The sequence below is a fragment of the Streptomyces sp. NRRL F-4489 genome (genome assembly GCF_001509485.1).
In the GTDB taxonomy this organism is placed as follows: Bacteria; Actinomycetota; Actinomycetes; order Streptomycetales; family Streptomycetaceae; genus Streptomyces.
Genome location: NZ_LLZI01000271.1, coordinates 1 through 49403, shown reverse-complemented (window position 1 = coordinate 49403; position 49403 = coordinate 1). Strand labels below are relative to the sequence as shown.

The following is a 49403-nucleotide window of genomic DNA, read 5'->3' as shown; positions in this document are numbered from 1 at the left end:
GCCTGGAGCGCCATCGTGCCCGGCTCGCCGGCCGCGGGCGGCTGCGCGGGCGCGGCCGGCGGCATCGGTCCGGCGGCGGGCGGCGGTCCGGCCGGTGCGGGGGCGGCGGGCGGCAGCGGCTGGGCCGCGCTCCCGGGGGCGGCGGGCTCCGGCCGGTCCTGCGGCTGCTGGGGGTTGGTCATCGGGCGTCCTGGGGGTGCGGCACGGTCGGGTCGGCGGGGGCGGCGGGCGGCTGCGCGGGCGGAACCGGCGGCGCGGTGGGCGGCTGCTGCCCGTAGGGAGGGGGTGCGGCGTACGGGCCGGGTCCCCCGTACGGGTGACCTTGCGGCGGCGGACCGCCGGGCGCCGGGGCGGCGTACGGGCCGGGCTGCGCGTACGGGTCCGGCTGCGCGTACGGATTCGGCGCGGACATCCCGGCGGGCGGCCCGGCCGGCGGCTGCCCCGGTACGGGCACCTGCCCCGGCACCGGCGCGTACCCCGGCGCCCCCGCCCCCTGCGGCCCGTACCCCGCCGCCGAGCGGTAGTCCACCGCGCCCTGCGTCATCCGCATGTACGCCTCCTCCAGCGACGCCTGGTGCGGTGACAGCTCCCACAGCCGGACCCCGGCGGTGTGCGCGAGGTCGCTGATCCGGGGCAGCGGCAGCCCGGTCACCCGGAGCGCGCCGTCCGCCTCCGGCGCCGCCGCGCCGCCCGCCTCGGCGATCGCCGCGGTCAGCTTCTCCCGCTGCTCCGGCTCGCCGTCCGGCGTCCGCACCCGCGCGAAGTCCGCGGAGTGCGCCGAGATGAAGTCCGTCACCGGCATGTCCGCGAGCAGCCGGCCGCGGCCGATCACGATCAGGTGGTCGGCGGTCAGCGCCATCTCGCTCATCAGGTGCGAGGAGACGAAGACCGTCCGCCCCTCGGCGGCCAGCCGCCTCATCAGATTCCGCACCCAGAGGATGCCTTCGGGGTCCAGGCCGTTGACCGGTTCGTCGAAGAGCAGCACCTGCGGGTCGCCGAGCAGCGCCGCGGCGATCCCCAGCCGCTGCCCCATCCCCAGCGAGAAGCCCTTGGCGCGCCGGTGGGCGACGTCCTGGAGGCCGACCAGCGCCAGCACCTCGTCGACCCGCCCGGCCGGGATGCCCGACAGCTGCGCCAGCGACAGCAGATGGGCCCGCGCGCTGCGGCCGCCGTGCACCGCCTTGGCGTCCAGCAGCGCGCCCACCTGGCGGGCGGCGTGCGGGGTGCCGCGGAACGGGCGGCCGCCGATCGTGGCCCGGCCGGCCGTGGGGGTGTCCAGCCCCAGGATCATCCGCATCGTCGTGGACTTGCCGGAGCCGTTGGGCCCCAGGAAGCCGGTGACGGTGCCCGGACGCACCCGGAACGACAGGTCCGCGACGGCCGTCCTCGGCCCGTAGCGCTTGGTCAGGCCGACTGCCTCGATCAATTCTCCGCCCCTCGCGCGATGGTCGGGGCACCAGGCGCCCGTGCCCCCGTGAGGGTAATGAGGCTATCGGCACGTTGACGGTTCCCGTCAAAAAGGGGCGCGGGGCCGGGCGGACGCCCCCTGCGGGCTCAGGCGTCCCGCTTGTTCAGCAGCACATAGCCGCAGATCAGCGCCGCCGCCGTCCAGGCCGCCATGATGGCGAACCCGCCCCACGGGCCGTACGGTGTCTCGTCGTTGACCGGCGCGACCACCTGCATGATCTTCGAGCCGGCCTGGTCGGGGAGGTAGCGGCCGATCTTCCGGGTCGCCGAGACGTTCCCGAGGATGTTGGAGATCAGGAAGAAGAACGGCATCAGGATGCCCAGCGACAGCATCGGACTGCGCAGCATCGCGGCCACCGCCATCGAGAACAGCGCGATCATCGTCATATAGAGCCCGCCGCCGACCACCGCCCGCAGCACCCCGGGATCGCCGAGCTGCGCCCGGTGCTCACCGAGCGCCGCCTGGCCCGCGAAGAACGCCGCGAAGCTGGTCGCCAGGCCGACCGCGAAGACCAGCGCGGTGGCCACCAGCAGCTTGCAGAAGAGGAAGACGCCGCGCTGCGGTACGGCGGCCAGCGAGGTGCGGATCATGCCGGTGCTGTACTCGTTCGTCACCACCAGCACCCCGAAGACGATCATCGCCAGCTGGCCCAGGCCCATCCCCGCGAAGCTGGTGTTGGTGGGGTCGAAGGCCAGCCGCCGCTCGTCCGGCATCGACCCGAAGTCCTTCCGGGCCAGGGTGCAGATCAGCACCCCCACCGCGACGGTCACCACCACCGCGGTGGCCAGCGTCCACACCGTGGACCGCACCGACCGGATCTTGGTCCACTCGGACCGCAGGACCTGCCCGACGACAGCCATCCGTCAGCTCCTCTTCCGTTGCTGCCACTGCGCGCCCCAGTCGCCCGGTGCCGGGCCGCCGGACAGCGCGCCTTCGGGGACCGCGGGCCGCGGCGCCACCCCGCCCGGCGCCGCGGCCGGCCCGCCGGGCCGCGCGTGGTACTCCACCGCCCCGGCCGTCAGCTGCATGAACGCCTCCTCCAACGACGCCTGCTGCGGGCTGAGTTCATGCAGCACCAGCCGGTGCGCGGCGGCCAGTTCGCCCAGCCGCTCGGCGGGCACCCCGTCCACCTCCAGCGCCCCGTCCGGCGCGGCCGCCGCCCGTACGCCCTGCGTGTTCAGCACGTCCAGCAGCCGCTCCCGCTCCGGGGACCGCACCCGCACATACGACCGGGAGTTCTCGCGGATGAACTCCGCCATCGAGGTGTCCGCCAGCAGCCGGCCCTGCCCGATCACCACCAGGTGGTCGGCGGTCAGCGCCATCTCGCTCATCAGATGCGAGGAGACGAAGACCGTACGGCCCTGGGCGGCGAGGTCCTTCATCAGATGGCGGATCCACTGGATGCCCTCCGGATCCAGCCCGTTGACCGGCTCGTCGAACATCAGGATCCGCGGATCGCCCAGCAGCGCCGCCGCGATCCCCAGCCGCTGCCCCATGCCCAGCGAGAAGCCCTTGGACCGCTTGCGGGCCACCGAGGTGAGCCCGACCAGGTCCAGCACCTCGTCGACCCGGGACGGCGGAATGCCGTTGCTCTGCGCCAGGCACAGCAGATGGTGGGCGGCGCGCCGGCCGCCGTGCAGCGCCTTGGCGTCCAGCAGCGCCCCGACGTACGTCAGCGGATTCCTCAGCTCGCGGTAGTGCCGGCCGTCGATCCGCACCGAACCGGCCGTCGGATTGTCCAGACCGAGCACCATCCGCATGGTGGTGGACTTCCCGGCACCGTTGGGGCCCAGAAAGCCGGTGACGACGCCCGGCCGGACGGTGAACGACAGCCGGTCCACCGCCACCGTGTCCCCGTAATGCTTGGTCAGCTCCCTGAGCTCGATCATGTCCAGCACGCTAGGCGCGGCCGGACCGCCCCGCCACCGGGGCCGGGCCGCCCGGAGGACGGCGCCGCGCCCCGGCACGGCCGTGCCCCCGCACCGCCGCGGACGGCGGATACGGGGGCACGGACGGACGCGGGAAAACCTTCCGGCGGGCGGCTCAGCGGCTCTGCTGGGCGGGCACCCCGCGGGAGACCGACTCGTCGTCGGCGGGCGAACCGGCCGCGGCCACCGCCGCGCCGGTCAGCGTCGCCAGCATCTCGCGGACGTTGGTCAGCTGCGCGTTGATCGAGTCGCGGCGGTTGGTGAGCGCCGCCAGCTCGCGCTCCGATTCGCTGCGGATCCGGTCGGCCTTGGCGTTGGCGTCCGCGACGATGTCCTCGGCCTGGCGCTGCGCGGTCTCCACCGTCTGGCGGGCCCGGCGCTCGGCGTCCGTACGCAGCTTCTCGGCCTCCAGGCGCAGCTGCTCGGCCCGGTGCTCGATCTCCGCCAGCCGCTTCTCGGCCTTGGCCTGGCGCGAGGCGAGGTCGCGCTCGGACTGCTCGCGGCGCTTGGCGAGGTTGGTCTCGAAGTCGGCGGCGGCCTGCGCGGCCTTGGCGCGGGTCTCCTCGAAGAGGGCGTCCGCCTCCTCGCGCTTGGACTGGGCGTCCTTCTGCGCCTCGGCGCGCATCGTGGCCGCCTCGCCCTTGGCCTTCTCGACGATCCGGGCGCCCTCGTCCTCGGCCTTGGCCTTGCGGTCGACGGCGAACTGCTCGGCGTCGTTGCGGACCTGCTGGGCGGCCGACTCGGCGAGCTCGCGGTGCTGCTCGGCGGCGCGGCGGGCCTCCTCACGCAGCTCCTTGGCCTCCTCCTCCGCGAGGCGGAGGATCTTCTCCACGCGCGCCCCGAGGCCCGCGTAGGACGGCTCGGCGTCATTGACCTGAGCCTGGGCGTTCTGCGTCTCGAGGTGCAGCTCCTCGATGCGCTTCTCCAGCGAGGTGATGCGGGCCAGGGCGCTGTCGCGGTCCGCGACCAGTTTGGTGATGCGGTCATCCACCTGACCGCGGTCGTACCCACGCCGCACGAGCTCGAAGCCGAAGGGGGAGGAAGTGTCGCTCATGGGGTTCCTGTCGAAAGAGACCGGTGAGGTGATAAGGAGAATCCTAGGGGTCTTAACGGCGTGTCATCGAGTCATTGCGCGTTTGAAGTGGAGAATGACCCCTCATTTGAGTGGCTACCCCTCAGACGGCTTGCCACTCGAACGAGTTGTCCCGGCGCCCGCGGCGGCCTTGACCGCCCCGCCCTTGGCCTCCCCGCCCTGCGCCGGCACCTCGAACGACTCCAGCGCCTCCAGCACGTCCTGCACCCGCGAGATCTCGGCGTTGATGTCCTCCCGGCGGCGCGCCAGCACCTCCAGCTCGCGCCGGCCCTCCGCGACGATCCGGGCGGCCTCCTCCTTGGCCTCGGCCCGCATCTTCTCCGCGTCCCGCACCGCCGCGGCCTTCTTGTTCTCGGCCTCCTTGATCAGGCCCTCGGCCTTCTTCACCGCCGCGATCCGCACCTTGCTCGCCTCGCTGTTGGCGTCCGCCAGCAGCTTCTCGGCCTTCTCCCCGGCCTCCACCTGCTGCGCGGTGGCCTGCGCGATCAGCTTGTCGACCCGCTCCCCGGCGTTCTTCATCGCCTCCGAGGACTCCCGGCGGGCCCGCTCGTGCAACTCCTCGACCTCGGCCTCGATCCGCACCCGCAGCTCCTCGGCCCGGTCCCTTATGGCGGTCGCGTCCCGCCGCGCCTCGCCCAGCAGCGTGTCGGCGTCCGTACGGGCCTTCTCCACCCGCGCGTTGCCCTCCGAGGTGGCCTCCCGGACGATCCGCTCGGCCTCCTTGCGGGCCGCGCCGACCATGATGTCGGCCTGCTCCTCGGCGCCGGTCGCGGTCTTCAGCGCCTCCTCGCGCGCCTTGGCGATCAGCTGGTCCGCCTGCTCGGCCGCGTCGCCGCGCCGCTTGGCGGCGTCCTTGCGGGCCTCGTCCAGCAGCCGGTCGGACTCCTCCTGCGCCTCCGTACGGGTCCGCTCGGCGGCCGCCTCGGCGTCCTCCCGGATCTTCGCCGCCTCGTTCCGCGTGCGGTTGGCGTGCTCCTGCGCCGCGGTGACGGTCTCCGCCGCCTCGGCCCGCAGCCGGTCCGCCTCCGCGGTGGCCGTCGCCACCATCCGGTCGGCCTGCTCCCGGGCGTCCGCGCGGGTGCGGTCGGCGTCCCGCTCGGCCTCCGCGGTGCGCTCCGCGGCCTCCGACCGCAGCCGCTCCGCCTCGCCGGCCGCCTCCGCCACCAGCTCGTCGGCCTGCGCCGCGGCGTCCGCGCGGGCCTTGTTGGCCGCCGTGCGCGCCTCGTCGGCCACCCGCTCGGCCTCCGCGCGGGCGGTCTCCAGCGCCTGCGCCGCCTCGGCCCGCAGCCGGTCCGCCGCCTCGGTGGCCTCCGCCACCGTCCGCAGCGCCTGCTGCTCGGCCTCCGCGCGCAGCCGCTCGGCGGCCTCCTGGCCCTCCCGTACGGTGCGGTCCGCGTCGTCCTGCGCCGAGGACGTCAGCTCCGCGGCCTCGGTGACGATCCGCTCGGCCTCCGTACGGGCCTCGGCCAGCAGCCGGTCGGTCTGCTCGGCCGCCTCCGACCGCATGCGGTTGGCGTCGTCGCGCGCCTCCGCCCGGGTCCGCGCCGCGTCCTGCTCCGCCGACGCCAGCGCGTCGGAGGCGTCGGTGCGCAGCTGCTGGGCCTTGGCCGAGGCGTCGCCGACCAGCTTCTCGGCCTTCGCGGTGGCGTCCGCGACCAGCTTCTCCGCCTCGGCGGTGGCCTCGGCCACCAGCCGGTCGGCCTGCTCGGCGGCTTCCGTACGGGCGGAGTTGGCGTCCCGGCGGGCGGTGTCCAGCACCTCGTCCGCCTCGGCCCGCAGCTCCTCGGCCTTCGCCGTGGCGTCGGCGACCAGCTTCCCGGCCTCGGCCGTGGCCTCGGCCACCAGCCGGTCCGCCTGCTCGGCGGCCTCCGTCCGCGCGGTGTTGGCGTCGCGGCGCGCCTCGTCCAGGACGCCGGCCGCCTCCGACCGCAGCCGGTCGCCCTCCTCGATGGCCTCCGCCACCGTCCGCTCGGCCAGTGCCGCGGCCGCCTCGGCGTTCTCCTGCGCCTCCCGGCGCACCCGCGCCGCGTCCTCCGAGGCCCGCTCCCGCTCGGCGTAGGCGTCCGACCGGACCCGGTCGGCCTCCTCCTGCGCCTCGGACCGCGTCCGCTCCGCGGCGTGCTCCGCCGCCGACCGCAGCCCGGCGATCTCCTCGTTCGCCTGCTCGTGCAGCCCGGCGACCGCGTCCCGCACCTGCTGCGCGGTCTGCTCGGCCGCCGCCACCAGCTCGGCCGCCCGCCGGTCCGCCTCCTCGACCAGCCGCTCGGCCTCCGCCTGCGCCTCGCTGACCCGCGTACGGGCCGACGCCAGCAGCTCCTCGCTCTGCTCCCGCGCCGCGGTCCGCTCCTGGTGGGCCTCCTCGCGCGCCTCGCCCAGCAGCTGCTCGGCCTCCCGGCGGCGCCGCGCGGCCTCCTCCTGCGCCTCGGCCAGCGCCTGCGCGGCCTCCGTGCCCGTACGCTCCGCGGCCGCGGCCGCCTCCGCCCGGACCCGGTCCGCGGTCTCCTGCGCCTCCGCCTTGAGCCGCTCGGCCTCCGCGGCGGCCTCCGCCCGCAGCCGGGTGGCCGCGGTCTCGGCCTCGGCCCGGGCCGCCGAGGCGTCCCCGGCCGCCTCCGTCCGCAGCCGCTCGGCCTCCTCCTCGGCCTGCTGCTGGAGCGCGCGCCGCCGCTCGGCCGCCTCGGCCTTGAGCCGGGCCGCCTCCTCCTGCGTCTCCCGGCGCAGCCGCTCGGCCTCCGCGCGGGCCTCCCGCAGCGCCTCCTCGGCCGCCGCCAGCTTCTCCTCGGCCTCGCCGCGCAGCCGGTCCAGCTCCGCCTGCGCCTCCGCGCGCCGCTCCTCGGCGGCCGCCTCGGCCTCGGCCCGCAGCGCCGCCGCGCTCCGCTCCGCCTCGGAGGTCAGCTCCTCGGCGGCCTGGGTGCCCTCCAGCAGCAGCTGCTCGGCCTCCGTACGGGCCCGCTCCAGCGCCTCCTCGGCCTGCCGGCGCAGCGCGGCGGCCCGCTCGATGGCCTCCGTCCGCACCCGCTCGCTCTCGGCGACCGCGCCCGAACGGGTCTCCTCCGCATCGGACTTGGCCTTCGCCAGCAGCTCCTCGGCGGTCCCGGCCGCCTCCTCGATCTGCTGGACGGCCTCCCGCCGCGCCTCGCCGCGGATCCGCTCGCCCTCGGCGACCGCGTCCGCCCGCAGCTGCTCGGCCTCACCGCGCAGCCGCCGCGCCTCCTCCTGGAGTTCGGCGGTCTTGGCGCGGTACTCCTTGGTGTCGTTCTTCGCCGCGCCCTTGAGCTGCTCGGCGGTGTCGTGCGCCTCCTCACGCAGCCGGTCCGCCTCGGCCTCGGCCTCCCGGCGCAGCCGCTCCGCCTCCTCGGCGGCGGCCTTGGTGACGGCCTTGGCGTCCTGCGACGCCTTGGTCATCATCTCCTCGGCGGCCCGCGCGGCCTTCGCCAGCTGCGCCGCCGAGTCCTCCGCGGCCTTCGACCGGGCCGCCTCCTGCGCCTCGGCCACCAGCCGCTCGGACTCCGCCCGGGCGTCCGCCCGCAGCTGCTCGGCCTCCGCGCGCAGCGCCTCGGCCTCCTTGGTCGCCTCCGCGACCAGCCGCGCGACCTCCGCCTTGGCCGTACGGGTCCGCTGCTCGTTCTCCGACTCGGCGGCCGACAGCCGCTTCGCCGCGGACTGCTGCGCCTCCTCGACCAGCTTCTCGGCCTCGGCGCGCGCCTCGCGCAGCGCCGCGTCCGCCTCCTGGATCCGCGCCTCGGCCGTCCGGGTCAGCTCCGCGGCCTGCCGGCGGGCCTCCTCCGACTCCGCGCCGGCGGTCGAACGCAGCTGCTCCGCCTGGTCGGTGGCCTCCTGCGCCTGGCTGGACGCGGCGTTCAGCAGCCGCTCGGCGTCCGTACGGGCCCGGCGCAGGATGGATTCGGCTTCCGCCCGCGCCTCCTCGGCCGCCGTGCCCAGCCGCTCGCGCGCCCGGTCCGCCAGCCGCTGCGCCTCGGTCCGGGCCGCGGCGAGCACCTGCTCGGCCTCCGCCCGGGACTCCTCCATCAGCCGCCGGGCCTGCGACTCCGTACGGGCCCGCAGCTGCTCCGCCCACGCGACGTTCTCGTTGACGTGCGATTCGACGGTCTGGCGGCGCTCGTTCAGCTCCTCGTCCAGCCGCTGCCGCCGGCTGACCGCCTCGGCGTGCAGCTCGGCGTCCATCCGGGCCTGCCGCTCGGCGGCCTCCTGGAGCAGCCGCTGGGTCTGCGCCCGCGCCTCGCGCAGCTCCCGCTCGGCGTCCGAGCGCAGTTGGTCGGCCTGGATCTGCGCGTTGCGCAGGAGTTGTTCGGCCTGGTGGCTGAGGTTGTCGTAGGCAGGCCGGGACGCGAGGTTGCGGCGCGCCTCGTGGAGCTTGGCGCGCAACACCTCGACCTGGTAACCGAGGTCGTCGGCGTGCTGGACGGCCTTGTCCCGCTCGGTCTTCAGCCGCTCCATCTCGGCTTCGAACTGCGAGAGGTGGTCGGCTTCAGCCCACTGACGCTCCTGGCGCTCGTTGCCCCGCACTGCGCGGTCCCATCCGTCCCCTGGTCATGGCGGCGGCCGGCTCCGGACCCTGCGGCACGCGCCCCGCACGCCTCGCGGCGTACCGGACCCGCGCCCTTTCGGAGCTGACCCTTCCGAAGAAATGGTGTCAGATCATCGGCAGAGTATGGACCGGCCCCACACCCGTACCCCGGCCGAGGCTGCACTCTACCGGCCGGGGGAGGGGAAGGTCAGTGGCCAGTCGCGTCCGGGGGCGCCGCGGTGACGAGTTCGGTGAGCACACCGTGGCAGTCCTTGGGGTGCAGGAAGGTGATCCGCGACCCCATCGAGCCCCGCCGCGGCTCGTCGTAGAGCACCCGGACGCCCTTGCCGCGGATGGCCTCCGCGTCCCCGTCGACGTCGGCGGTGCCGAAGGCGATGTGGTGCACGCCCTCGCCGTTCTTCGCCAGCCACTTGCCGACCGCGGAGTCCTCGCGGATCGGCTCCAGCAGCTGGAGGTAGGAGGCGCCGCCGTCGGACGTCTCGTTGATTTTGAGCATGGCCTCGCGGACCCCCTGCTCCTCGTTGACCTCGGTGTGGAACACCTCGAAGCCATACGTGGCACGGTAGAACTCGACGGTCCGGTCCAGATCGCGGCAGGCGATTCCGATGTGGTCGATTCGCGTCAGCATGGCTCCAGTGCACCGCTCGCACGGCTGGTTACGCAACGTGCGCGCGATCACACCCGCTTGCCGGTGACCCGGCGACTACCCCTCAGTACATTGACGGGAACCCTCGTTAACTTCCCTGCACAGGAAGGCCGCACCCTATGTCTGCAACGAACGGCAGGAACGGCACCACCTCCGTCATCGTCGCCGGAGCGCGCACCCCGATGGGCCGGCTCCTGGGCTCGCTGCGCAGCTTCTCCGGGGCCGACCTGGGCGGTGTGGCCATCAAGGCGGCGCTGGACCGCGCGGGGATCGGCGGCGACCAGGTGCAGTACGTGATCATGGGCCAGGTGCTCCAGGCCGGCGCGGGCCAGATCCCGGCGCGCCAGGCCGCGGTCAAGGCCGGCATCCCCATGAACGTCCCCGCGCTGACCGTCAACAAGGTCTGCCTCTCCGGCCTGGACGCCATCGCGCTGGCCGACCAGCTCATCCGCGCCGGGGAGTTCGACATCGTCGTCGCCGGCGGCCAGGAGTCCATGACCAACGCCCCGCACCTGCTCCCCAAGTCCCGCGAGGGCTTCAAGTACGGCGCGGTGGAGATGCTCGACGCGATGGCGTACGACGGCCTCACCGACGCCTTCGAGAACATCGCCATGGGCGAGTCGACCGAGAAGCACAACGCCCGGCTGGGCATCGGCCGGGCCGAGCAGGACGAGATCGCCGCGCGCTCCCACCAGCGGGCCGCCGCCGCCCAGAAGAACGGCCTGTTCGAGGCCGAGATCACCCCCGTGGAGATCCCGCAGCGCAAGGGCGACCCGGTGATCTTCAGCCAGGACGAGGGCATCCGCGGGGAGACCACCGCCGAGTCCCTCGGCAAGCTGCGGCCGGCCTTCGCCAAGGACGGCACGATCACCGCCGGCAGCTCCTCGCAGATCTCCGACGGCGCCGCCGCCGTGGTCGTGATGAGCAAGGCGCGGGCGCAGGAGCTGGGACTGTCCTGGATCGCCGAGATCGGCGCGCACGGCAATGTCGCGGGCCCCGACAACTCCCTCCACTCGCAGCCGTCCAACGCGATCCGGCACGCGCTGGCGAAGGACGGGCTGACCGTTGACGACCTCGATCTGATCGAGATCAACGAGGCGTTCGCGGCGGTCGCGGTGCAGTCAATGAAGGATCTCGGGGTTTCCCCCGAAAAGGTGAATGTCAACGGCGGTGCCATTGCCCTCGGCCATCCGATCGGCATGTCCGGGGCCCGTATCGTGCTGCACCTCGCGCTGGAGCTGCGGCGGCGCGGCGGCGGCACGGGCGCGGCGGCGCTGTGCGGCGGGGGCGGGCAGGGGGACGCGCTGATCATCCGGGTGCCGGGGAGGTAGTCCGTTCCGCGCCGCGGGCCGGGTTGTGCACCGGTCCGGCCCGGGGCGCGGCGCGGTGGGTACGGCGGCGGTACGAGTGAGTCGGTCGAACGAGGGCGAAGGAGCCGAGCGCGATGGTGGACGTCCCCCAGCTGGTGGAACAGGCCCGGCAGGGCCGGCCGAGGGCGGTGGCCCGGCTGATCTCCCTCGTCGAGGGAGCCGCGCCGGAGCTGCGCGAGGTGATGGCGGCGCTGGCGCCGCTCACAGGCAACGCCTATGTGGTCGGGCTGACCGGCTCGCCCGGCGTCGGCAAGTCCACCACCACCTCCGCCCTGGTCACCGCGTACCGCAAGGCCGGCAAACGGGTCGGGGTGCTCGCCGTCGACCCGTCCTCGCCGTTCTCCGGCGGTGCGCTGCTCGGCGACCGGGTCCGGATGAGCGAGCACGCCTCCGACCCCGGCGTCTACATCCGCTCGATGGCCACCCGCGGCCACCTGGGCGGGCTGGCCTGGGCCGCCCCGCAGGCGATCCGCGTCCTGGACGCGGCCGGCTGCGAGGTCATCCTCGTGGAGACGGTGGGCGTCGGGCAGTCCGAGGTGGAGATCGCCTCGCAGGCCGATACGAGCGTGGTGCTGCTGGCCCCGGGGATGGGCGACGGCATCCAGGCCGCCAAGGCCGGAATCCTGGAGATCGGCGATGTCTACGTGGTCAACAAGGCCGACCGGGACGGCGCGGACGCCACCGCGCGCGAGCTGAACCACATGCTCGGCCTCGGTGAGGCGCGGGCGCCCGGTGACTGGCGGCCGCCGATCGTGAAGACGGTGGCGGCCCGGGGCGAGGGCGTCGAGGAGGTCGTGGAGGCGCTGGAGAAGCACCGGGCGTGGATGGAGGAGCACGGGGTGCTGGGGCGGCGCCGGCTGGCCCGGGCGGCGCGCGAGGTCGAGACGATCGCGGTCACCACGCTGCGGTCGCGGATCGGGGATCTGTCCGGCGATCGGCATCTGGGGGCGCTGGCGGAGCGGATCGTGGCGGGGGAGTTGGATCCTTATGGGGCCGCCGATGAGTTGGTCGTGGGGCTGACGACGTAGATCCCACGTGGGGGTTCGCGGGGTCGGTTCTCCGCCGGACCCTGTTTCGGTGGGGTTGCTCGCCGTGGCGGTGGGTTGTTTGTGGCCGCCCCACGTTGTCCTGTGCCGCGCCGTGGTTGGTTGCGGTGGCCTCGGCGTTCCGCCGTTGGTGGGGGCCGGAGGGGCTGTCCCGGGGTACGTCCTCGGTGCGGGCGCATCTGGTCTGTGAATGAGGAATGCCCCGCGGTTCGCTCCAGATCCTGCGGGCGCACCCCGGGACATCCCCTCCGGCCCGCGCCGTCGCCGTCTGCACCCCGGTGGTCCCGGCCGGTCCCACAGCTGTGGTGGCCGGTGGCGTGGTCTCGTCCCCGTGGGTGGGTTTTAGAGCGAACCCCGGTGTTTGCGGAGGTGTTCGGCCACGGGGGTGAGGGAGGCGCGGAGGGAAGCGAGGGCTTCGGGGGTGAAGAGGTCGATGAAGTGCTTGCGGACCGAGGCGACGTGGTGGGGGGCGACCCGGCGCATGGTGTCCCAGCCCTCTTCGGTGAGGACGGCGTAGAGTCCGCGGCGGTCCGACTCGCAGCTTTCGCGGCGTACCAGGCCCGCGTTCTCCATCCGGGTGATCTGGTGCGAGAGGCGGCTCTTGGACTGGAGGGTGGCGGCGGCCAGGTCGCTCATCCGCAGCCGGTGGTCCTTGGCCTCGGAGAGGTTGACCAGGATCTCGTAGTCGTTGTTCGTGAGGCCGAACGGCTGGAGATCGCGCTCCAGTTGGTGCATCAGCAGCCTGCTGACGTCCAGGTGGGTGCGCCAGGCGCGCTGCTCCTGGTCGGTCAGCCAGGGAGTGTCGCTGTCGGTCGTCATGGAGGAATTCTACCCGTGAATGTTGAATGATGAATTAGTCATCGTTGGCCGGTCAGGCGTTCGAGGTCACCGTCCGCAGACTACCGCTCACAGGCCGAAGCGGCGCTGGAGACCCCCGAGGCCACCGGGCAGGTGGGGCAGTTGTGAGCCACTTTCCGGGGCCGGTGCGCCGCCGCCCGGGACGCCCTCCTCGGCCGGCACCGCGCCGGTCGCCCGCTCCGGGAGCAGCTGCTCGGTGGACTGGAGCAGGACCGTCCCGGCACCGCTGAACTCGTACTGGTGCTCCTCGCCGGAGGCGCCGCCGATACCGGTGTGGGCGCGCACGCCGCCCCAGAATCCGCGCAGGTACTGGTGGTCGTAGTGGTGGCAGGGGGAGGGGCAGTCGGCCCAGCCGACGAGGGCCTGCGGGTCCACCCGGATCGGCGGTTCGGCGAAGACCACGGGGCCGTTGGAGGCGGCCACGAAGGTGCCGGTGCCGATGAGGGTGAGGAAGCCGGGGATGATCGATTGCTTCAGCGACAGAGATGGCTGAAAGGCGAGCAGATTGCCGGAGCGAATGGTGAGGTTGCCCTCATCGAGATCGTAGGAATTGACGTCGAAGGCCCGGTCGGCGAGGAGCATCTTGCCGCGGCCCTCGGCCACCACCCAGTCAGCGGCGTGCAGGGGCGAATGGAAACTGCCGGCGATCAGGCGGTCCAGCGGGCCGTGGCCGATGCCGTGGAAGTCGATCCGCCCGTAGTAGGCGATCATCTTCCCCTTCTGGAGGAACCACCGGCCGTCGAGGTCGACGCTGAAGGCGTACGCGTTGACGTTGTCGTTGGCGGGCAGGGTGCGGACGTCATGGATCACGGTCACAGCTTCTCCTCCGACGCCTGGACGTAGACGGTGCCCTGGCCGGACAGCTCCAGCTGGAACGCCTCGCCCGAGCCGCGGCCGATCATCTCGCGCCAGCCCAGGGCGGTGGACAGGCGGTTGCGGACCTCGCCGCGGTGGGCGACGTACGCCTGCGGGTCGACATGGACCGGGCGCTGCGGGGCGATCGGCAGCTCGATGACGCCGCCGTGCGCCATCACCGCCGCCGAGCCGTGGCCCGCCAGGGTCGTGGTGAACAGGCCCTGGCCGGTGACCTGCCCGCGCACCATGCCCATCACGCCGCCCTGCGCGCCCATGAACATCGTCCCCTGGGCCAGCGAGCCGTCGAAGGCCAGCAGGCGGTCGGCCTCGACGTAGAGGGTCTCGCCGGTCAGGTCGATGACGTGGACGTGGTGGCCGCCGTGGCCGAACATGACGGTGCCGTCCCCCTCCACGGTCATCAGGGGTGTCGCCTCGCCGGCGATGCGGCGGCCGATCATGGAGCCGATACCGCCCTGGCCGCCCTGGATGTTCGGGGTGAAGCTGACCTCGCCGCGGTAGGCGAGCATCGCGCCGCGCTGGCTGAACATCCGCTGCCCGGGGGCGATCCGGGCTTCCACCATGCGGGAGTTGAGGGAGGTGAACGGCATCAGACCTCACCGCCTGCGGTGGTGCGCTCGCTGGGCTGGACGTAGACCAGGCCCTCGCCCTCGAAGCGCAGCTGGAACGCCTCGCCGGAGCCCTCGCCCAGGAACGTGCGGAAATTCACGCCGGACTGGAGGTGGCGCTTGAGCTGCCCGGTGTGGGCGATATAGGCGCCGGGGTCGACGTGGAGGGGATCCTGCGGGGTGACGCGGAGCACCACGGCGGGGCCGTCGGAGGTCAGCGCGGCCTGGCCGTGGCCCTCGACGGTGGTGGTGAACAGGCCGGTGCCCTGCGAGGCGCCGCCGAGGCCGGTGAACGTCGTGCCGGTCCGCAGCGCGGCGTCCGTGCACAGCAGATTGCTCGCCTCCACGAAAAGCTTCTCGCCCTGGAGCCGGACGAGGTTGATCTCGGTGGCGCGGTCGGCGAAATAGCAGGTGCCCTGGCCCTTCACCTCCATCACCGCCATCTGCTCGCCGGTCAGCCGGCGGGTGACCATGCCGCGCAGTCCCTCCCCGCCGCCGGTCATCTTCTTGAACGCCATCTGGCCGTCGTAGGCGACCATCGCGCCGTTCTTCGCGCGGACGGCGTCGCCCGCGAGGTCGACCGCGAGCACTTTGCTTCCCTGAAGCCGGAATTGAGCCACGGACCTGACGGTAGCCGCCGGGGGCTCGGCGGGGCAGCGCTTTCGGCCCTGATCGGCCCCGGAGGTTTCCCGGAGCGCGTCTCGGGGGCGCGGTCGGCGCGGCGCGCGCCCGGCGGTGCCCCCCGGGCGGTGATCGCCGCCGCGGCTGCAACAATGGGGCGGAATGCTTGTGAACGGCCGCACAAGCCTGCCCTGCCGCCGCCCCTCCGCCCGAACGAGGTTCCCGTGGACATCAAGACCGCCGCCGCCCTGCACCGACTGCGCCTGGCCTCCATCCCGGAGGCGCTGTCCTTCCCGGCGCTGCTGATATTCGGCACGGGCTTCCGGATCTTCCTCGGCTACGACAAGCTCGTCATGCCGCTGGGCCTGCTGCACGGCATCCTCTTCACGATCTTCCTGGTGCTGCTGCTGGACGCCTGGAACCGCACCAAGTGGCCCTTCAAGCGGGTCGCGTTCTTCTTCCTGCTCGCGGTCCTGCCGTTCGGCGGGCTCTACGCCGACAAGGTCCTCAAGCGCGAGGAGGAGGCCGGTGTGATCGCCGCCCGCGCCCGCCGGGAAGGCACGGTGAACGCATGATCGTCGCCTTCTCCGTGAGCCCGCTGGGCGTCGGCGAGGACGTCGGCGAGTACGTCGCCGACGCCGTCCGGGTCGTCCGCGAGTCCGGCCTGCCCAACCGCACGGACGCCATGTTCACCTCCATCGAGGGCGAGTGGGACGAGGTGATGGACGTGGTCAAGCGCGCGGTGGCCGCCGTCGAGGCGCGCGCCGGCCGGGTCTCCCTGGTCCTCAAGGCCGACATCCGGCCCGGTGTCACCGACGGCCTCACCGCCAAGGTGGAGACCGTCGAGCGCTATCTGGCCGGCGGCGGACCCACCGCCTGACGGGCCGCGCGGTCAGCCGCCGGCCACCAGGGCGATGCCCAGCGGCGTCCGCTCGTAGAGCACCTGGTGGCCCTGGCGGCGCGAGACCAGCAGCCCGGCGCCGCGCAGGACGGCCAGATGCGCCGAGACCGACGACGGTGCCAGCCCCAGCCGGTGGGCGAGCGCCGAGGTCGTCGCCGGGGCGTCCAGGGCCGCCAGCACCGCGGCCCGGTTGGCGCCCAGCAGCCGCGCCAGCGCCGGGCCGCCGGCCGGCTCCCGCCACAGCCCGCCGATGCCCCGCGCCGGATAGATCACGGTCGGCTGCCACGGCGGATCGAAGCCGCTGATCACGTCCGGCCAGACGAAGACGCTCGGCAGCAGCAGCACCCCGCGCCCCTCCAGGTCCCGCATCAGGAGGACGTCGGTCCGGTTGCGGACGGTCAGCGTGCCGTCGTCCGACCAGGACACCCGGGGGTGCAGATCGGCGAACAGGCGGCGCAGTCCGCCGCTCGCCAACTGGCGCGAGCGGTACGCGATCTCCGCCTCCAGCAGCGCCCGCAGCCGGGGCCAGTCGGGCGCCAGCAGGGCCTCCCAGGCCCGCTCGGTGACGTCCGCCAGCTCCCGCACCGCCCGCGCCGGGTCCGCCAGCGCCGCCCGGCCCCTGGGCGAGTCCGCCGCCCCGGGGACGCACGCCAGCGACTTGGCCATCTCCGCGCGCGCCAGCTCCGGGTCGGTGGCCCGCAGCCGCGCCAGCTCCTCGCCGAAGTCCGCCAGCGGCACATCCGGGGGCCGGCCCAGGAAATCCGGCGTGTAGCCGGGCCGGCGCACCGGCATGAACAGCCACACCGGCGCCAGGTCCAGCCCCGCCACCCGCTCCCGCATCCGCCGCAGCCACGGCAGGTGGTAGCCGTGCCGGTCGGTGCGGCGCAGGGTCCGCAGCGCCTCGTGGGTCTCGCACAGCGGCGAGATGGCGAACCGGATCCGCAGCAGGTCGTCCGCCCCGAAACGCAGCTCCAGCGGCACCGCCGGGCCTCCCTCCCCAGGATTCGGCCGGAGCCGAAACACTACGGCCCGGCGGGCGCCCCCGGCAGCCTGGCGCCATGCCCACGCCTCCCGGGCCCGCGCAGCCGGGCCCCGCTCCCGTATGCCCGCCCGGTTCCGGCCCCGCCCCGGGCGGCGCCCCCGCGGCCCCGGCCCGTACCGGCTACCGCGCGGTCTTCGCCGTCCGCGAGTTCCGCTACGTCTTCGCCGCCCACCTGCTCTCCTCCCTGGGCGTGGTGGTCTGCGAACTGGCGCTCTCCGTCCTGGTCTACCGGCTCACCGGCTCCCCGCTGCTCAGCGCCCTGAGCTTCGCCCTCGGCCTGCTGCCCTACGTGGTCGGCGGGACCCTGCTGTCCGCCGTCGCCGACCGCTGCCCGGCCCGCCGGGTGCTGGTGGTCTGCGACCTGGTGTGCGCGGCGGCGGCCGCCGCGATGGTGCTGCCCGGGACGCCGGTGGCGGTGCTGCTGGGCCTGCGGTGCGTGAGCGCGGCGGCCGCCCCGGTCTTCGCCGGCACCCGGGCCGGGACGCTGGGCGAGATCCTCGGGGACGGCGACCTGTTCGTCCTGGGGCGCTCGCTGATCCGGATCGTCAACCAGGGCGCGCAGCTGGCCGGCTTCGCCGCCGGTGGGCTGCTGCTGGCCGCCGCCGGGCCGGGCACGGCCCTCGGGATCACCGCCGGGACGTTCGCCGCCTCGGCGCTGCTGCTGCGGCTGGGGACCGCCGCCCGCCCCGCGCGCGGCCGGGCCACCGGGCCGCTGCTCGGCGCCTCCCTGGCCGGCACCCGGCGGCTGCTGGCCGACCGGCGGATCCGGGCGCTGCTGCTGCTCGCCTGGGTGCCGCCGGCGCTGGTCGTCGTCCCCGAGGCGCTGCTCGTCCCGTACGGGGACCAACTGGGCGGCGGGGCGGCCGGGCAGGGGCTGCTGATGTGCGGGATGCCGGTGGGAGCGGTGGTGGCGGAGACGCTGGTGGGGACGTTCCTGGGGCCGCGGGCCCGGGAGCGGCTGACGTTCCCCATGGGGCTGTTCACGGTGCTGCCGTCCCTGGGGTTCGCCGCCCACCCGCCGCTGGGCTGGGCGCTGGTGCTGCTGGTGCTCACCGGGACCGGGATCTCGTACAACTTCGGGGTGGACCGGTGGTTCGTGGCGGCCGTGCCCGACGAGCTGCTGGGGCAGGCGATGACGGTGATGCAGGCGGGGCGGATGACGCTCATGGGGCTGGCGATGGGGCTGGCCGGCGCGGCCGCCGAGTACGCGCCGCTCGGTGCCGTGATGCCGGCCGCCGGGGTGATCGGCGCGGTGGCCGTCCTGGCGGTGCTCGCCGAGGTCCGGAAATCGGGGGCGCGGAGCGCTCGCGGGGCCGCCCGGCGACCACTTCCTGAGACCGAAAGCTGAGACAGGGCTGACCAGCATATGACCGGCGGGTAGGGTCGGAGACGTGCCGAAGCCGCTCAGCCTTGCCTTTGACCCCATCGCGCGCGCCGACGAACTCTGGAAGCAGCGCTGGGGCTCCGTGCCCGCGATGGCCGCGATCACCTCGATCATGCGCGCCCAGCAGATCCTGCTCTCCGAGGTGGACGCGGTCGTCAAGCCGTACGGACTGACCTTCGCGCGGTACGAGGCGCTGGTCCTGCTGACGTTCTCCAAGGCCGGCGAGCTGCCGATGTCGAAGATCGGCGAGCGCCTGATGGTCCACCCGACCTCGGTGACCAACACCGTCGACCGGCTGGTGAAGTCCGGGCTGGTCGCCAAGCGGCCGAACCCGAACGACGGCCGGGGCACGCTGGCGTCCATCACCGACAAGGGCCGCGAGGTGTGCGACGCGGCCACCCGCGACCTGATGGCCATGGACTTCGGGCTCGGGGCGTACGACGCCGGCGAGTGCGCGGAGATCTTCGCGCTGCTGCGCCCGCTGCGGGTGGCGGCCGGGGACTTCACCGAGGAGTGACCGCCGCGCGCGGCCGGGGGGTGGCGAAGATCGCCCCGGAAGGGGCGGTTACGCTCAGGGGCATGAAGCGAAGTGTCCTGACCCGTTACCGGGCGATGGCCTACATCACCGCTGTGATGCTGCTCGTGCTCTGCGCCTGCATGGTTTTCAAGTACGGCTTCGGGATGGGCAAGGACCTGACCCTCGTCGTCGCCCAGGTCCACGGCGTGCTCTACATCATCTACCTGATCTTCGCCTTCGATCTGGGCTCCAAGGCGCGCTGGCCGTTCGCCAAGCTGCTGTGGGTGCTGGTCTCCGGCACGATCCCGACCGCCGCGTTCTTCGTCGAGCGCAAGGTCGTCCGCGAGATCGAGCCCCTGCTGGCCGACGCGGCCCCGGAGCCGGTCAAGGTCTGAGCGGGGCGTTGGCCGGGCCGGGTCGGGGCGCCGCGTACGCCCTGGACGGCCCGGGCGCGGCCGGTTGCGGCCGGTCGCGTTGCCGAGGCCGCCGGTGGCGGCTCGACGGCCCGCCTCGCCGGGGCCGCGTCCGCGTCGCGCGCGTCGCGCGCTTGCGCGCCGCACGCACTCCACCCCCGGCCTTCCCGCCGTACGCCTCCCGCACGCCGAACGCGCCTCTCCGCCGCCGGAGGGGTGCGTTTTGCGTCACCGGAGGGGCGCGTTCCGCGTTGCGGCGTGTTTCCGCAGGTCAGGCCGCGGGTAGCTCTTGGCCCGGGGGGTTGCGAGACCCCTAGGGGTGCCCCTGAGCGCGGAATCAGGGGCTTCTCCCATCGACAGGTAGTTGGACGTCCTAGTAAATTCGTTGGCATGGACGCTGACGCGATCGAAGAGGGCCGCCGCCGCTGGCAGGCCCGGTACGACTCCGCCCGGAAGCGCGACGCGGACTTCACCACGCTCTCCGGCGACCCCGTCGAGCCGGTGTACGGGCCGCGCCCCGGGGATTCCGTCGAGGGGTTCGAGCGGATCGGCTGGCCGGGGGAGTACCCCTTCACGCGCGGCCTGTACGCGACCGGCTACCGCGGCCGGACGTGGACGATCCGCCAGTTCGCCGGCTTCGGCAACGCCCGGCAGACCAACGAGCGCTACAAGATGATCCTCAAGGCCGGCGGCGGCGGCCTCTCGGTGGCGTTCGACATGCCGACGCTCATGGGGCGGGACTCCGACGATCCGCGCTCGCTCGGCGAGGTCGGGCACTGCGGCGTCGCCATCGACTCCGCGGCCGATATGGAGGTCCTGTTCCAGGACATCCCGCTCGGCGATGTCACGACGTCCATGACGATCAGCGGCCCCGCCGTCCCGGTCTTCTGCATGTACCTCGTCGCCGCCGAGCGCCAGGGCGTCGATCCGGCGGTGCTCAACGGCACGCTCCAGACCGACATCTTCAAGGAGTACATCGCGCAGAAGGAGTGGCTCTTCCAGCCCGAGCCGCATCTGCGGCTGATCGGCGATCTGATGGAGCACTGCGCGCACGGCATCCCCGCCTACAAGCCGCTGTCGGTCTCCGGCTACCACATCCGGGAGGCCGGGGCGACGGCCGCCCAGGAGCTGGCGTACACCCTCGCCGACGGGTTCGGCTATGTGGAGCTCGGCCTCTCCCGGGGCCTGGACGTCGACACCTTCGCGCCCGGCCTGTCGTTCTTCTTCGACGCCCATGTGGACTTCTTCGAGGAGATCGCCAAGTTCCGCGCGGCGCGCCGGATCTGGGCGCGCTGGATGCGCGACGTCTACGGGGCGAAGAGCGAGAAGGCGCAGTGGCTGCGGTTCCACACCCAGACCGCCGGCGTCTCGCTGACCGCCCAGCAGCCGTACAACAACGTCGTCCGCACGGCCGTGGAGGCGCTGGCGGCGGTCCTCGGCGGCACCAACTCGCTGCACACCAACGCGCTGGACGAGACCCTCGCGCTGCCCAGTGAGCAGGCCGCGGAGATCGCGCTGCGCACCCAGCAGGTGCTGATGGAGGAGACCGGCGTCGCCAACGTCGCGGACCCGCTGGGCGGTTCGTGGTACGTGGAGGCGCTCACCGACCGGATCGAGGCGGACGCCGAGAAGATCTTCGCCCGGATCACGGAGCGCGGGGCGCGGGCGGTGCCGGACGGGCGGCATGCGATCGGGCCGGTCACCTCCGGCATCCTGCGGGGCATCGAGGACGGGTGGTTCACCGGCGAGATCGCCGAGTCCGCGTTCCGCTACCAGCAGGCGCTGGAGAAGGGCGACAAGAGGGTCGTCGGCGTCAACTGCCACGAGGGCTCGGTCACCGGCGACCTGGAGATCCTGCGGGTCAGCCACGAGGTCGAGCGCGAGCAGGTGCGGGCGCTGGCGGAGCGCAAGGCGGCCCGGGACGACGCCCGGGTGCGGGCCGCGCTGAAGGATCTCCTCGACGCCGCCCGCGGCGACCGGAACATGATCGAGCCGATGCTGGCCGCGGTCCGCGCCGAGGCCACGCTCGGCGAGATATGCGGGGCGCTGCGGGACGAGTGGGGCGTCTACACGGAGCCGGCCGGGTTCTGACCCTCCCCGGAGGGCCGGGCGTCCGGCCCGGCCGGGAGCCGCAGGCGGAAGAGGGCGCCGCCGCCGGGGGCGCGGGCGGCGGTGAGCTCGGCGCCGTGGGCGTGGGCGATCTGGCGGGCCATCGCCAGGCCCAGGCCCGAGCCGGGCAGGGCCCGGGCCGCCCGGGCGCGGTAGAAGCGGTCGAAGACGTGCGGCAGGTCGTCCGGGGCGATGCCGGGGCCGTGGTCGCGGACGGACAGCAGCAGCTCGCCCGGTCCGGCGGTCAGTTCGGTCTCGACCGGGCCGCCGGGCGGGGAGAATTTGGCGGCGTTGTCGAGGAGGTTGGACAGCAGCCGGTTCAGCCGGGCCGGGACGCCGGGCAGCGTGGTGCCGGCCGCGGCGGGATCGACGCGGACGGTGAAGGCGATCTCCGGCCAGTGCTCGCGGGCCGCGGCCACCGCGTGCTCCAGGAGGGCCGCCGGGCGCACCTCCTCCAGGAGCGGCCGGGGCTCCTCGTCGCGGGCGAGTTCGATCAGGTCGTTGACGAGGGTGGTGACCTCGCGCAGCTGCCGGGTCAGGGCGCCGGACGCCCGTTCTCGCTGACGCTCCGTCAGGCGGTCGGCGCGGGCGAGGAGTTCGGCGTTGGTGCGGAGCGCGGTGAGCGGGGTGCGCAGTTCGTGGGAGGCGTCGGCGACCAAGCGGCGCTGGGCGGTCACGGACTGCTCCAGTTCGCCGAGCATGGTGTTGAAGCTGGCCGCGAGGCGGGTGATCTCGTCCTCGCGGGTGCCCGGCCCGGCCGGCAGCTCGATGCGGTGCCGGGGGTCGCGGGTGGCGGCGATCCGCTCGGCGGTGGCGGTCAGCCGGGCGACCGGGGCCAGGCCCGTACGGGAGACCCAGTAGCCGAGCCCGGCGGCGAGCAGCACACCGGCCGCGCCGACCGCGGCGAGCGCCCAGGCCGCCTGGCGCACCCCGCGCTCGACGGTGTCGGAGCGGAGCGCCACCTGGAGGGCCTCGTCCCGGTGGGCGAGGCGGGTGGTGTACATCCGGACGGGGTGCCCGGCGACGGTGAGGTCGGTGTAGTACGGCGTACCGCGCCCGGCGGCGACCGCGCGGGTGGCGGGGGAGACCGGCAGGCCGTAGCGCTCCCGGGGGTCGTGGGACGGGTCGGCGGGGACGATCTGGACGCACGGGACGGCCTGGTAGCGGCAGGAGGTGTCGGAGACGGTCGGGCCCCAGTGCCGGGTGCGCTGGGTGACCTGGGTGGCGGTCTGCGCGAGGTTCAGGTCGAGCTGGCGGGTCATCTGGACGGACAGCACCACGAACGCGGCGGCGCAGACGCCCACCGCGACCACCGCCACCGCGGCGGAGGCGGCCAGCGCCAGCCGGGTGCGCAGCGGGCGGCGGCGGACCCAGCGCCCGCCCAGGCGGCGCCGGCCGGTCATACGGCGGCCCCGCACGGCGCCAGCGGCAGCCCGAGCCCCAGCCGCACCCCCGGCCCCGGCCGTACGTGCCCCCGCGGCGGCACCCCCAGCCCCGGCCGCTCCGGCCGCACGCACGCCCGCCCCCTCACGACCCCTCCGGGTGGTCCAGGCGGTAGCCGATGCCGTGGGCGGTGTGGACGAGGCGGGGTTCGCCGCCGGCCTCCAGCTTGCGGCGGAGGTAACCGATGTAGACCGCGAGCGAGTTGGAGTCCGGGCCGAAGTCGCGGCCCCAGACGCGCTCCAGGATCAGCTCGCGCGGCAGCACCTGTCCGGGGTGCTGGAGCAGCAGTTCCAGCAGGGCGTACTCGGTCCGGCTGAATTCCAGGGGCCGCCCGCCCCGGTGGCCGCTGCGGGTGACCGGGTCCACGACCAGGTCGGCGAAGGCCAGCCGGGTGTCCTCGGCGGCGGCGGACGCGGCCCGCCGCAGCAGGGCCCGGACCCGGGCGATCAGCTCGTCCAGCGCGAACGGCTTGACGAGGTAGTCGTCGGCGCCGGCGTCCAGGCCGTCGACGCGTTCGCTGACCGAGTCCAGCGCGGTCAGCACCAGGATCGGGGTGCGGTCGTCCAGCGCGCGCAGCCGGCGGCACACCGCCAGGCCGTCCAGTACGGGCATCAGCACGTCGAGGACGAGCGCGTCCGGCTGCCAGGCGGCGACCTCGGAGAGCGCGGCCAGCCCGTCGGCGGCCTCGCGCACCGCGTACCCCTCGACGGCGAGTCCGTCGGCGACGGCGGCCCGGACCTCCGGTTCGTCGTCGACGACCAGGATGCGGGCGGCGGGCGGCGGCGGATTCCCGGGGGCGGGCGCGGGCGCGGGGCGTGCGGTCATGACCCAAGGCTCCCAAACGGTGTCTTAGAACGTTCTTAAGGCGGCGGACGAGCGTGGCGGCCATGCGCACACCACTCTCGGTCGTGATCGGTGCGGGCGGCACCGGCGGCCACATCTACCCCGGACTCGCCCTCGCCGACGCGCTGCGCCGGGCCGTACCGGACGCCGTGGTCTCCTTCGTCGGGACCGAGCGCGGGCTGGAGACCCGGCTGATCCCGGAGGCCGGCTACCGGCTCCACACCGTCGACATGATCCCGTTCGACCCGGCGCTGGGCGCCCGGCGCTATCTGCTGCCGGCCGCGCTGCTGCGGTCCGGCGCCCAGTGCCGGGCGATCCTGCGGGCGCAGGGCGCCCAGGTCGCGGTCGGCATGGGCGGCTACCCGAGCGCCCCGGTGATCGTCGGGGCGCGGCTGGCGGGGCTGCCGAGCCTGATCCACGAGTCCAACGCGGTGCCCGGGCGGGCCAACCGGTTCGCCGCCCGGCTCACCCCGCACATCGCCCTCGCCTTCGACCGCAGCCGCCCCCATCTGGTGGGCGGCGAACGGGCCGAGACGGTCGGTATGCCGCTGGCCGGGCCGCTGGCCGGCCTGGACCGGACGGCGCGGCGGCCGGCCGCCCGGCGGGCCCTGGGCGTCCCCGAGGGCGCCCGGCTGCTGCTGGTCAACGGCGGCAGCCTGGGCGCCGCCCGGCTCACCGAGGCCGCCATCGGCCTGGCCGGCCGGCACCGGGACCGCACCGACCTGCGGCTGCTGATCAAGACCGGCCCGGCGGCCCTGGACGCGGCCCGCGCCGCGCTCGCCGCGAACGGCGGGGCCGCGGTCGCCGAGGCGGTCCCGTACCTGGACCGGATGGACCTGGCGTACGCGGCGGCCGACCTGGTGGTCTGCCGGGCCGGATCGGCGACCGTCGCCGAACTGGCCGCCACCGGGATGCCGGCGGTGCTGGTCCCGTACCCGCACGCGCCCGGCGACCACCAGACGCACAACGCCCGGGTGCTCTCCGACGCCGGCGCGGCGCTGCTGCTGCCGGACGCGGAGGCCACCGCCGAGCGGCTGGACGCGCTGGTCGTCCCGCTGCTGTCCGATCCGGACCGGCTGGCCGCGATGGGCGGCGCGGCCGACCCCGGTACGCACGCGCAGGCCGCCGACCTGCTGGCCGCCCGCACCCTGGCGCTGGCCGGCCACCCGAAGGCCAACTCGCACGTCGCCACCCCCTGAAGGAGTCAGCATGAGCACGCACAGCACCCCGTCCACCCCGTCCCTCTCCTGGGCCGGCCGGAAGGTCCTGGTCACCGGCGCCGAGGGGTTCATCGGATCGGCGCTGGTCGACCTGCTGGTCGCCGCCGGCGCCGAGGTCCGCGCCTTCGTCCACTACAAGCCGTACGCGGAGAAGGGGAATCTGGCCCGCTATCTGGAGCCGGGCGGGCCGGTCGAGATGGTCGCCGGCGACGTCCGGGACGCCGGCCGGGTGATGGACGCGGTCGCCGGCTGCGACACCGTCTTCCACCTCGCCGCGCTGATCGGCATCCCGTACAGCTACGACTCGCCGGGCGCGTACGTGCAGACCAACGTCGTGGGCACCGAGAACGTCGCCGAGGCGTGCCGCCGGCACGGTGTGCGGCGGATGGTGCACACCTCCACCAGCGAGGTGTACGGGACCGCGCTCACCGCGCCGATCAGCGAGGAGCACCCGCTCCAGCCGCAGTCCCCGTACTCCGCCTCGAAGATCGGCGCGGACATGATGGCGCTGTCGCACTGGCACGCCTTCGAGCTGCCGGTGACGGTGGTGCGGCCGTTCAACACCTACGGGCCGCGGCAGTCCGCCCGCGCGGTGATCCCGACGATCCTGGCCCAACTCCACGCCGGCGCCCGGCAGATCAAGCTGGGCTCGCTCACCCCGACCCGGGACTTCACCTTCGTCACCGACACCGCGGCCGGCTTCCTGGCGCTGGCCGGCTGCGACCGGGCGCTGGGGCAGGTCGTCAACCTCGGCAGCGGCCGGGAGATCTCGATCGGGGCACTGGCCGAGGCGCTGATCGCGGCCTCCGGGCGGGACGCCGAGGTGGTGGTGGACGCGGACCGGCTGCGGCCGTCCGGCAGCGAGGTGGAGCGGCTGCTGTCGGACAACTCCCGGGCCCGGGAGTGGGCCGGATGGCAGCCGCGGGTATCGCTCAAGGAGGGCCTGGCGCGGACGTCGGAGTGGGTGGCGGAGAACGTGCACCTCTTCCGCGCGGACCGCTACCAGGTCTGACGTCAGGGCTCCAGGCCGGCCAGGCCCGCCAGCAGCAGAGTGGTGAAGCGGCGGGCCCAGCCGGCGTCGACCGGTTCGGCGCTGACCAGCAGCCGGTGCACCACGGCCCCGGCGATCACGTCGAAGATCAGGCCCACGGAGCCCTCGGCGGCCCGCGCGCCCTCCGGTCCGCCGGCGTCCGGCGGGAGTTCGCCGCGCTGCTGGGCGCGCGACCGGCCCAGCAGCACCAGCCGCTTCTGCCGCTCGACGATGGCGCAGCGGATGCGTTCGCGCAGCGCGTCGTCGGTGGTGGACTCGGCGACCACCGCCATCAGCGCGGTCTTGGTCTCGGGCCGGGCCAGCAGCGCGCCGAACTGGAGCACCACGCCCTCGATATCGGCCCGGAGGCAGCCGCGGTCGGGGAGTTCCAGCTCGTCGAAGAGGACCGCGACGGCGTCCACGACCAGTTCGCTCTTGCCGGCCCAGCGGCGGTAGAGGGTGGTCTTGGCGACCCCGGCGCGGGCCGCGACCTCGCCCATGGTCAGTCCGCTCCAGCCGACGTCGACGAGCGCGGCGCGGGTGGCGTCGAGGATCGCGTGATCGGTCTCGGCGCTGCGGGGGCGGCCCGGGCGGCCCTTCCGGGAGCAGGCGGAGTCGTGCATGCGGGCGACCATACCGGCCGGTAGGACTACGGGCGCCGGCCCGTCGGCAGGCTTTTCCGTGAGGGAGATCACCCGCCGCGGGCCGGGGAGCGGGTGCCGTCCGGGGGCGCCGCCGAGTTACGCTACGACCCGTAGCGAAAGAGCGACAGCCACTTGGCCGCGGGTGGGGACCCGTGGCCGCGCGACGGGCCCGCGAACGGCCCGTGCACCGGGCACCGGTCCTCGCGTACGCCCCAGCCGGCGGGCGTACGGACGGACGCGGCGCCCGCTTTCCGGATCGCTTTCCGGAACGAGCCGCTCAGGGGGGAGGATGGACCCATGCAGCCACGCAACATGTCCATGAGTGGAGTCGTCGACCTCGCCGCGGTGAAGGCGGCCGGGGAAGCGAAGCAGAAGGCCGAGCAGGCGCGCGCCGACGCGGCCCGTACGGGCGCGGCGCCGGCCGGGGCCACCCGCCTGGTGTTCGACGTCGACGAGGCCGGGTTCCAGCAGGAGGTCCTGCAGCGGTCCACCGAGGTGCCGGTCGTCATCGACTTCTGGGCCGAGTGGTGCCAGCCGTGCAAGCAGCTCGGCCCGCTGCTGGAGCGCCTCGCGGCGGAGTACGCCGGCAAGTTCCTCCTCGCCAAGATCGACGTCGACGCCAACCAGATGCTGTTCCAGCAGTTCGGGGTGCAGGGCATCCCGGCGGTGTTCGCGGTGGTCGCGGGCCAGCCGATCCCGCTCTTCCAGGGCGCGGTCCCCGAGGCGCAGCTGCGGCAGGTGCTGGACCAGCTGGTGCAGGTCGCCGAGCAGCAGTTCGGCATCGTGGGCGCGCCGGTGGACCCGGCGGCGGCCGGGCCGGACGCCGCCCCCGCTCCGCAGCCGGCCGGCCCGTACGACGCGGCGCTGACCGCGGCGGCCGACGCGCTGGACGCCGGCGACCTCGGCGGCGCCATCCGCGCCTACCGCAACGTCCTCTCCGACGACCCGGCCAACCCCGAGGCCAAGCTCGGCCTCGCCCAGGCCGAACTCCTCGAGCGGGTGCAGGACCTGGACCCGCAGGCGGTGCGCACCGCGGCCGCCGAGAACCCCGCCGACGTCCGCGCCCAGATCGCCGCCGCCGACCTCGATCTGGTGGGCGGTCATGTCGAGGACGCCTTCGGGCGGCTGGTCGACACCGTGCAGCGCACCGCCGGGGACGACCGCGAGGCCGCCCGGGTGCGGCTGCTGGAACTCTTCGAGGTGATCGGCGCGGACGACCCGCGCGTGACGAAGGCGCGGACGGCCCTGGCGCGCGTCCTGTTCTGAGGGACTTCCGAGCGTCCCGCCCCGGCCGGCGCGCTTTCCGGGCCCTTTTCCCTCCTGCCCGGATCTGCCCCGCGGCGGCGTTCGAACGGCACCACCGGCAAACGGAACGGCGGCCACGTTTTACCGAAACTTGGTAAACGTGGCCGCTGTTACTTGGAGTAAGCCTCAACACCCAACCTGTCGGCTTCTGTTGTGAATTGCCCCTTGTTCGGTCCGCGTTAACGGCGACGCTCGGTGCGCGGGTGATCTCTGTGCGTCGCGGGGCGGTTATCGGTCCGTTACCCGCAAGTAACGAGGGCCTTGTGCGGCGGCCGCGAATGGACGACGATCGGCCACGCTCGGTCCCTTCCCGCAGCCCGGCAGCCGGTCGGCGCCGCGGGTTTCGAAGGGGTCCCCACCGAGTGGGCCGGCGGCAGTGGCGCCGGCCGTGGACAGGGGGGTCTCTGCCCCGACGGCAGGGCCTGTCCGGTGAGGTTGCGCGAGAGCGTGGCCAGTGGTTGTCGCTCGGGGGTGATCGCCGGTATTCGGAAACACACAGTGCCTCCGAGACGGGCGCTCTCCTTCCCGAGGACGTAGCACTTCTCCCATCCCAGGTGCGGCCTGCCCAACGGGCGCGGCACGTACCGGAGATGTACGTCCGAGAAGGAGGAAAGTCATGGAGTCCCTGACTCGCGGCGGGACCAGATGGAAGCGGTTCGCCGTCGTCATGGTGCCGAGCGTCGCGGCCACCGCCGCGATCGGCGTCGCCCTTTCGCAGGGTGCCCTGGCGGCGTCGTTCGCCGTGTCCGGCCAGCAGTTCAAGGTGAGAACGTCCAGCCTGGAGGGCCACGAGTTCGTCCAGTACGGTGCGGTTGACGCCCAGAAGGACGGTAAGAACGTCCCGGTGGCGGTGTCGGCGTTCGGCCGCGCCACGATCCACAACCTGTGCCAGTCCGTCGTCGTCCCCGTCCCGGTCTTCGGCGACGTGACGATGAAGCTTGAGGCGGGTGGCGGCGAAACGCCGGTCCAGGCCAAGAACCTCTACATCGACCTGGACCACCTGAAGGCGGACGCCACTTTCCACGACATCAACATCGGTGTCGCGGCCGGCTCCTCCAAGCTGGGCCCCGGGATCAAGCCGGGCGACAAGACCGACCCCGGCTCCTTCGCCCAGGAGGCCAAGTCGGTCGAGCTGAGCAACGTCGAGCAGCGCGCCTGGGCCACCACCGCCGGCACGTTCGAGCTCAGCGGCCTGCAGATGAACGTCAGCAAGGGCTCGGGCAAGAAGTACGAGTGCTACTGACGGCTTAGGCGTGCGGGCGCGGGGGCGAGTCGCGCGGCCCACCGGCCGTTGCCCCGTGCCCGTACGCCGGGCAGCGTCACGACGTACCCACAGAACCACCGATGTGCCAGTCCCGAGGAGCCGTACGACATGAGCGAGCGGAGCGAGAACTCCCGGCCCGCCGACCGTAGGGAGGCCGGCGCATGAGCGCTGCAACGCAATCACAGCCGGGCCAGGCTCGCGGCCGGAAGCGGCAGGCGTTCCGCCAGTGGCGCGGCCAACGGCCGTTCTGGGGCGGGCTGCTGACGCTGCTGGCCGGCCTCCCGATCATGTACTTCCCCTATGCCCATCTGACCCTGGGGTCCCTCACCATCCGGATGGCGACCACGGCCGGCGCCGGTTCGCTGATCATCGGCGTGCTGCTGGTGGTGCTGGGCCTGACCATGTGGTTCCAGCCGGCCTCGCGGGTCTTCGCCGGTGTCGCGGCGATCCTGCTCGCCCTGGTCTCGCTCGTCGTCTCGAACTTCGGCGGCTTCGTGGTCGGCTTCCTGATGGGGCTGATCGGCGGCGCGCTGAGCGTCTCGTGGGCGCCGGGGACTCCCGTGCGGACCGCCGGGGCGGACGAGGATCCCGACCGGATCGTCGGGCCGGTGGTCGCCACCAGCCCCGCGCCGCCGGCCGGCGGTCCCGGGGCGGGCGACGGACCGGGCGGCGTGTCAGGAACGTTCCCGACCAACGGAAGCAACGGGAGGCACCGTGCCGGGTGACGAGCGGCCCGAGGAGAACGCGGCCGGCCGGACGAGCGGGCCCCGGCACGCGGCGCCCAGGAAGCCGCTGCTGACGCGGCTGCACATGCCCGCGGGCAAGGCGATCGCCATCGCGGCGATGCCGTCCGCCGTCCTCATGGGCATGGGGCTCACGCCCCAGATGGCGATCGCCAAGCCGGCGCCGCCGGAGAGCCCGTTCCGGGGCGGCCCGTGCGTCAGCGCGCCGGACACCTCCGGCCACGACGCCAAGAGCAAGGACGCCAAGGACAACAAGGACGCCAAGGACGCCAAGGACAAGGACGCCAAGGACGCCAAGGGCAAGGACGGCGACGCGAAGGACGCCAAGGACGGCTCTCCCTCCGCGGACCCCTCCGCCACCCCGTCGCCCTCGGCCTCGAAGGACGCCGCCGACAGCGGTACTCCGTCCGCCACCCCGTCCGCGTCCGCGACGCCCTCGCCGTCCGCCTCGGCCACGCCCGAGAAGCACGACGGCCTGCTCGGCGGGATCGGCGACGCGCTCGGCGGCCTCTTCGGCGTGCACAAGGACACCCCGTCGCCGTCCGCCACGCCGAGCCCGTCACCGTCCGCCACGGCCTCCAAGGACACGGCCTCCAAGGACACCGGCGGCAAGGACGAGGCCGCCAAGGACTCCGCGGCGCCCGGCGACTCCGGGAAGGACGCCGGCAGCTCGCCCGTCAAGGACGTGCTCGGCACCGTGGACCGGGGCCTGAAGGACCCGTCGAAGACGGTCAACGACACCGTGCACGGCGCCGTCGGCACGGTCGACGGCAATCTCCCCGGCGGCGGCCTGGACGGCAAGGACGCCAGCGGCAAGCCCGGCTACCCCTGCGTCGTCGAGAACAAGCAGGCCGGCAAGGACGAGCAGACGCCGGTCACCCTCGCGGACCTCCCCTGGCACCTGGAGTCCACCGGGCTGACCCTGCGCGGCCTGGACTACGCGGGCGTCGTCAACGTCATGACGCAGAACGGCCACACCAAGCAGGCCCTGAAGTTCACCGCGGACTCCATCGACATCGCCGATCTGCACCAGATCGTGGACGACCCGGCGTCCGGCAAGCACTACCACGTGCGGTCCACGCCGGGCTCCACGTCCACCATCCGCGGCGGCAAGGTGACGCTCTACACCGAGCGGCTCCAGGGCAACCTCTTCGGGCTGATCCCGATCGTCTTCGACCCGGAGCACCCGCCGCCGATCAACGTCCCGTTCGCCTACTTCAGCAAGGTGAAGCTGGACCAGGCGGGCCAGTTCGGCGGCACCCTGCACGTCCCGGGCAAAAAGGGGGGGGGGGCCCCCCCCCCCCCGGGGGGGGGCGCCCCCCCGCCGTTTTGGCCGTCCGGCCGAGCCGCGCGTCAGGCGCGCTCGTTGCCGAGGTGGTGCACCCGCACCATGTTGGTGGTGCCGGGGACGCCGGGGGGCGAACCGGCGGTGATGATCATGGTGTCGCCGGGGTTGTAGCGCTGGAGCTTGAGCAGCTCGGCGTCGACCAGCTCGACCATCGCGTCGGTGTTGTCCACGTGCGGGACGACGAAGGCGTCCACGCCCCAGCTCAGCGTGAGCTGGTTGCGGGTGGCGACATCGGTGGTGAAGGCCAGGATCGGCTGCGCGGCGCGGTAGCGGGAGAGCCGGCGGGCGGTGTCACCGGACTTGGTGAACGCCACCAGCGCCTTGCCGTCCAGGAAGTCGGCCATCTCGCAGGCCGCGCGGGCCACCGCACCGCCCTGCGTACGCGGCTTCTTGCCGGGCACCAGCGGCTGCAGGCCCTTGGACAGCAGCTCCTGCTCGGCCGCCTCGACGATCTTCGACATGGTCTTGACGGTCTCGATCGGGTACTGGCCCACCGAGGACTCCGCGGAGAGCATCACCGCGTCGGCGCCGTCGAGGATGGCGTTGGCGACGTCGGACGCCTCGGCGCGGGTCGGCCGGGAGTTGGTGATCATCGACTCCATCATCTGGGTCGCCACGATCACCGGCTTGGCGTTCCGGCGGCACATCTCCACCAGGCGCTTCTGCACCATCGGGACCTTCTCCAGCGGGTACTCCACCGCCAGGTCGCCGCGCGCCACCATCACCGCGTCGAAGGCCATCACGACCTCCGCCATGTTGGCGACCGCCTGCGGCTTCTCCACCTTGGCGATGACCGGGACCCGGCGGCCCACCTCGTCCATGACGCGGTGCACGTCGTGGACGTCCTTGGCGTCGCGGACGAAGGACAGCGCGACCATGTCGCAGCCCATGTGCAGGGCGAACTTCAGGTCCTCGATGTCCTTCTCGGACAGCGCCGGGACGTTGACCGCGGCACCGGGGAGGTTGATGCCCTTGTGGTCGGAGATGACCCCGCCCTCGATGACGATGGTGCGCACCCGCGGGCCGTCCACCTCGACGACCTGGAGGGCGACGTTGCCGTCGTTGATCAGGACCGGGTCGCCCTTGGAGACGTCGCCGGGCAGGCCCTTGTAGGTGGTGCCGCAGATGTGCTTGTCGCCGGGCACGTCCTCGGTGGTGATGACGAACTCGTCGCCGCGGACCAGCTCGACCGGGCCCTCCGCGAAGGTCTCCAGGCGGATCTTCGGGCCCTGGAGGTCGGCCAGCACGCCGACGGCGCGGCCGGTCTCCTCGGCGGCCTTGCGGAGGCGGTGGTACCGCTCCTCGTGCTCCGAGTGGCTCCCGTGGCTCATGTTGAAACGGGCCACGTTCATGCCGGCCTCGATCAGCGTCTTCAGCTGGTCGTAGGAGTCGACGGCGGGGCCCAGGGTGCAGACGATTTTGGAACGGCGCATGGCTGGATCCTATCGGGTTTGTTTCGCAGCGGAATATTCCAGCTGGTGGAAGACCTAGCTGTCAGGCGTTGACCAGGGCGTATGTCTGCCGGGCGATCTCCAGTTCCTCGTCGGTGGGGACCACGGCGACCGCGACCCGCGCGTATTCGGGCGAGATCAGCCGGGGCTCGCCGGACCGCTCGGCGTTCAGCGACGCGTCCACCGCCAGGCCCAGCTCCTCCAGGCCGGCGATGGCGGCGGCCCGCACCGGCGCGGCGTTCTCGCCGACGCCCGCGGTGAAGGCGACCGCGTCGACCCTGCCGAGCACCGCGTAGTAGGCGCCGATGTACTTCTTCAGCCGGTGGATGTAGATGTCGAAGGCGAGCGCGGCCCGCTCGTCGCCCTCGTCGATCCGCCGCCGGATCTCCCGCATGTCGTTGTCGCCGCACAGCCCGAGCAGCCCGCTCTTCTTGTTCAGCAGTTCGTCGATCTCGTCGGTGGACATCCCGGCGACCCGCTCCAGGTGGAAGGTCACCGCCGGGTCGATATCACCCGAACGGGTACCCATCACCAGGCCCTCCAAGGGGGTCAGGCCCATCGAGGTGTCCACGCACCGGCCGCCCTGGACGGCGGACGCCGAGGCGCCGTTGCCCAGGTGCAGCACGATCACGTTGACCTCCTCCGGCGCCTTGCCCAGCAGCTCGGCGGTGCGCCGGGAGACGTAGCCGTGCGAGGTGCCGTGGAAGCCGTAGCGGCGGATCCGGTGCGCGTCGGCGGTCGCCACGTCGATCGCGTAGCGCGCCGCGTGCTCCGGCATCGTGGTGTGGAAGGCGGTGTCGAAGACCGCGATCTGCGGGAGGTCCGGGCGCAGCGCCTGGGCAGTGCGGATACCGGTGATGTTCGCCGGGTTGTGCAGCGGCGCCACCGGCACCAGCCGCTCGATCTCCTTGAGCACCGCGTCGTCGATGACGGTCGGCGCGGTGAACTTCAGCCCGCCGTGCACCACCCGGTGGCCGATCGCGGCCAGCTCGGGGGAGTCGAGGCCCAGCCCGTCGGCGGCCAGCTCGCCGGCCACCGCCTTCAGCGCGGCGTCGTGGTCGGCTATCGGGCCGGTGGTCTCGCGGGTGGCGCCGCCGGCCGCCAGCGGATGGTGGGCCAGGCGCGAGGTCGCCTCACCGATCCGCTCGACCAGGCCGGTGGCGAGCCGGGCGCCGCCGGCCATGTCGAGCAGCTGGTACTTCACCGACGAGGAGCCGGAGTTGAGGACGAGGACGCGGGTGGCGTTGGCAGTCATGAAGGGTCTTTCCGGGTGGGGGGAGGGGTCAGGCGGTGCGGCCGGCGCCGGGCAGCGCGCCCTGGGCCTGGATGGCGGTGATCGCCACGGTGTTGACGATGTCCTGGACCAGGGCGCCGCGCGAGAGGTCGTTGACCGGCTTGCGCAGGCCCTGCAGCACCGGGCCGACCGCCACCGCGCCCGCCGAGCGCTGGACGGCCTTGTAGGTGTTGTTGCCGGTGTTGAGGTCCGGGAAGATCAGCACGGTGGCCTGGCCGGCCACGGCGGAGTCCGGCAGCTTGGTCGCCGCGACCGCCGCGTCCACCGCCGCGTCGTACTGGATCGGGCCCTCGACCAGCAGGTCCGGGCGCCGCTCGCGGACGATCTCGGTGGCCTTGCGGACCTTGTCGACATCGGCGCCGGAGCCGGAGGTGCCGGTGGAGTACGACAGCATCGCGATCCGCGGCTCCACGCCGAACTGCGCGGCGGTGGCGGCGGACTGGATGGCGATATCGGCCAGCTGCTCGGCGTCCGGGTCGGGGTTGACCGCGCAGTCGCCGTAGACCAGCACCCGGTCGGCCAGGCACATGAAGAAGACCGACGAGACGATCTGGGCGTCCGGCTTGGTCTTGATGATCTCGAAGGCCGGGCGGATGGTGGCGGCGGTGGAGTGCGCCGCGCCGGAGACCATGCCGTCGGCCAGGCCCTCCTGCACCATCAGCGTGCCGAAGTACGACACATCGGCGACCACGTCGTAGGCCAGCTCGTAGCTGACGCCCTTGTGGGCGCGCAGGGTCGCGTACAGCTCGGCGAACCGCTCGCGCAGCGGGGAGGTCTGCGGGTCGATGATCTGGGCGTCCGCGAGGTCGATGGCCAGGTCGGCGGCGCGCTTGCGGATCGCCTCCTCCTCGCCCAGCAGCGTCAGGTCGCACACATCGCGGCGCAGCAGCACGTCGGCGGCGCGCAGCACCCGCTCCTCGGTGCCCTCGGGCAGCACCACCCGGCGGCGCCCGGACCGGGACCGCTCGATCAGCTCGTGCTCGAACATCATCGGCGTGACCCGGCCGGAGCGGGCGACCGAGATCCGGTCGGTCAGCTCCGCGGTGTCCACGTGCCGCTCGAAGAGGCCGAGCGCGGTCTCCGCCTTGCGCGGCGAGGCGGCGTTCAGCTTGCCCTCGATGGCGAACAGCTCGGCGGCGGTGGGGAACGACCCGCCCGGTACGGAGACCACCGGCGTGCCGGGCGCCAGGCGGGCGGCCAGCGCCATGATGTCCGGGCCGGGCCGCTCGTCGAGGGTGAGCACCACACCGGCGATCGGCGGGGCGCCGGCGCTGTGCGCGGCCAGCGAGCCGATGACGAGGTCGGCGCGGTCCCCGGGGGTGATCACCATGCAGCCGGGGGTGAGCGCCTTGAGGAAGGTCGGCAGCATCGCGCCGCCGAAGACGAAGTCGCGGGCGTCCCGGGCCAGCCCGGAGTCGTCCCCGAGCAGCACCTCGGCGCCCAGCGCCTGGACGATCTGACCGACGGTCGGCGCGGAGAGCGAACCGTCCTCCGGGAGCGCGTAGCACGGCACCGGCAGCCGGGCCGCGAGCCGCTCCACGATCGCGGTGCGCTCCTCCGGGGCGACGCGGTTGACGACCAGCGCGACCACATCGCAGCCCAGCGTGGTGTAGGCGCGGTAGGCGTTGCGGGCCTCGGCGCGCACCGACTCGGCCTCCTGGCCCTGGCCGCCGACCACCGGTATCACCGCGGCGCCGAACTCGTTCGCGAGCCGGGCGTTGAGCGCCAGCTCGTCCGGGAGGCTGGTGGCGGCGTAGTCCGAGCCGAGCACGAGGACGTACTCGTACTCCCGGGCCACCGCGTGGAAGCGGTCGACGAGCAGGGACACCAGTTCGTCGGTGCCGCGCTCGGCCTGGAGGGCGGCGGCCTCGTCGTAGCCGATGCCGTGGACGGTCCCGGCGGGCTGGGAGAGGCGGTAGCGGGCCTTGAGGAGTTCGAAGAGCCGGTCGGGTCCGTCGTGGACCAGTGGGCGGAACACCCCCACCCGGTCGACGTGGCGGGTCAGCAGCTCCATGACCCCCAGCTCGATGACCTGGCGTCCGTCGCCGCGGTCGATACCGGTCACGTACACGCTGCGCGTCACGTGTGCACTCCGTCCGTTCCGATGGCCGCGAGGCTCCGCGCTCGCGGGATTTCCCTGGTCACAAGGTCAAAATTACCCGTTATTGTGGGCTTGCCCCTCTTGACAATACCTGCGCGGGTGGCTAGGTCGCTCTCCCAGTTTCCCTGGCGCGCCCGGGGCGGGGACAGTGGGGGGTGGTCCCCGTGTGCGTCCGGGGCCGGGGTCGGACCGTGCCGCACATGAAACAATCGGACCGGCTCACACGAACCGACAGCGAGCACAGGAGACACAGCACGATGCGTATCGGAGTCCTCACCGCGGGCGGCGACTGTCCCGGCCTGAATGCTGTGATCCGGTCCGTCGTCCACCGCGCCCTGACCGGCCACGGCGACGAGGTCATCGGCTTCGAGGACGGTTTCAAGGGCCTGCTCGACGGCCGCTTCCGCAAGCTCGACCTGGACGCGGTCAGCGGCATCCTCGCCCGCGGCGGCACCATCCTCGGCTCCGCCCGCCTGGAGCGCGCCCGGCTCCGCGAGGCGTGCGAGAGCGCCAAGGACTTCTCCCGCGAATACGGGATCGACGTCCTGATCCCGATCGGCGGCGAGGGCACGCTCACCGCCGCCCGGATGCTCGCCGACGCCGGTATGCCGGTGGTCGGCGTCCCCAAGACCATCGACAACGACATCTCCTCCACCGACCGCACCTTCGGCTTCGACACCGCCGTCGGCGTGGCCACCGAGGCCATCGACCGCCTGAAGACCACCGCCGAATCGCATCAGCGGGTGATGGTCGTGGAGGTCATGGGCCGGCACGCGGGCTGGATCGCCCTGGAGTCCGGGATGGCCGGCGGTGCGCACGGCATCTGCCTCCCGGAGCGCGAGTTCGACGTCAACGACCTGGTGCGGATGGTGGAGGAGCGGTTCGCGCGGGGCAAGAAGTTCGCGGTGGTCTGCGTCGCCGAGGGCGCCCACCCGCGCCCCGGCACCATGGACTACAAGAAGGGTGCCATCGACCAGTACGGCCACGAGCGGTTCTCCGGTATCGGCACCGCGCTCGCCCGCGAGCTGGAGCAGCGCCTGGGCAAGGAGGCCCGCCCGGTCATCCTCGGCCACGTCCAGCGCGGCGGCACCCCCACCGCCTACGACCGGGTGCTGGCCACCCGCTTCGGCTGGCACGCCGTGGAGGCCGCGCACCGCGGCGACTTCGGCCAGATGACCGCGCTGCGCGGCACCGACATCGTGATGGCGCCGCTGGCCGACGCGATCACGGAGCTGAAGCGGGTGCCGGCGAGCCGGATGGCCGAGGCGGAGTCGGTGTTCTAAAGGCGGGGCCGGGTCGCTTTTCAGGCGTCCTGACGGCTCGTCAATACGCGGCGGGCGGCGCGCTGTTGAGCGCGCCGCCCGTTTCGTGTCCGCGTCTCGGCGGGGGGCCGGCCCGGTGACCGGCCCCCCGTGCCCGCCTCAGTGGGCGCCGATCGCCTCCAGCATGTTCAGCCGCGCCGCCCGGCGGGCCGGCCACAGCGCGGCCAGCACCCCCACCACCAGGGCGGTCAGCAGGAACAGCCCGAGCCGGTCCCACGGCAGCACCATCCGGTACGAGGTGAACGACGCGGCCACCAGCTCACCGCCGGCCCAGGCCAGGAAGATCCCCACGCCGATGCCCAGCACCGCGCCGAACAGCGAGATCACCACCGACTCCAGCCGGACCATCCGCTTCACCCCGCCCCGGGCCAGCCCGATGGCGCGCAGCATCCCGATCTCCCGGGTCCGCTCGAACACCGACATGGCGAGGGTGTTGACCACCCCGACCACCGCGATGACCACGGCCATCCCCAGCAGCCCGTAGATCATGTAGACCATGGTGTCGATCTGGCCCGCGGTCTCCTTGCGGAGGTCCTCGCGGCTCTGCACCTTCAGCAGCGGGCTGTCGCCGAACGCCCGCCGGATCTCCCCGGCGGTCCGCTCCGACCGGCCGTCGCGGACCTTGACCAGCAGCTCGTCGTCCCGGATCCGGTCCAGATGCGGATCGACCAGCGCGGTGGCGGCGAACGACTCGCCCAGGACGGGGTTGTCCGCGTAGACCGCGCCGACCCGCACGGCCACCCGCTTCTTGTCGAAGAAGACCAGGGTCACCGTCTGGCCGGCCCGCCAGCCGTGCTCCTTGGCGCCGGTCTGCGAGACCGCGATCCCGCCGGACCGCACCGCGGCCATCGAGCCGTCGGTGACGTTCAGCGAGGTCACCTTGGCGATCTGGTCCAGGTCGGTGCCGTGGACGTAGCCGAAGCCGCCGTCCGGGCCGCTGCCGCCGTCCGGGAGGGTGTAGCCCGCCCCGCGCACCGGGGCCGCCGCCGCGACGTCCGGGAGCTTGGCCACCCGCGCCGACGCCGCCGGGTCCAGGCCGGTGCCGGTCGAGGTGGAGACCTTGTAGTCGGCGGTCAGGCCGGCCGCCGCCATCCGGTCCAGCGCCAGCTGCGACGAGTGGCCGGCCACGGTCAGGCCGGTGATCAGGGTCAGGCCGATCATCAGCGCCGAGCCGGTCGCCGCCGTCCGGCGCGGATTGCGCAGCGCGTTCTCCTTGGCCAGCTTGCCGGCGACGCCGAACAGCCGGGTGGTGACGAGTCCGGCCAGCGACACCAGCGGACGGGACAGCAGCGGCGCCAGGACGATCATCCCGGTGAGCGTCAGCGCCGAACCGCCCATCGCCACCGGGATGTTGTCGTCGCCCTTGAGGGTGGAGACCCACAGCATCACCGCGACACCGGCGGCGGTCAGGAGGGCGCCCAGGACGTTGCGGACGACCAGGCTCCGGACGGCCGGCGGCGCGTCGACGGTGCTCAGCGCCTCCACCGGCGCGATCCGCGCGGCCTTGCGGGACGGCAGCCAGGCGGCCAGCACCGTCACGCCGACGCCCACGGCCAGGGACGCGGCCACCGCCGAGGGGCTGATCACGACCGGCCCGTCCGGGAACCCGGCACCCTGGGCCGTCAGGAAGGCCCGCAGCCCCACCGCGATCCCGGTGCCCAGCCCGAAGCCGACGACCGAGGACAGCAGCCCCAGCAGCCCCGCCTCGACCAGCACCGAGCGCACCACCTGGCGGCGCGAGGCGCCCACCGCGCGCAGCAGCGCGATCTCGCGGGTGCGCTGGGAGACCAGCATGGTGAAGGTGTTGGCGATGATGAAGACGCCGACGAACAGCGCGATGCCGGCGAAGGCCAGCAGGGTCCCGCTCAGCGCGCGGTTCCGGTCGGCGATCAGCCGCGCCTGCTCGGCGGCCAGGTCATGGCCGCTGGTGGCCTGGGCGCGGTCGGCCGGGAGCAGCGCGCGCACCCGCGCGGTCAGCGCCCGCTGGTCGGTGCCGGGCGCGGCCGCCACCACCAGCTCGTCGAACTGGCCCGGGTGCAGGAACATCCGCTGCGCGGTGGCGGTGTCGAACAGCGTCAGGCTGCCGCCCGCGGTCACCGCCGGATCGTCGGTGGCCACGATCCCGACCAGCTTCTTGGTCAGCACCGGGCCGTCGGTGGCCAGCCGCACGGTGTCGCCGAGGCGGTAGCCGGCGGTCCGCGCGGTGGACTCGGCCAGCGCGATCTCGTCCGGTCCGGCCGGGCCGCGGCCCCGGACGAGCGGGTAGCGGGGGTCGGTGCCGTCCGGTCCGGGCCGGTAGTTGGTGGCGCGGTTCTGCCAGCCGTTGCCGATCGGGTGGCCGTCGCCGCGGGCGGCGAGGGTGGCCTCGCCGGTGACGTCGGCGCGGACGCCGGTGACGCCGGGCAGTGCGCGGATCCGGTCCGCCAGCCGGTCGTCGAGGGCGGTGGCGCGCTTGCCGTCCTTGTCCGGGCCGCCGTGCGCGTCCGGGGGAGAGATGGCCTGAATGGAGACGGCGACGTCCTTGAGATTGCGGGCCGAGGCGTTCTTGACGGCCTCGCCGACGGTATCGCTGAAGATCAGGGTGCCGGCGACGAAGGCGACGCCGAGCAGGACCGCGAGCGCGGTCATCATCAGCCGGGCCTTGTGCGCGAGGAGGTTGCGCAGAGCGGTGCGGAACATGGTGGTGGTGTCAGTCCTGGGTGCGAAGGGGCGGGCCCGTCAGGCGGGGCCCGGTGGCGCGGGGCGGCGGCCGGTCGGCCACGACCGGGCCCAAGTGGGGCCGGGAGTCGGCTAGTTGGTCCGTCCGGCGGCGTCGAAGCGCCGCATCCGGTCCAGTACGGCGTCCGCGGTCGGCTCGTACAGCTCGTCCACGATCCGGCCGTCGGCGAGGAAGACCACCCGGTCCGCGTAGCCGGCCGCGACCGGGTCGTGGGTGACCATCACCACGGTCTGGTCCATCGCGCGCACCGACTCCCGCAGGAAGCCCAGCACTTCGGCGCCGGAGCGGGAGTCGAGGTTGCCGGTCGGCTCGTCCGCGAAGATGATCTCCGGCTGGGCGGCCAGCGCCCGCGCCACCGCGACCCGCTGCTGCTGGCCGCCGGAGAGCTGGGCCGGACGGTGCGCCAGCCGGCCCGTAAGGCCCACGGTCTCCACGACCCGGGAGACCCACTCCCGGTCCGGGCGGCGGCCGGCGATGTCCATCGGCAGCGTGATGTTCTCCAGCGCGGTCAGCGTCGGCAGGAGGTTGAACGCCTGGAAGATGAAGCCGATCCGGTCGCGGCGCAGCCGGGTCAGCTGCTTGTCGTTCAGCTGGGCCAGCTCGACGTCGCCGATCCGGGCCGAGCCGCCGGTCACCGAGTCCAGCCCGGCCATGCAGTGCATCAGCGTGGACTTGCCGGAGCCGGACGGCCCCATGATGGCGGTGAAGCGGGCCCGGGCGAACTCCACGGTGACGGAGTCCAGCGCGACGACGCGGGTCTCGCCCTGGCCGTAGACCTTGCTGAGGTCGGTGGCGCGGGCGGCGGCGGCCGCGGTGGCGCGGGCGGGGGCGGCGGAACGGGGGACGGCGGCGTGCGGCACCACAACTCCAAGGGAGGGAGGGCGGGAGGAAGGGAGCGTTCCGGCGGCGCCCCCTCGGGAAGAGGGAGCGCCGAACGCTCTTCCATCCTCGATGCCGCGGACCGGCCCGTCTTCGGCCGCAGGGACCGAAAGCCGGACCGGCCGGAAGTGCCACGCCCGGCCCGCGCGTCCTCCTCGGGACGGACACCGGTCCGTCCGCAGACCGACACGGGACGACACGGACGACGCGGAACCGCCGGGCGGGGGCCGGTGGCCGGCGTCAGGCCCAGCCCCCCGGGCTCAGGCCCAGCCCCCCGCGCTCAGATCCCGGTCTCCCCGACCCGCCGCCAGAATTCGGCCACCACCTCGTCGAGGAAGTCCCGCCCCGCCTTGCCCGCCTCCCCGGACGCGTCCCCGCCGGTCCAGCTCAGCGAGGCCGTCATGGTCGCGTGGTACTCCTCGTGCAGCGCCTGCAGCGCGTCCTGGATCCGCTCCTTGGGCAGCGGTACGAGCTTGCCGACCGGCCGGACGTAACCCTGCCAGCGGGTGGTGGCCGCGCTGGTCAGCAGCTCCGCCAGGCGCTCCTCCTGGCCGGTGAAGCGGAGCAGGGCGGGCAGCGGCAGCCGCAGCGTCTCGGCCAGCGCCGCGGCCTGCCGGTCGGAGCCCGACCACCGCCCGCCGGCCTCCAGCCGCTCGTACGCGGCCGGGTCCATCCCGACCCGCAGGGCGAGGTCGTCCGGCGCCAGGCCGAGCGCCAGCCGGAATTCGCGGAGCGTGCCGGGGGCGCCGAGGAGTTCGGCGGGAGAGCACCACAAAGCGCCCGCCAGCGCGGTCAACTCGGCCTCGGTGGGGGAGCTTTCCCCCAATTCCCAGGACGCCACCGTGGCGGGCTCCAGGCGCATTCCATAAGCGGCCCAGATTCCGTAGGCGACATGCGCGTGGGTCATGCCCAGGGCCTCGCGCAGCCGGCGAGCGGCGTCGGCGTTGAAAGGGGGCCGGCGTGCATCCCCGTCGTGCGTGTTCACCGGCACACGGTAAGTGACGAGGTGGCGTCGTACCTATCGTACGGATGTCCAAGTTTCCTGGTTGGAGGATTGTACGGGGCTTTCGGTGGCCTCCGGCCAACTTTCGCAGCTTTCCCGCCAAGCCGCGTCCGAAACCGCCGCTGGCCAGCCGTTTCGTGCTTCCGGCGGCCGGTGTGCCGGGCCGGGGCGCGGACCGGGAATGCGGTGCGTTCCGCGAAGGCGATCGGACGGTAATTCCCGAAGAAAGCGAAAATCCGCGCCGATACGCGAATCCGGGCCGCCGGGATTCGCCGCCCGGGAATCGGGGTGCGGGATTCGGCGCGCCGGTAACGGGCGGGCGCGCACCGTCCGCCGCCGGAAACGGCCCGCCGGCGACCCGGCCCCCGGAAAATCCCGCCGCTCACCGTTCCCCCGCCCCCCGCGCGCCGCCGTCCGCCCACCGGTAGCGCAGCTCCGGGCGGCCCACCTGCCCGTACTGCGGGGCGCGCACCGCCCGGCCGGACTCCACCAGGTGCTCCAGATAGCGGCGCGCGGTGATCCGGGAGATGCCGACGTGCGCGGCGGCCTGGGCCGCGGTCAGCCCGCCGCCGGACGCCCGCAGCCCCTCGGTCACCGCCCGCAGGGTCGCCGGGGTCAGCCCCTTCGGCAGCGCGGCCGGCCGCGGGGCGCGCAGCGCGGCCAGCGCCCGGTCCACCTCGTCCTGCCCGCTGGCCTCCCCGCTGGCCGCCCGGAACTCCGCGTAGCGCAGCAGCCGGTCCCGCAGCGTGCCGAAGGTGAACGGTTTCAGCACGTACTGCACCACGCCCAGCGAGACGCCCTCGCGGACCATCGCCAGATCCCGCGCCGAGGTCACCGCCACGATGTCCGCGCCGTGCCCGGCCGCGCGCAGCGTCCGCACCAGCTGGAGCCCGTGCCCGTCCGGCAGGAACAGGTCGAGCAGCAGCAGGTCCACCGGATGCTGGTCCAGGTGGCGGCGGGCGCCGGCGACCGAGTGCACCGTCCCGGACACCGCGAAGCCGGGCACCCGCCCCACGTACAGCGCGTGCGCGGCCGCCGCGACCGGATCGTCCTCGACGACCAGGACCCGGATGGCGGCGGCCTCCTCCGCGGCGCTCACCGGGCCACCGCCCCCTCCGCCGCCCGCAGCGGCAGCCGTACGGTGAACCGCGCGCCGCCCGCCGGCCCCCGGTCCAGCGCGATGGTGCCGCCGTGGCGGCGCACCGCCTGCCGGACCAGCGCCAGGCCCAGCCCCCGGGCGGTGCCCCCGCCGGCCGCCTCCTTGGTGCTCCAGCCGCGCCGGAAGACCTCCGCGGTGGCGTCCGCGGCGACCCCCGGCCCGTTGTCGGCGACGCACAGCAGCAGTTCGCCGCCGTCCGCCCGGGCGGTGACCCGCACCTGCGGCGGCGCGCCGTGCCCCTGCGCGGCGGCGTCCAGCGCGTTGTCGATGAGGTTGCCGAGGACCGTCACCAGGTCGCGGGCGGGCAGGTTGGGCGGTATCACCCCGTCGTCGATCCGGCTGTCGGGGGTCAGCACCAGCTCGCCGCCGTGCTCGTTGGCCTGCGCCGCCTTGCCCAGCAACAGCGCGGCCAGCACCGGTTCGGCGACGGCGCCCACCACCCGGTCGGTCAGCGCCTGCGCCAGCTCCAGCTCGGCGGTGGCGAACTCCACCGCCTCCTCGGCCCGGCCCAGTTCGATCAGCGAGACCACGGTGTGCAGCCGGTTGGCCGCCTCGTGCGCCTGCGAGCGCAGCGCCTCCGCGAAGCCCCGTACGGAGTCCAACTCCCCGGACAGCGCCTGGAGTTCGGTGTGATCGCGCAGGGTGACGACGGTGCCGCGGTGCCGGCCGCCGGAGACCGGCGCGGAGTTGACCACCAGCACCCGCTCACCGGTCAGATGCAGTTCGTCCACGCGCGGCCCGGCCGTCCGCAGCGCCCCGGTCAGCGGCTCCGGCAGCCCCAGCGCGTCCACCGGCCGGCCCACCACGTCGCCGGCCAGCCCCAGCAGCTCCCGCCCGCCGTCGTTGATCAGCGCGACCCGGCCGTCCCCGTCCAGCATCAGCAGCCCCTCGCGGACGGCGTGCAGCGCCGCCTCGTGGTAGTCGTACATCCGGGACAGCTCGGCGGCGTTCATCCCGTGGGTGTGCCGGCGCAGCCGGGCGTTGACCACGTACGTGCCCAGCCCGCCCAGCGCCAGCGCCGCCGCGGCCACCCCCAGCAGCGCCAGCACCTGGTCGCGCAGCTGCTCGCTGATGGTGGCGATGGTGATCCCGGCGCTGACCAGCGCGGTGATCCGGCCGCCGCGCGCGGGGTCGCGGACCGGCGCGACGACCCGCACCGACGGGCCCAGCACGCCCATATGCGTCTCCGCGAAGACCTCGCCGCGCAGCGCCGGGCCGGTGTGGCCCAGATACTTCCCGCCGATCGCGGACGGCTCCGGATGCGTCCAGCGGGTGCCGTCCGGCGCCATCACCACGACGAAGTCCACCCCGGAGTCCCGCCGCAGCCGCTCGCAGTACGGCTGCAGCGCGGCGGTGGGGTCCTGCGCGCGGGCCGCGGCCGCCACCGCCGGGGAGTCGGCGACCGCGGTGGCCGCCGCCGTCGCCTGCCGCCGCGCGGTCTCCTCCGCCTGCCGCCCGGCGCTGACGTACGCGAACACCGCGCAGACCGCGACCACCGCCGCCACCAGCACCACCTGCACGGCGAAGAGCTGGCCGGCGAGGCTGCGGGGGCCGGGCAGCCGCCGCGGCGGACGGGGACGGGGCAGACGCATGCGGAACAGTCTGCCCGGTCACTTTTACGTGAACGAAATGTACGCAAGGGTGACCAGCGCCACAGCGCCGTGCATAGTCGCCGGGACCTGTTGTCGCCGAGACCTGTTGTGCGCCGCGAGCCGCGAAAGCGGCGCACCACCGCAGGCCCAGTAAGAAAGGCAGGGCAGCCGTGGCTGCACAGACCCCGTCCCCCCGGGGCACCGCCGACAAGGCGCCGCCGGCCAAGCGGGACCGGACCCATGTCCTCTACCTCGCCGTGATCGGCGCGGTGCTGCTCGGCATCGCCGTCGGCCTGGCCGCGCCCGGCACCGCCGTCCAGCTCAAACCGCTGGGCACCGGCTTCGTCGCGCTCATCAAGATGATGATCTCGCCGGTGATCTTCTGCACCATCGTGCTGGGCGTCGGCTCGGTCCGCAAAGCGGCCAAGGTCGGCGCGGTGGGCGGGCTGGCGCTCGGCTACTTCATGGTGATGTCCACCGTCGCGCTGGCCATCGGCCTGCTCGTCGGCAACGTCCTGCACCCCGGCTCCGGCCTGCACCTGACCGACGCCCTGCGCCACGCCGGCCAGGCGCAGACGGCCGGCGCCCACCAGTCCACCACCGACTTCCTGCTCGGCATCATCCCCGACACCCTGGTCTCCGCCCTCACCAAGGGCGAAGTCCTCCAGACCCTGCTGGTGGCGCTCCTCGTCGGCTTCGGGCTCCAGGCCCTCGGCCCGGCCGGCGAACCCGTACTGCGCGGGATCGGCCACGTCCAGAAACTGGTCTTCCGCGTCCTCTCCATGATCATGTGGGCGGCACCGGTCGGCGCGTTCGGCGCGATGGCCGCCGTCGTCGGCGCCACCGGCCTCGACGCCCTGAAGTCCCTGGCCGTCATCATGGTCGGCTTCTATCTGACGTGCCTGCTCTTCGTCGTCGTGGTGCTCGGCGCGCTGCTCCGCCTGATCGCCGGGATCAGCGTCTTCGCGCTGCTGAAGTACCTCGGCCGCGAATTCCTCCTCATCCTCTCCACCTCCTCCTCCGAGTCCGCCCTGCCCCGGCTGATCGCGAAGATGGAGCACCTGGGCGTCAGCCGCCCGGTCGTCGGCATCACCGTCCCGACCGGCTACAGCTTCAACCTCGACGGCACCGCGATCTACCTGACCATGGCCTCCCTCTTCATCGCCGAGGCGATGGACAAGCCGCTCTCCCTCGGCCAGCAGGTCTCCCTCCTGCTCTTCATGATCATCGCCTCCAAGGGCGCGGCCGGCGTCACCGGCGCGGGCCTGGCCACCCTCGCCGGCGGCCTCCAGTCCCACCGCCCCGAACTCGTCGACGGCGTCGGCCTGATCGTCGGCATCGACCGCTTCATGAGCGAGGCCCGCGCCCTGACCAACTTCGCCGGCAACGCCGTCGCCACCCTCCTCATCGGCACCTGGACCAAGGAATTCGACCGCCCCCGCGCCACCGAAGTCCTCTCCGGCCGCCTCCCCTTCGACGAACGCACCCTCACCGCGGACGCCCACGGAAGCGGACCCGCATCCGCCGACTCGGCCGACGCCACCAAGGCGTCCGCGGCGGTCTGACACCACCGGCCGAGAGCGGGAAGGGGCGGGCGCCGAGGGCGACCCGCCCCTCCTAGGCGACGGGTGTGCCGTCCCGCAGGTACCGCGGCCGTCCCGTGCCGAGCGCCCCTACCGCCGCCTCGAAACGGCGCCGCATCCGGTCGCCGAGCCGGTCGCCCGCCTCCCCGGCCGTGAAGAAGGCGGCTCGGACAGCCCGTCGGCCCGGCCCTGGGACAGCGTCCCGCCGTCGAGGACGAACGCGATCAGGTCGTCCCACGGCCCGTGCGGGGCGACCCAGTCCACCACCAGCAGCCCCGCACCACCACCGCCAGCCCCAGCTCCTCCCTCAGCTCGCGGCCCACCGCGTCCTCGGGCGACTCGTTCGCCTCCGCCATACCGCCGGGCAGGTCCCAGCCGGGCTTGTACGTGGGGTTCACCAGGAGCACCCGCCCGGACGGGTCGCGCAGCAGTACATCCGCGGCGACCCGCTTGCGGGCCTGCGTGGCATTGCCCTCGGCGAGGTACGCGTTCCAGGCCGCCGCGTCAGCGGGGATACGGGGTGCCTCCCGGTGACGGCGGGACGGTGTCGGCCGGCAACAGCATGGTGGCCACGGCGCTGACACGAACCGCACCGTGCCGGCCTCCAGGTATACGGGAGGGCGGGCACCCCCGGGTGCCCGCCCTCCCATACGTGGGTGTCACGCCGGCGTCAGCCAGATCGTGGCCAGGGGAGGCAGGACGACCGTGAGGGAATGGCGGCGGCCGTTCCAGGGGAGGGGTTCGGTTTTGCGGGGGTCGGGGTTGGTGACGCCGCTGCCGCCGTAGTGAGGGGCGTCGGTGTTGAGGAGTTCCTGCCAGACGGGGGTGGTGGGCGGGACGCCGAGGCGGTATTCGTGGCGGACGACGGGGGAGAAGTTGGTCACCGAGATCAGGGGGGTGCCGTCGGCGGCGAAGCGGAGGAAGGAGAAGACGTTGTCCTCGCTCGCGTCCGCGTCGATCCAGGCGAAGCCGGCCGGGTCGGTGTCGCGCTGCCAGAGGGCGGGGGTGGCCGCGTAGTGGCGGTTGAGGTCGCGGACGAGGTCGCGGATGCCGCGGTGGTCCGGCTCGGCCTCGTAGGACGGGTCGAGCAGCCACCAGTCGGGGCCGTGCCGTTCGGCCCATTCGGCGCCCTGGGCGAACTCCTGGCCCATGAAGAGGAGTTGCTTGCCCGGGTGGGCCCACATGAAGCCCAGGTACGCGCGGTGGTTGGCGCGCTGCTGCCACCAGTCGCCGGGCATCTTCGAGACCAGCGCGCGCTTGCCGTGGACCACCTCGTCGTGCGAGATCGGCAGGACGTAGTTCTCGGAGTAGGCGTAGATCATCGAGAAGGTCATCTCGCCGTGGTGGTACTTGCGGTGCACCGGGTCCTTCTCGACGTAGCCGAGCGAGTCGTGCATCCAGCCCATGTTCCACTTCAGGCCGAAGCCCAGCCCGCCGAAGCCGCCCGGCCCGACGTGGTGGGTGGCGCGGGTGACGCCGTCCCAGGCGGTGGACTCCTCGGCGATGGTGACGACGCCGGGGCAGCGGCGGTAGACGGTGGCGTTCATCTCCTGGAGGAACGCGACCGCGTCGAGGTTCTCCCGGCCGCCGTGGACGTTCGGGGTCCAGTTGCCGTCCTCGCGGGAGTAGTCGAGGTAGAGCATCGAGGCGACCGCGTCCACCCGGAGTCCGTCGATGTGGAACTCCTCGCACCAGTACACCGCGTTGGCGACCAGGAAGTTCCGCACCTCGGTACGGCCGTAGTCGAACTCCAGGGTGCCCCAGTCCGGGTGCGCGGCCCGCGACGGGTCCCCCGGCTCGTACAGCGGCCGGCCGTCGAACTCCGCCAGCGCCCAGTCGTCCCGCGGGAAGTGCGCCGGCACCCAGTCCATCAGCACGCCGATCCCGGCCCGGTGCAGCGCGTCGATGAGGAACTTGAAGTCGTCGGGGGTGCCCATCCGGGCGGTCGGCGCGTAGAAGCCGGTCACCTGGTAGCCCCACGAGCCGCCGAAGGGGTGCTCGGCGACCGGCATGAACTCGACGTGGGTGAAGCCGAGGTCCTTGACGTAGGCGGGGAGCTGGGCCGCTAGCTGACGGTACGTCAGACCGGGGCGCCAGGAGGCGAGGTGGACCTCGTAGACGGAGAAGGGGGACGTGTGCACGGGGCGCTCGCCGCGGCGGGCCATCCAGTCGCCGTCCCGCCACTCGTGGTGCGAGGTGTGCACGACGGAGGCGGTGGCGGGCGGGCACTCGGTGCGGCGGGCCATCGGGTCGGCGCGGACGGTCTTGGAGCCGTCCGGGCGGGTGATCTCGAATTTGTAGAGTTCGCCCTCGCCCAGGCCGGGGAGGAACAGCTCCCAGACGCCGGACGAGCCGAGCGACCGCATGGGGGAGCCGGTGCCGTCCCAGTAGTTGAAGTCGCCGACGACGCGGACGCCCTGGGCGTTGGGGGCCCAGACGGTGAAGCGGGTGCCGCCCACGCCCTGGTGCTCCATCACCCGGGCGCCGAGCGCCTGCCACAGCTGCTCGTGCCGGCCCTCGCCGAACAGGTGCAGGTCCAGCTCGCCGAGCGCGGGCAGGAAGCGGTACGGGTCCCGGACGGTCAGCACGGTCTCGCCGTAGTCGATGACCAGGCGGTAGTCGGGGATCTCGGCGTGCGGCAGGACGCCGGCGAAGAGGCCGTCGCCCTCCGGGTGGAGGCGGGCCCGCAGGCCGTCCGCCACCACGGTGACGGACCGGGCGTGCGGGCGCAGGGCGCGGATCATCAGCCCGCCGGGCACCGGGTGCGCGCCGAGCAGCGCGTGCGGGTCGTGGTGCGCCCCGGCGAGCAGCCGCCCGCGGTCGGTGTCGGAGAGCGGGACGGCGCGGCGCACGCCGGGGTCGCCGCCGGGGAGAGGGGCGGCCGCCCCAGGGCGGGCCGCGGCACCGGGGCGCGCGGCGCCCGGCGCGGGGCGGGGCGCGGTGCCGGACGCGGGGTTCCGGGACGGCGGCGGGGCGGGATGGCGGGCGGTCACGGGTGGGGCCTCCTCGGGCGGTGGTCGGACGGTCGGTTCCAGCG

At 73.7% G+C, this 49403-nt stretch carries 40 protein-coding genes and 1 pseudogene; 16 read left to right on the top strand and 25 right to left on the bottom strand.

Annotated features, from left to right (window positions below; translation table 11 throughout):
• From ADL22_RS35545 to mce, 7 genes are all read right to left on the bottom strand, one after another.
• Window positions 1-182, bottom strand: a 182-nt coding sequence (locus tag ADL22_RS35545; protein WP_199836403.1) for a hypothetical protein, incomplete at its 3' end; no start/stop codon positions are given.
• The gene (locus ADL22_RS29565) at window positions 179-1426 is read right to left on the bottom strand and encodes an ABC transporter ATP-binding protein (protein WP_066986659.1); all 1248 of its coding nucleotides are present in this window, start codon (window positions 1424-1426) and stop codon (window positions 179-181) included. The genes ADL22_RS29565 and ADL22_RS35545, both read right to left, overlap by 4 nt.
• Before the next feature lie 128 nt (window positions 1427-1554).
• Entirely contained in the window at window positions 1555-2328 is a 774-nt protein-coding gene (locus ADL22_RS29560; RefSeq protein WP_066986656.1) for an ABC transporter permease, read from the bottom strand.
• A 3-nt stretch (window positions 2329-2331) separates the two neighbouring features.
• On the bottom strand, window positions 2332-3357 hold the full coding sequence (locus ADL22_RS29555; protein WP_066986664.1) for an ABC transporter ATP-binding protein: 1026 nt from the start codon (window positions 3355-3357) through the stop codon (window positions 2332-2334).
• Window positions 3358-3511: 154 nt separating this feature from the next.
• The gene (locus ADL22_RS29550) at window positions 3512-4450 is read right to left on the bottom strand and encodes a cellulose-binding protein (RefSeq protein ID WP_066986653.1); all 939 of its coding nucleotides are present in this window, start codon (window positions 4448-4450) and stop codon (window positions 3512-3514) included.
• A 114-nt stretch (window positions 4451-4564) separates the two neighbouring features.
• A complete protein-coding gene (gene scy, locus ADL22_RS29545) occupies window positions 4565-9013 on the bottom strand; it encodes a polarized growth protein Scy (RefSeq protein ID WP_066986650.1) in 4449 nt (1482 codons plus the stop codon).
• Window positions 9014-9222: 209 nt separating this feature from the next.
• The gene (mce, locus tag ADL22_RS29540; RefSeq protein WP_066986647.1) at window positions 9223-9663 is read right to left on the bottom strand and encodes a methylmalonyl-CoA epimerase; all 441 of its coding nucleotides are present in this window, start codon (window positions 9661-9663) and stop codon (window positions 9223-9225) included.
• A 137-nt stretch (window positions 9664-9800) separates the two neighbouring features.
• Between mce and ADL22_RS29535 the strand changes: the two genes are divergently transcribed.
• Together ADL22_RS29535 and meaB are read left to right on the top strand one after the other, a co-directional pair.
• A complete protein-coding gene (locus ADL22_RS29535; RefSeq protein WP_066986644.1) occupies window positions 9801-11012 on the top strand; it encodes an acetyl-CoA C-acetyltransferase in 1212 nt (403 codons plus the stop codon).
• Between the two features lie 113 nt (window positions 11013-11125).
• Entirely contained in the window at window positions 11126-12079 is a 954-nt protein-coding gene (gene meaB / locus ADL22_RS29530) for a methylmalonyl Co-A mutase-associated GTPase MeaB (RefSeq protein WP_066986641.1), read from the top strand.
• A 360-nt stretch (window positions 12080-12439) separates the two neighbouring features.
• Here the strand turns inward: meaB and ADL22_RS29525 are convergent, their stop codons facing one another.
• The 4 genes from ADL22_RS29525 to ADL22_RS29510 form a co-directional block, all read right to left on the bottom strand.
• On the bottom strand, window positions 12440-12916 hold the full coding sequence (locus ADL22_RS29525) for a MarR family winged helix-turn-helix transcriptional regulator (RefSeq protein WP_066986637.1): 477 nt from the start codon (window positions 12914-12916) through the stop codon (window positions 12440-12442).
• A gap of 87 nt (window positions 12917-13003) precedes the next feature.
• Window positions 13004-13771: an AIM24 family protein gene (locus ADL22_RS29520; protein ID WP_066986634.1), complete on the bottom strand. Its 768-nt coding sequence runs from the start codon at window positions 13769-13771 to the stop codon at window positions 13004-13006.
• Complete coding sequence (locus ADL22_RS29515) at window positions 13768-14418, bottom strand: AIM24 family protein (protein ID WP_066986631.1); 651 nt, start codon at window positions 14416-14418, stop codon at window positions 13768-13770. The genes ADL22_RS29520 and ADL22_RS29515 overlap by 4 nt, the downstream gene beginning before the upstream one ends.
• Window positions 14418-15056, bottom strand: coding sequence for an AIM24 family protein (locus ADL22_RS29510; RefSeq protein ID WP_066986628.1), 639 nt, complete (start codon window positions 15054-15056; stop codon window positions 14418-14420). The genes ADL22_RS29515 and ADL22_RS29510 overlap by 1 nt, the downstream gene beginning before the upstream one ends.
• 225 nt (window positions 15057-15281) lie before the next feature.
• On the opposite strand from ADL22_RS29510, the gene ADL22_RS29505 reads away from it, so the two are divergent.
• Both ADL22_RS29505 and ADL22_RS29500 read left to right on the top strand, forming a co-directional pair.
• Window positions 15282-15632 carry a DUF3817 domain-containing protein gene (locus ADL22_RS29505; protein WP_066986625.1) on the top strand — a complete coding sequence of 117 codons (351 nt, stop codon included), beginning with the start codon at window positions 15282-15284 and terminating at the stop codon, window positions 15630-15632.
• Window positions 15629-15937, top strand: coding sequence for an MTH1187 family thiamine-binding protein (locus ADL22_RS29500; RefSeq protein ID WP_066986621.1), 309 nt, complete (start codon window positions 15629-15631; stop codon window positions 15935-15937). Before ADL22_RS29505 ends, ADL22_RS29500 begins: the two co-directional genes overlap by 4 nt.
• Before the next feature lie 12 nt (window positions 15938-15949).
• Here ADL22_RS29500 and ADL22_RS29495 read toward each other — a convergent pair whose 3' ends face one another.
• Window positions 15950-16939: an ArsR/SmtB family transcription factor gene (locus tag ADL22_RS29495; RefSeq protein ID WP_066986618.1), complete on the bottom strand. Its 990-nt coding sequence runs from the start codon at window positions 16937-16939 to the stop codon at window positions 15950-15952.
• Between the two features lie 77 nt (window positions 16940-17016).
• Between ADL22_RS29495 and ADL22_RS29490 the strand changes: the two genes are divergently transcribed.
• From ADL22_RS29490 to ADL22_RS29475, 4 genes are all read left to right on the top strand, one after another.
• Window positions 17017-18348 carry an MFS transporter gene (locus ADL22_RS29490; protein WP_066986615.1) on the top strand — a complete coding sequence of 444 codons (1332 nt, stop codon included), beginning with the start codon at window positions 17017-17019 and terminating at the stop codon, window positions 18346-18348.
• Between the two features lie 43 nt (window positions 18349-18391).
• Window positions 18392-18901, top strand: coding sequence for a MarR family winged helix-turn-helix transcriptional regulator (locus ADL22_RS29485; RefSeq protein ID WP_066986612.1), 510 nt, complete (start codon window positions 18392-18394; stop codon window positions 18899-18901).
• 62 nt (window positions 18902-18963) lie between these two features.
• The gene (locus ADL22_RS29480; protein WP_066986609.1) at window positions 18964-19296 is read left to right on the top strand and encodes a DUF3817 domain-containing protein; all 333 of its coding nucleotides are present in this window, start codon (window positions 18964-18966) and stop codon (window positions 19294-19296) included.
• 408 nt (window positions 19297-19704) lie between these two features.
• Window positions 19705-21405, top strand: a complete 1701-nt coding sequence (locus tag ADL22_RS29475; protein ID WP_066986606.1) for an acyl-CoA mutase large subunit family protein — start codon at window positions 19705-19707, stop codon at window positions 21403-21405.
• Here ADL22_RS29475 and ADL22_RS29470 read toward each other — a convergent pair.
• Both ADL22_RS29470 and ADL22_RS29465 read right to left on the bottom strand, forming a co-directional pair.
• Window positions 21381-22826, bottom strand: a complete 1446-nt coding sequence (locus tag ADL22_RS29470; protein ID WP_066986603.1) for a HAMP domain-containing sensor histidine kinase — start codon at window positions 22824-22826, stop codon at window positions 21381-21383. The genes ADL22_RS29475 and ADL22_RS29470 overlap by 25 nt on opposite strands.
• Before the next feature lie 124 nt (window positions 22827-22950).
• Window positions 22951-23691, bottom strand: coding sequence for a response regulator transcription factor (locus ADL22_RS29465; protein ID WP_066986600.1), 741 nt, complete (start codon window positions 23689-23691; stop codon window positions 22951-22953).
• Window positions 23692-23753: 62 nt separating this feature from the next.
• On the opposite strand from ADL22_RS29465, the gene ADL22_RS29460 reads away from it, so the two are divergent.
• A complete protein-coding gene (locus tag ADL22_RS29460) occupies window positions 23754-24908 on the top strand; it encodes a UDP-N-acetylglucosamine--N-acetylmuramyl-(pentapeptide) pyrophosphoryl-undecaprenol N-acetylglucosamine transferase (protein WP_066986597.1) in 1155 nt (384 codons plus the stop codon).
• A 10-nt stretch (window positions 24909-24918) separates the two neighbouring features.
• Window positions 24919-25941, top strand: coding sequence for an SDR family NAD(P)-dependent oxidoreductase (locus ADL22_RS29455; RefSeq protein ID WP_066986594.1), 1023 nt, complete (start codon window positions 24919-24921; stop codon window positions 25939-25941).
• A gap of 2 nt (window positions 25942-25943) precedes the next feature.
• Here ADL22_RS29455 and ADL22_RS29450 read toward each other — a convergent pair whose 3' ends face one another.
• Complete coding sequence (locus ADL22_RS29450) at window positions 25944-26582, bottom strand: TetR/AcrR family transcriptional regulator (protein ID WP_234430903.1); 639 nt, start codon at window positions 26580-26582, stop codon at window positions 25944-25946.
• A gap of 318 nt (window positions 26583-26900) precedes the next feature.
• Between ADL22_RS29450 and ADL22_RS29445 the strand changes: the two genes are divergently transcribed.
• From ADL22_RS29445 to ADL22_RS34295, 4 genes are all read left to right on the top strand, one after another.
• Window positions 26901-27869, top strand: a complete 969-nt coding sequence (locus ADL22_RS29445) for a tetratricopeptide repeat protein (RefSeq protein WP_066986589.1) — start codon at window positions 26901-26903, stop codon at window positions 27867-27869.
• A 655-nt stretch (window positions 27870-28524) separates the two neighbouring features.
• Complete coding sequence (locus ADL22_RS29440) at window positions 28525-29151, top strand: DUF6230 family protein (protein ID WP_066986586.1); 627 nt, start codon at window positions 28525-28527, stop codon at window positions 29149-29151.
• A gap of 182 nt (window positions 29152-29333) precedes the next feature.
• Window positions 29334-29897, top strand: a complete 564-nt coding sequence (locus ADL22_RS29435; RefSeq protein WP_066986583.1) for a DUF6114 domain-containing protein — start codon at window positions 29334-29336, stop codon at window positions 29895-29897.
• Window positions 29887-31374, top strand: a complete 1488-nt coding sequence (locus tag ADL22_RS34295) for a hypothetical protein (RefSeq protein ID WP_234430902.1) — start codon at window positions 29887-29889, stop codon at window positions 31372-31374. Before ADL22_RS29435 ends, ADL22_RS34295 begins: the two co-directional genes overlap by 11 nt.
• Here ADL22_RS34295 and pyk read toward each other — a convergent pair.
• The 3 genes from pyk to pta form a co-directional block, all read right to left on the bottom strand.
• The gene (gene pyk, locus ADL22_RS29425) at window positions 31269-32696 is read right to left on the bottom strand and encodes a pyruvate kinase (RefSeq protein ID WP_066986577.1); all 1428 of its coding nucleotides are present in this window, start codon (window positions 32694-32696) and stop codon (window positions 31269-31271) included. The two genes, ADL22_RS34295 and pyk, sit on opposite strands and share 106 nt — an antisense overlap.
• Before the next feature lie 61 nt (window positions 32697-32757).
• Window positions 32758-33969 carry an acetate kinase gene (locus ADL22_RS29420; protein ID WP_066986574.1) on the bottom strand — a complete coding sequence of 404 codons (1212 nt, stop codon included), beginning with the start codon at window positions 33967-33969 and terminating at the stop codon, window positions 32758-32760.
• 28 nt (window positions 33970-33997) lie between these two features.
• Complete coding sequence (gene pta / locus ADL22_RS29415; protein ID WP_066986571.1) at window positions 33998-36091, bottom strand: phosphate acetyltransferase; 2094 nt, start codon at window positions 36089-36091, stop codon at window positions 33998-34000.
• A gap of 275 nt (window positions 36092-36366) precedes the next feature.
• On the opposite strand from pta, the gene ADL22_RS29410 reads away from it, so the two are divergent.
• Window positions 36367-37392 carry an ATP-dependent 6-phosphofructokinase gene (locus tag ADL22_RS29410; protein ID WP_066986568.1) on the top strand — a complete coding sequence of 342 codons (1026 nt, stop codon included), beginning with the start codon at window positions 36367-36369 and terminating at the stop codon, window positions 37390-37392.
• 138 nt (window positions 37393-37530) lie between these two features.
• Here the strand turns inward: ADL22_RS29410 and ADL22_RS29405 are convergent, their stop codons facing one another.
• The 5 genes from ADL22_RS29405 to ADL22_RS29385 all read right to left on the bottom strand — a co-directional run bounded on the left by ADL22_RS29405 (window position 37531) and on the right by ADL22_RS29385 (window position 44783).
• Window positions 37531-40110 (bottom strand): ABC transporter permease, encoded by a 2580-nt coding sequence (locus ADL22_RS29405; protein WP_066986565.1) that lies wholly within the window; start codon window positions 40108-40110, stop codon window positions 37531-37533.
• Window positions 40111-40221: 111 nt separating this feature from the next.
• Window positions 40222-41010, bottom strand: a complete 789-nt coding sequence (locus tag ADL22_RS29400; protein ID WP_066986562.1) for an ABC transporter ATP-binding protein — start codon at window positions 41008-41010, stop codon at window positions 40222-40224.
• Between the two features lie 299 nt (window positions 41011-41309).
• Window positions 41310-42020: a helix-turn-helix domain-containing protein gene (locus ADL22_RS29395; RefSeq protein WP_066986559.1), complete on the bottom strand. Its 711-nt coding sequence runs from the start codon at window positions 42018-42020 to the stop codon at window positions 41310-41312.
• Between the two features lie 394 nt (window positions 42021-42414).
• On the bottom strand, window positions 42415-43131 hold the full coding sequence (locus ADL22_RS29390) for a response regulator (protein ID WP_066986556.1): 717 nt from the start codon (window positions 43129-43131) through the stop codon (window positions 42415-42417).
• Window positions 43128-44783 carry an ATP-binding protein gene (locus ADL22_RS29385; protein WP_066986553.1) on the bottom strand — a complete coding sequence of 552 codons (1656 nt, stop codon included), beginning with the start codon at window positions 44781-44783 and terminating at the stop codon, window positions 43128-43130. Before ADL22_RS29385 ends, ADL22_RS29390 begins: the two co-directional genes overlap by 4 nt.
• Before the next feature lie 170 nt (window positions 44784-44953).
• On the opposite strand from ADL22_RS29385, the gene ADL22_RS29380 reads away from it, so the two are divergent.
• Window positions 44954-46348 (top strand): cation:dicarboxylate symporter family transporter, encoded by a 1395-nt coding sequence (locus ADL22_RS29380; RefSeq protein ID WP_066986549.1) that lies wholly within the window; start codon window positions 44954-44956, stop codon window positions 46346-46348.
• A 52-nt stretch (window positions 46349-46400) separates the two neighbouring features.
• Here ADL22_RS29380 and ADL22_RS29375 read toward each other — a convergent pair.
• Together ADL22_RS29375 and glgB are read right to left on the bottom strand one after the other, a co-directional pair.
• A pseudogene (locus ADL22_RS29375) lies at window positions 46401-46881 on the bottom strand (NUDIX domain-containing protein).
• Window positions 46882-47025: 144 nt separating this feature from the next.
• Complete coding sequence (gene glgB / locus ADL22_RS29370) at window positions 47026-49401, bottom strand: 1,4-alpha-glucan branching enzyme (RefSeq protein WP_420711610.1); 2376 nt, start codon at window positions 49399-49401, stop codon at window positions 47026-47028.
• Window positions 49402-49403 lie beyond the last annotated feature (2 nt).

What these genes read in the sequence shown, in the direction of transcription:
- ADL22_RS29455 (WP_066986594.1), top strand. Translation starts at nt 24,919, where the DNA reads ATGAGCACGCACAGCACCCCGTCCACCCCGTCCCTCTCCTGGGCCGGC.
- ADL22_RS29460 (WP_066986597.1), top strand. Translation starts at nt 23,754, where the DNA reads ATGCGCACACCACTCTCGGTCGTGATCGGTGCGGGCGGCACCGGCGGC.
- ADL22_RS29500 (WP_066986621.1), top strand. Translation starts at nt 15,629, where the DNA reads ATGATCGTCGCCTTCTCCGTGAGCCCGCTGGGCGTCGGCGAGGACGTC.
- ADL22_RS29475 (WP_066986606.1), top strand. Translation starts at nt 19,705, where the DNA reads ATGGACGCTGACGCGATCGAAGAGGGCCGCCGCCGCTGGCAGGCCCGG.
- mce (WP_066986647.1), bottom strand. Translation starts at nt 9,663, where the DNA reads ATGCTGACGCGAATCGACCACATCGGAATCGCCTGCCGCGATCTGGAC.
- ADL22_RS29445 (WP_066986589.1), top strand. Translation starts at nt 26,901, where the DNA reads ATGCAGCCACGCAACATGTCCATGAGTGGAGTCGTCGACCTCGCCGCG.
- ADL22_RS29550 (WP_066986653.1), bottom strand. Translation starts at nt 4,450, where the DNA reads ATGAGCGACACTTCCTCCCCCTTCGGCTTCGAGCTCGTGCGGCGTGGG.
- ADL22_RS29560 (WP_066986656.1), bottom strand. Translation starts at nt 2,328, where the DNA reads ATGGCTGTCGTCGGGCAGGTCCTGCGGTCCGAGTGGACCAAGATCCGG.
- ADL22_RS29535 (WP_066986644.1), top strand. Translation starts at nt 9,801, where the DNA reads ATGTCTGCAACGAACGGCAGGAACGGCACCACCTCCGTCATCGTCGCC.
- pyk (WP_066986577.1), bottom strand. Translation starts at nt 32,696, where the DNA reads ATGCGCCGTTCCAAAATCGTCTGCACCCTGGGCCCCGCCGTCGACTCC.
- ADL22_RS29480 (WP_066986609.1), top strand. Translation starts at nt 18,964, where the DNA reads ATGAAGCGAAGTGTCCTGACCCGTTACCGGGCGATGGCCTACATCACC.
- ADL22_RS29465 (WP_066986600.1), bottom strand. Translation starts at nt 23,691, where the DNA reads ATGACCGCACGCCCCGCGCCCGCGCCCGCCCCCGGGAATCCGCCGCCG.
- ADL22_RS29515 (WP_066986631.1), bottom strand. Translation starts at nt 14,418, where the DNA reads ATGCCGTTCACCTCCCTCAACTCCCGCATGGTGGAAGCCCGGATCGCC.
- ADL22_RS29440 (WP_066986586.1), top strand. Translation starts at nt 28,525, where the DNA reads ATGGAGTCCCTGACTCGCGGCGGGACCAGATGGAAGCGGTTCGCCGTC.
- ADL22_RS29490 (WP_066986615.1), top strand. Translation starts at nt 17,017, where the DNA reads ATGCCCACGCCTCCCGGGCCCGCGCAGCCGGGCCCCGCTCCCGTATGC.
- ADL22_RS29410 (WP_066986568.1), top strand. Translation starts at nt 36,367, where the DNA reads ATGCGTATCGGAGTCCTCACCGCGGGCGGCGACTGTCCCGGCCTGAAT.
- meaB (WP_066986641.1), top strand. Translation starts at nt 11,126, where the DNA reads ATGGTGGACGTCCCCCAGCTGGTGGAACAGGCCCGGCAGGGCCGGCCG.
- ADL22_RS29385 (WP_066986553.1), bottom strand. Translation starts at nt 44,783, where the DNA reads ATGCGTCTGCCCCGTCCCCGTCCGCCGCGGCGGCTGCCCGGCCCCCGC.
- ADL22_RS29405 (WP_066986565.1), bottom strand. Translation starts at nt 40,110, where the DNA reads ATGTTCCGCACCGCTCTGCGCAACCTCCTCGCGCACAAGGCCCGGCTG.
- ADL22_RS29450 (WP_234430903.1), bottom strand. Translation starts at nt 26,582, where the DNA reads ATGCACGACTCCGCCTGCTCCCGGAAGGGCCGCCCGGGCCGCCCCCGC.
- ADL22_RS29435 (WP_066986583.1), top strand. Translation starts at nt 29,334, where the DNA reads ATGAGCGCTGCAACGCAATCACAGCCGGGCCAGGCTCGCGGCCGGAAG.
- ADL22_RS29470 (WP_066986603.1), bottom strand. Translation starts at nt 22,826, where the DNA reads ATGACCGGCCGGCGCCGCCTGGGCGGGCGCTGGGTCCGCCGCCGCCCG.
- ADL22_RS29420 (WP_066986574.1), bottom strand. Translation starts at nt 33,969, where the DNA reads ATGACTGCCAACGCCACCCGCGTCCTCGTCCTCAACTCCGGCTCCTCG.
- ADL22_RS29555 (WP_066986664.1), bottom strand. Translation starts at nt 3,357, where the DNA reads ATGATCGAGCTCAGGGAGCTGACCAAGCATTACGGGGACACGGTGGCG.
- ADL22_RS29525 (WP_066986637.1), bottom strand. Translation starts at nt 12,916, where the DNA reads ATGACGACCGACAGCGACACTCCCTGGCTGACCGACCAGGAGCAGCGC.